Here is a 56966-nt window from a genome sequence, read left to right on the forward strand (position 1 = left end):
CACAAATACGGCGTAAGCTCGTACAGGTTCAAGAACAGCTTCGAGCTCACAAAGCCGGACGCCTTCATCGGCGCGATGACTTCAAATTGCTCTAGCACGAGCACGTTAATGACCACGACGGAGGCAAGCTGCAAAATACCGCGAACGATCCAATGCAGCCGCGTCAAATGCTCGAACGCAAAGATCGCCAGAAGCGTCAGCTTCACGATAACGACCGTCTCCGGAAGCCAGAAGCCGTCTTCTTTGGCGAACCAGTACACGAACTGGAGCAAAATCAAGCCGGACAACAGCACCGACAAGCGGTGCGGCCATTCGTCCCACAGCAGACGCCTAAGCCACATTCGCAGCCGCTTCATCCCTTCCGCCCCCCCAACAGCCCGGGCAGCTCCGACAGCTGCCTGACGGCATAGCAGGGAACGCCCCGCGCATACAAATCTTTGACCCAGGCTTCTTGGCCGCGGGGGGCGCCGATCCAAAGGTGGCACGGATTCATCTGCTGCTGCTTCAGCCAGGCAAGCGCCTGCAGCATCGGTTCGCCGGACATTGGACTGATCAGCATAACGAAGCTGCCGGGCGCCAGCTGATGCACTTTGGTTTTGAGCACATGGCGGATGTCAAGGACACCGTCGGCCTCCACATCGATGAAATGCTGCTGCACCGCCTGATACAGCGCTTGCCCGGTCTTGGGTTCGAGATAAATGTCGTCTGCGCCTGTGGAGACAAGCCCGAGCGCAAGCCCCCGTTCCGAACCGTATTGAAACAAGGACGCGGCTACAGATACGGCCAATTCGAACTGATCGGGGTCCCTGTAGGCTTGCCCCGCCCGATCGAGAATCAAATACGTCTTGGGCAGCGATTCGCGCTCGAACTCCTTCGATTTCCAAGTGCCGGTCTTGGCGGTCGCATTCCAATGAATGCGGGAGAGGCGGTCCCCGTAAATATATTCGCGAACCCCGTTGATCTGCGTCGTCTCCCGGACGGCCCGGGTCGTGGACGAATGGTGGCTCGTTCCTTTCATCATTTGGTTGTACTGCTGCCATTCCCGGATCGGCACCGTCTGCGGCAGCACGGCGACGCTCTGGGGCAGCTCCAGACCGCCCTTGTGCTCGAACAAGCCGAAGACGTCCTCGGTCACGCACTCCGTCTGCCCGAACGTATAGCGCCCCCGGCGCATCGCCGGGGTCCGGTATTCCCATTCCGCGCGCCGCCGCCAGTCGGGAACGACCGTCGCTTCGAACGTCAGCTCGCGCCCGCTTTTGTGAACCAAGCGGTCCTTGATAAACAAATAGGGGATCGGCCATATGCCCGGAATATGCAGTTGAATCGTGATGCCAAGCGAGCTACCCGCCGGCAGCAGGGAGCCATAATCGCCGCCGGACAGCGTGCGTATGCCTTGGGTCCGCTTAACGCCGCTCCACTGCCCCAGCAGCAAATACACGCTCAGAACCGTCATCATCACGAACAGCATGAAAGCCAGCTTGCCGCCTTGAAACAGCAAAAAGCCGAGACTTCCGGTAAAAGCCATCGCCACCGCCCAAAATTTTCGGCTGAACCGAAGCCTGAACGGGAGCCTGTGAGCGAAGGAAGGTTTCGTCATGCTCACTTCTCCCAACGAACCGGTACTTTCACCTGCTGCACGACCGATTGCAGAACGGATTGCACCGTTGCCCCATCCATCCGGGCTTCGGCCGTCAGCAAAATCCGGTGGCCCAGCACGTACGGCACCAAAAATTTAATATCGTCCGGGATGACGTAATCGCGCTCGTGAATCAAGGCAAGCGCTTTGGAGGCCTGCACGAGTGCAAGCGTTGCCCGCGGGCTGGCGCCGAGATAGATCGAGCCGTGCTCGCGCGTCTTGCGGGTGACGGCGACCAGATAAGCGGCAACCGCTTCGTCGAGATGCACCTGCTTGACCTGCTTCTGGATCGCCAAAATCTGGTCGCTGTCCACGACCGGCTCCAGCTCTTCGAGCGGATGGACGACGCTTTGCGCCAAAATCATCTTCGTTTCCGTATCCGCATCCGGGTACCCGAGACTGAACTTCATCATAAACCGGTCCAGCTGGGCTTCCGGCAAAATGTACGTGCCTTCAAAATCAATCGGATTTTGCGTAGCCAGCAGCAGGAACGGCTTCGGCAGGTCGTACGTTTCCCCGTCCACCGTCACATGGCGCTCCTCCATCGCTTCGAGCAGCGCCGATTGCGTCTTGGTCGTCGCCCGGTTAATTTCGTCCGCCAGCAAAATATGCGTCATGATCGGTCCGGGACGGAAAATAAATACCTCGTCCTTCGGATGATAGATCGAAACCCCCGTAATATCGGTAGGAAGGAGGTCGGGATTGCATTGAATACGGCGAAACTGGCCGCGGATCGATTTGGCAAGCGCTTTGATCAGCACCGTCTTGCCGGTGCCGGGCACATCCTCAAGCAGCACATGGCCTCCTGCCAGCATGGCGGTCATCAGCAGCACAATCTCGTCCGTTTTGCCGAGGATGCAGGATGCCAAGTTCGCTTGTATGCGCTTTAAGACTTGTATATCTTCTCGTATCATCGTTTCCATCGTCCGGGCCTCCTCGAAATGTTATCGTACAAAGTATATACGTATGAAAGAGAAATAAAGTTGTCAAAAACGGTTCCCTATGGCAAATGTTACTCCAATTTGCAACAAAATGTAACAAGGAAACGCAACCATCTATTCTTTTATTGTACAGGATTCAAAAAACGGGGGATACTTTACTTGTAAATCTGATGAATTTCTTCGGCGCAATGCAAAAAGCCCCGGTGAGTCGCCGGGGCACACGCGGACAGATCGGTCCGGGCATGATGGTAAAGTCCGCTCAGCCTTGCGGCCTGAACACAAGCGCCGCAAGAAACGAAAAGATGATGGCTGCCGAGATGCCCGCGCTCGTCACCTCGAAGATGCCGGTAATAATGCCGACGACGCCGTGCAGTTTAAGCTCGGTCAACGCGCCGTGAACGAGCGAATTGCCGAAGCTTGTGATCGGCACGGTCGCCCCGGCCCCGGCAAACTCGATAAACCGGTCGTACAGGCTCTTATTGCCGATCGGAATGCCGTCGACGATCGCTCCTGCGACGACCAGCGCGCTCATCGTATGCGCCGGTGTCAGCCGCATCACGTCCATCAGCAGCTGTCCGATCACGCAGATGGCCCCGCCGACGATAAACGCCCAAACAAACTGCATCCAATCCATAGTCTAACGCACCTCGCTTTCGATCACTACCGCATGGGCGATGCAGGGAATGCTTTCTCCTTGCTGGAAGGAAAGCGGAGACAGCAGCGCTCCCGTCGCCACCACGAGCACCCGTTTCAGCTCCCCCTTTTTCAAACGCTTCAAAATATGCCCGTAAGTAACGACGGCAGAGCAGGCGCACCCGCTACCACCGGCCTGCACGTTCTGTTTCTCCCGGTCGAAAACCATCAGGCCGCAGTCCTTGTAGGTCGTTTGATGGATCGGCACCTTGTGCTTTTCCAGCAGCTCGCAGGCGATTTCGTAGCCGACCTTCGCCAAATCCCCGGTCACGATCAGATCGTAGTAGCCCGGCTCCCGCTGAAAATCGCGAAAATGCGCCTGCAGCGTATCGACCGCCGCCGGTGCCATCGCAGCCCCCATATTGAATGGGTCCTTGATGCCCATGTCGATGACGCGGCCGATCGTCGCCCCGGTCACGACCGGACCCGCGCCGTGGTTCCCCACAACGGCGCAAGCCGCGCCCGTTACCGTATACTGCGCGGTCGGCGGCTTCTGCGAGCCGTATTCCGTCGGATAGCGGAATTGTTTTTCCGCCGTGGAATTATGGCTGCAGGTGCCGGCCATCACGTGATGGCCGAAGCCGGACTCTACGATCAGCGACGCGACGGCAAGCCCCTCCATCGAAGTCGAGCAGGCGCCGAAGATGCCGATATACGGGATTTGCATCGTCCGGACCGCAAAGCTGTTGCTGATAATCTGGTTCAGCAGGTCGCCCCCGACATAGAACTGGATATGCTCTTTGGTCAAGCACGCATTTTCGATCGCCAGCTTCGCCGCTTCCTCCAGCATTTTTTTCTCGGCCTTCTCCCAGCTCTCCTGCCCGATCATGGTGTCCGCATGCACGATATCGAATTCGTTGCCAAGCGGTCCGCTGGCCTCGTCCGGTCCGACAATCGTAGCCGTCCCCCGGATGACCGGCCGCTTCTTGAATTCCCAGCTTTGGGCTCCCTTCAGCATCTCATTTGACCCCCAATCCGAACAGCCAGTGGATGATGCCGATAACAAAGGCGGATACCGTCCCGTAGACGATAACCGGACCCGCCAGCTTGAACATGTTGCCTCCGACGCCCAGCACGTAGCCTTCGCTTTTATGCTCCAGCGCCGCGGAGCACATCGAGTTGGCAAATCCGGTGACGGGGACGGCCGAGCCGGCCCCCGCCCATTGGGCGATTCTGTCGTATACACCGAAGCAGGTTAGAACGACAGACAGGAAAATCATGACCGCTACCGTCGGATTCCCCGCCGTTTTATCGGTAAACCCGAACCAGTAAATAAAAAATTGGGTCACGAATTGTCCGATCAGACAGATGAACCCTCCGGCAATAAAAGCGCGAATGCAGTTTTGGAGCACCGGGCGCGCCGGCTCTCTCTTTTTGGCGAATTCCTGGTATTCCTGCTGGGTCCAGGTAAGCTTTTTCATTTTGGACTTTGTGCTCATGCTCGCTGTTCCTCCTGCATGGTTTTTATCGCTTCAACATAGGCTCGGCCTGCTCCAAGATCCGGTTCATTTGCTCTGCGCAGCTCTCGTACATGTGCTTCGCGCCCTCGTTCTTAACCGCGAGAGCGAACAGCGACAAATCCGCTTCGCACTTCTTGAGCGTCGCAAACAACAGCGGCTTTGACACTTCCTCGGGCACTTGAAGCATATCGTCGTACAAATCGACGTGCAGCCCCCCGTATGCGTCCACTTGACCGATGAACACGTTCTCCAGCGTCACGCCTGTTTTTTCCAGCTCCGTGAAGAGCCATTCCCTGCTCAGTCCGGCTGTGGCCAGCGGCTCGTCCATGATGTTGCCGTCGATAATGACCGCTTGCGACTCGCGTTCGGGCGCCGTTTTGATTCCGAGATGCTTCGCCGTGAGCGGTTGATTTTCTTTTTTCAGCAGCACGCTGATATCCCCGCTTGATTCCAGTATGGCAAATTCCACGTCGGCCACGTTAAACACGCTTTTGGTCCGCAACTGCTCCAGCAACTCGTCGGCGGTATAGCGTTCTTTTTTCAAATTATCTTCAAGAATTTTGCCTTCCTTGATAAATACCGTTCCTTTTCCCTCGAACCATTCCCGCAGCCGCTTGCTTTTCAGCGTCAGCATCTCCAGCAGCAGCGGAACCGCGAACCAGAGGAACAAGGCGATAAAGCCGTGCATGTAGTTCGCCTCGACGTCCGTGGACATAAACCCCGCAACCTCACCAAGGGTAATTCCCGTTATGTATTCGAAGAAGGTCAATTGAGATATTTGTTTTTTTCCCAAAATTCGGGTCATCAAAAACAAGATCGCGATCGTCAAAAGCGCCCGAAAAACAATGTGCATCCAATCCTGCAACGAATTCCTCTCCTTTTCCGCACGAGCTTAGCTTTCTTGGTGTAATTAAATTATTTGCCGAAACGGAAGAGTTATGGCAGGTAGTTATTGACATTCATCAGTATTCCTGAATCGCGCACATTACCATGTGTGGAGGTGATAACGATGACCGTAGCAAGCCAAGTGAAAACGACGCTGGCTTCGTTGAAAAGCGCACAGGCCAGTCTGGAAACGTTCGCGCTGAGCACGCAAAATCAGGAAGCCAAGACGCTGTTCCAAAATTGCGCGCAGCAAACGCAGCAAATCGTTGATCAAGTCAGCTCGCGTGTGCAGCAGCTCGAGAATGAGGAGCCCCAATATAAAGGGTTTTAAGGCATGGCGAAAACAGCCCGGTCCGTTTCTCCCAAACGGTTCCCGGGCTGTTTTTACTGCGCTTTTTATTCCTGCGCCGGCGTTCATATGCAATGATTGGCATCAAGCCAACACCATCAAAACGATCAGCAGCAAAATAAACAAGATCAGAATGAGCAGCAAGGAAGTGAAAAATTCCATCGGCATTCGCCCCTATTCAGATGGTTTGCAATCGTCCCTTCATGCTATGCCCGGTTAAAATAAATGGCGCAGGGCAAAAGCCCATCTCTATCCTAAAGTCCAAATAAATGCTATAATCAATCCATTGTTCACGTGAACATTAATCGATTTTCGGGAGGACTACCGATATCATGACGATTGCAACCAAGGAGCAGTTGACCGCCTTTGTGACCGAAACGGTGCGCGCCACCCCGGTCACCGATATTCATACCCATCTGTTTGCCGAATCGTTCGGAGACCTGCTGCTGTGGGGAGTAGACGAGCTGCTGACATACCATTATCTGATCGCCGAAACGTTCCGTTTCCGCCCGGATTTGTCTTATGACGCTTTCTGGCAGCTGTCCAAACAGGAGCAGGCCGACTTGATCTGGCAGACGCTGTTTATCGACCATTCGCCTTATAGCGAAGCGTGCCGCGGCGTCGTCACGGTATTGAACCGGCTCGGCTTCGATCTGGCGAAGCGCGATCTGGAGGAGTACCGTGCGTATTTCCGCAGCGTCAGCGCCAGCGACTACATTGACCGCATTTTGAAGCTGGCGAACGTGAAGACGGTCGTCATGACCAACGATCCGTTCGATGCTTACGAACGAGGGAAATGGGAAACTGACGCACCTCAGGACCCCCGCTTCCTGGCCGCGCTGCGGATCGATCCGCTGCTTAATCTGTGGGACAGCTCCTGGAGCAAGCTTAAGGAGCAGGGCTATGAGGTCAGTGCCGACTTGTCCGGTGGCACGCTCGCCGAAATCCGCCGCTTCCTGAAGGATTGGATTGCCGGGATGAAACCGCTGTATATGGCCGTTTCGCTGCCGAACGATTTTGCGTATCCGGAGGATTCCACGCGCGTCCGCATCATTGATGAGTGTATCGTGCCGGTCGCGCGGGAAGCGGGAATTCCGTTTGCGATGATGATCGGCGTGAAGCGCAAGGTCAACCCGTCCCTGAAGGATGCGGGCGATAGCCTTGGCAAAAGCGACATCGGCGCAGTCGAGCGAATCGTCAGCAAGTATCAGGACGTGAAATTTCTGGTCACGATGCTGTCCCGGGAAAACCAGCACGAGTTGGCCGTCACCGCGCGGAAAAACCGCAACCTGCTCGTATTCGGCTGCTGGTGGTTTCTGAACAACCCGAGCTTGATCGAGGAGATTACGCGGATGCGGCTTGAGCTGCTTGGCGGCAGCGTCATTCCGCAGCACTCGGATTGCCGTATTCTGGATCAGCTTCTGTACAAATGGGATCATTCGCGCGCGATTATCGGCAAAGTGCTCTGCGATAAATACGGCGACCTGTTCGACGCCGGCTGGCGGCTGGAGGAAGAGGAGATCCGCCGCGATATCGAGGATCTGCTCGGCGGCGTATTCTGGAAGTTTCTCGGCAAGCCAGACCCTGCGGCCTGATTTTCGGTTCTTCGATCATAACTAAGAGACGGCCTTCTGCGCGGCGCAGGGGCCGTCTTTTGCGTGCGTCAGGCAATGTAAGCATGATGGAACCGAGAGAAACGGACTTACGGTTCGCTTGAAGCTTTTACCGGATCAGACCGATACAGGAAAAAGGACCCCTTGTGGAGTCCTTTCCAACGGTGAACGTTTTGGTATTTTGCCTTGAACCTCGCCTAAAGCTCGGGTCTTACCTCATTCACGATCGCAGTACGTGTACTACTCTAACGTGTCTTTGGCACATCCCTCCGCTTCTATCTCGATTCGGAAGCAACTTCCCCGGTATTTCTCGTTGAACTGTTCAACGGAACCACACCTCTCTTTTCACCGTTGATTGTAGCATGTGCCGGCCGCGATGTTTTTATTCCAACCTTTAATAAAAAAGTTGGGCAAGCCCGTTCAATCCCGTACGATGACCACCGTACCGAGCGGGATGTGGCGGTACAGCCACTCGACGTCTCGATTGTGCATGCGGACGCAGCCCGCTGAAGCGCTGCTGCCGACCGAGTATGGCCGGTTCGTTCCGTGAATGCCGTAACGATACCCTCCCGAGCCCGGAACGTTGATTCCCATCCAACGCGTCCCCAGCGGATTTCGCGGGTCCCCTCCGGGAATTTGCTTCCGCACGTACCACGGCTTCACGATTTTGGTCACAATATGGAACGTCCCTGTTGGCGTCATATCCTTCGTCCGTCCTGTCGCAACGGCAAAGCTATAGGCTGCCCTCCCGTTCACGATGACGGTCAGCCGGTTCTCCGATTTATCGATCAGCAAATATACGCCTTCTTCCTCCAAACCGGCCGGGGGCGACGTCTCTCTAGAAGGCCCCGGCGCCTCTCCGAGTGCGCTTTCTACCGGCCAAGCGCTGAACAAAAGCATCAGGAGAAAAAGAGATATTCTCAACACCCATCATCCTTGCTTTTTCGTGATGAAGTCACACGCCGTTTTAGTGTGCTCCAACGCCCAAGCCGCCTATTCGCCCGTCACGGGCCTCTTCCCTTCTCCAAATTGGATGGCCCCGGCTGCTTTGTATAAAACTTGAAACTTTTTGAAGCTATGCTGCGTCTTATAAGAAGTAGGTAGGCAGTTAATGGTCTTTTTTCCACGAGCAAAAAGCAAAATTCGAGGAGGTATTCCAAGAAGATGAAGAAACGAACCGCAGTCACGGCGGCATTGGCCATGCAGCTTTTCTTATGCACCGGGGCCTTCGCTTATGAAAGCGAATTTACGAATTCCAAAGCGGCGAACGCGGATTTGCCGGCCAAAGCAAAGCTGGAAGCCTATAAAGTCGGGAAAGACTTCATGACGACAAAGGTTCGCGCCGAGTGGACCAAAGAACAGCTCCAATCGTTTCAAAAGCAGAGCATGTTCCGCAACATCCCCGCTTTGGCCTTTCAAACCGACGCCTCCGATGCTTTGAAGCCTAAAGTCATCATGACGAATCTGCCTGGGGTAAAGGTCGATCTGAATACCGGGGGAGAAAAAGAGGGAGACGAAGTCATCGTATCGATTCTGGGCGGAGACCGGCTGAATCCGAATAAATCCTACACCTTATACACAGGGTGGAGCTCTCGAGATGGCAATGATAAGCCGAGCCTGACCCTGCACTCGCTGCAAAGATTCGGGCAGCCCGGAGGTACGATCAACGATTTGTCCGATACTAAGGATCAGCTCGCCCACATAGAGTGGAAGCAGATCAGTGAAACAAACCCGAATTTCAAGTCGGCTCCGGAAAATCTCGCTGCTTCTTCCATATCGCATGTGGATGAAAAAAACACTAAAACCGTAAAAGGCGACTATACGAACATTTATTCCAAGGAAACGTTGGAGCAATACCGGAAGAGCGCTGCGCAGCGGGTGGAAAGCTTGTCAGAGCAGAGCTTCTGGCCGTTTGCCGCTACCTTTAACAATTCCGCTACCTCGGACCCGAAAAAGCTGGCCGAGATATACAGCCTCCAAATCTCCCAGGTTTATGCAATTGGAAAAACGGCGGACGGGGAGGAATTTACGGTTATCTGGTTTGGCGACGATCTGAAAGATTTGTCACTGCTCGAAAAGCATCCCAGATTCACTAAATTTCGCATCATCGAAATCGAAGGCCGGGCCACCGGCGACTCGCTGAGAAGCCTAGCCCACAGCTCTAGCGTCAGTCTGGTCGAGGTGGCGGATAAAGATCGGCAGCCGACGGGGATTTATTGGTTGGACCAGCTTTATTGCGACTAGAATTAAAAAAGGAGCCACAAAGCGACTCCAGCGAATAATAGAGGGCAGGCCGATCGATGTCGGTTCTGCCCTTTCTTATAAATTTTCTACAGCTACCCTATCACCCTATCAGTTCCACAATGACTTCGCCGAGCAGCCGCTTGACGTCCTCCGGCTCAACGTAGCCCGCCCGGGCCGTCAACGCATTGGCCGTTCCGGAAGCGGTGGCCAATCTGAGGCAATCCTCGACGGGAAGCCCTTTAGAAACGCCGATGGCCATTCCTGCCACGTAAGCATCCCCACAGCCGACCGCATTCACTGGATCGACCTTCGGGGCACGCACCCGGTAGCAGACGCCGTGAAATGCGGCAAGCGAGCCTTGCGCTCCCATCGATACGCTGATGCACGGAATGCCGGTCTCATTCAGCCGCAGCAAGCCTTGCATCAGCGCATTTTCGTCCTCGATCGAATGACCGAGCCATTGCGCGACTTCGTCCTCGTTCGGCTTGATGAAGTAAGGCTTCGCTTCCGCGCCCCGCATCAGCGCTTCCCCGCTCGTATCCAAAAATACGACGGCGCCCTGCCTTTGAGCGATCTCGATCAATTCCGCATAAAAGGACTTTGGCACGCCCGCCGGAAGCGAGCCGCTGAACGCGACGACCTTCGCCCGTGCGGCTAGCTGCGCAAGCTTTTGCCGCATCGCCTCCATCTCTTGACCGGCAATCGTCGGTCCCGGCTCCAGCAGCTCCGTCGATACGCCGTCTTGATCCATGAAGTTCAGACAGATGCGGGATTCGCCCTCGATCTTCACGAAGTCGTGCGCAATGCCCTGCCGCGTCAATCCGCGTTCGATAAAATTGCCGTTGCTGCCCCCGGCAAATCCGGTCGCCAGCACGGGAACGCCTTGCAGCGCGACGACGCGGGCGACATTGATCCCTTTGCCTCCCGGCTCCGAATACACGCGGTCCACCCGGGAGACTTGACCTGCGGCCAGCGCAGGTAAATGATACGTCTTGTCGATGGCCGCGTTCAAGGTGACGGTAACGATCATCGGAGGTTTCCGGCTTTGCCGATGCAGCCGACCATCCGCATTTTTTCAATTGCCGCTTCTTTTACGGCCTTCTTGGCCGGAATCATATATTTGCGCGGGTCGTTCTCCTGCGGGTTGTCCGCGAACACGGCCTTGATCGCGTCGGAGAAAACGATACGGATCTCGGTGGCGATGTTCATTTTGGCCATGCCGAGCGATACGCAGCGCTTCACCTGCTCTTCCGGGATGCCGGAACCGCCGTGCAGCACGAGCGGCACCGAGACGATCTCGGCAATGCGCCGAATGCGGTCGAAATCGATCTTCGGCTCGCCCTTGTAAATGCCGTGAGCCGTACCGATTGCAGGCGCCAGCGTGTGGACGCCGGTCCGCTCGACGAACTCGGCGCACTCCTGCGGGTCGGCCATCAGCGCTTCGTGTTCGGCCACGACGATATCGTCCTCCACGCCACCCACTTTGCCGAGCTCGGCTTCGACGTTGACGCCGGCAGCGCTCGCCACTTCGACGACTTGCTTCGTCAAGCGCACGTTTTCTTCAAAAGGCAGCATCGAGGCGTCGATCATCACCGACGTATATCCGGCCCGGATGCACTGCACGATCGTCGCAAAGTCCGTACAATGGTCCAGATGAAGCGCGATCGGCACCCCGGAGCGGTTGGCCGCAACCGTGGCTGCCGCCGCGATATAATCGGGACCGAGATGCTTGACCGTCCCTACCGTCGATTGAAGAATTAAAGGCGATCCGGTTTCTTCCGCGGCGTCGACGACCGCTTGCAGCATCTCCAGCGTATGCACGTTGAATGCGCCGATTCCGTAGCCGCCCGCGCGGGCCGCTTCAAGCAATGAGGTGGATGATACTAATGGCATATCGATGTCATCTCGCTTCCGGCTAAATTTTAACCACTTGCGTCAGGTTGCGGGGCATATCCGGGTCCACATTGCGTTTCATGGCCGTATAGAAGCCCAAATATTGCAGCGCCGGCAAATAAAGCACCGTGCGGGCATCGTCGCTCATCTCCGCTCCGCCGACTTCGAAGACCGCATCCGCGAACGCGGTATCTTCCCCGGCCTTCGCCGTGACGAGCAGCACGAATGCGCCGTACTCCTGCATTTCCTTGGCGACCTTCAGCTCGTAATCGCGCGCTTTCTCGGACAGCAGCAGGCAGACGAGCGTGCCCGGCTCCACAATCGACTTGGGACCGTGGCGGAATTCCAGCGTACCGTACGCTTCCGTCCAGATGTAGGACATTTCTTTGATTTTCAAGCTCGCTTCCAGCGCGATGCCGTAATACGTGCCCATGCCCAGGTAAATGACCTTGTGAAAATCGTTCGTGTCGACCAAAGGCTGAATGAAAGCGTCGGCGGCTTTGACGACTTGATCGTCCGTTTGCGCGACCGAAGCAAGCTGCTCAAACTGATCCTGCTTGCCCGCCGCCTTGGCGATCGCCGCGTGCATTAAAAACGTCATACTGCTGAACGATTTCGTCATGACCGTGCTCGTTTCTTTCCCGAGCGGGGATACCAGGCAATCCGCCAGCTTCGCCATGCTGCTCTCTTCGTAGCAGGTGATACCCGCGACTTTCACGTTAGAGAGAGGCTTCACGGCTTCCAGCGCCAGCAGCACCTCCGTCGATTCGCCCGATCTCGATACGCCGATCACCAAATAATTGCGGTTCGGAGGAAGCGTCTGCTCGCGGAATAGGAACACCTCCGAGGAAGGATACGCCGTTGCGCTTTTGCCCAGCCATGCCCGATAGACGGACGCCATTGCCAAGGCTTGATAATAGGATGAGCCGCTGCCGATGAACACCGTCTCGTCCGTTTCCGAATCGAGGAGATGCTTTTGCACCCAGTCTCCTTGCTGCTGGAGCTGTGCAAGCGCCGCACTCAGCGCCTCCGCCTGTGCCGAAATTTCAGGATACGTATATTGACCGAATGGCTTCACAATATTACCCCTTTCGTCTTATTAATGATAATATAAATCATAATTTTGATTTTTTCAATCATTTTATCTCAAGCATAGGATAGCTATACGGTGATCGTGATTTCATTCGAAAGTCGTTTTTTTTGTTAAAAAACCATATAGTGGATATACAAAACATAAAGTTCTTGCGATAATACGAAATGGGAGAACCATTCAAACCGATGCAGACGCCAATGTGCAGGCAGCCGCTATTGATATATGAAAAGGTGGAGACTCTTTTATGGATAGTCCTGCTGTAAGAAGAGGTTTATTTTTCGTCATAACCGGAGCGATCTTATGGGGAATAAGCGGCACCGTCGCCAAAAAATTGTTTCAACACTACGCCATCGAGGTCGATTGGCTGGTCACGACACGATTGCTTGTAGCCGGTATTTTGCTTTTAGCCGTGCAATTGTTCACAAAAGACCGCTCTCAAATATTCGGTGTCTGGAAAAACAGAAAAGCAGCCCTGCGCTTGGTTATTTTCGCGCTGTTCGGCACGCTTGCCGTTCAATATACGTATATGGCTGCGATCCAGCAGGGCAATGCCGCCGTAGCCACACTGCTGCAATATTTGGCGCCGGTCATGATTATTTTTTATCTCATCCTGCGAAAACAAGCGGTCTTCACACGCCAAGATTTAGTAACCGTTTCCCTTGCTTTAGTCGGCTGCTTTTTATTATTAACCAACGGCTCCGTCTCTCAATTATCGGTGCCGACGCCAGCCATCGTATGGGGAGTATTGTCGGGGGTAACGTTGGCGTTTTATACGGTATATGCGGTTCCTTTGTTGAAGCAGTACGATTCGCTTGTCATTGTCGGCTGGGCTATGATCATCGGGGGCGCTGCCTTAAGCTTTATCCATCCGCCTTGGCAGGCGGATTTTGCCGGCATGCCGCCAGAAGCCTTCTTATACCTGATATTCGTGATCGTATTCGGCACCATGCTCGCCTTTTGGTTTTATATCGAAAGCTTGCAAACTCTTTCCCCCAAAGAATCAAGCCTCGTTGGCAGTCTGGAGCCGCTGGCGGCTGTGTTAACGACGGTTCTTTGGCTGAAAGAGCCGTTTGGATATTTTCAGTGGTTCGGCACGTCCTGCATCATCGGGATGATTTTATTGGTGGCTTTGAAAAAAGCGCCTTCCAATCAAATCAACATCGGCGCCCAAGCCAACTCTCTTCGTAGCAAAAAACAAGCGCCGCCGTCTAATTGAGACAGCGGCGCTTTCGCCTAACCGGACTGACGGAATCGTCCTTCCGTTATTTCTTCTCTTCGTCCCGATGCGTTTCGAGCAGTGATGCGCCCGCGATGCCCGGATTCGTCATTTCGTACGGGTCCAAAATCAAGTTCAGCTCGTCTTCGCGCAGCACATCGTACAACAGGCAGAGCTCGCGGACCGAGCGGCCGGTTTCGATCGCCTCGCGGGCGATTCTCGCCACCGGCTCGTAGCCTAGATGCGGGTTCAGCGCGGTAATGACGCCGACGCTTCGCTCTACGTACTCTTTGCAGTGGTCGATATTCGCTTGGATGCCGTCGAGGCAGTATGTTTTGAACACCTTGAACACCTGGCTCATCATGCTGAGCGATTGCAGCAGGTTAAATACCAGCACCGGCTCCATAACGTTCAGCTCAAGCTGTCCCGCTTCGGAAGCCAAGCAGATGGTATGGTCGTTGCCGATCACCTGAAACGCCACTTGGTTGACGACCTCGCACATGACCGGGTTCACTTTGCCCGGCATGATCGAGGAGCCCGGCTGACGCGCCGGCAGACTGATCTCGGACAACCCGGTACGCGGTCCCGAAGCCATCAGCCGCAGGTCGTTCGCCACCTTCGACATGTTGATCATGCACACCTTCAATGCCGCAGACACTTCGGTATAAGCGTCGGTATTCTGCGTCGCATCGACGAGGTGCTCCGCGCTGACCAGCGGGAAGCCGCTCAATTCGGCCAGCAGCTCCGCTACGCGCTTTATGTAGCGCGGGTCGGCGTTCAAGCCGGTGCCGACAGCCGTCGCGCCCATATTGATCTCGTACAAGTGCTGCCGCGTCTGCGTAATCCGCTTGATGTCTCTTGCGAGCACCCGGCGATAAGCTTCAAACTCCTGACCGAGGCGGATCGGCACGCCGTCCTGCAGATGCGTCCGGCCCATTTTGATAACGCTGTCGAATTCCTTCGCTTTGGCCTCAAAGCCTTCGTGCAGCTCGTTCATCACCTCAAGCAGCTGATCGAGCAGCGTCAGAACGGCAATATGAATCGCCGTCGGGAAGGCGTCGTTCGTCGACTGCGCCATGTTCACATGGGTATTGGGACTAAGCGTAAAGTAGTTGCCCTTGTCGCCCCCGAGCAGCTCGATGCCCCGGTTGGCAATGACTTCGTTCGCGTTCATGTTGATCGACGTGCCCGCCCCGCCTTGGATCGGGTCTACGATAAATTGATCGTGCCATTGTCCGGCGATGATTTCTTCGGCCGCCTGAACGATGACCTTCCCAAGGTTCGGATTCAGCTGGCCGATCTCCATATTGGCGATAGCCGCCGCTTTTTTGACTGTCGCCATGGCGACAATCAGCTCTTTATGAATCCGGTATCCGGTAATCGGAAAGTTTTCCACGGCCCGCATCGTCTGAACTCCATAGTAAGCATGGACCGGTACTTCCTTCGTGCCCAAAAAGTCTTTTTCCACCCGATATTGCGCGCTGGTCATGACCTGTCTCCCCTTTATGGCTACGATAAGTTGCAACGGGATGAACTTACAAGCAGTGTCATCTCCATACGTTATTGTATCTCAATTTACCAATGGTTGAAAGGGCTTGACATCGAAAAATAAAACGTTTCCATGCTTGTCCCGTCAACTTCCGCGAATCAGTTGGTCCAGTTCCTCCAGGGACGGCAGAGCGGGAATGGCCCCCTTGCGGGTCGTCGTCAGCGCGCCGGCCGCATTGCCCGAGCGGCACACCTCGTCAAGCTCCGCCTCCGTCAGCTCGTCCGGACGCTTCCCGGATTCCATCAACCGGAACAATGCGCCCGAGAAGAACGCGTCGCCCGCGCCGGTCGTATCGACGGCATTCACCGCGAAGCCCGGCACCCGGCCCGTCCGCTCGCCCTGACGGTAAAAGCTGCCGTCCGGCCCCAGCGTCACGAAGATCAGCGGAGTGTCGTACTGCTCCCGGAGCTGCCGGGTACCTGCCTCCAGGTCCCGCTCACCGGTCAGAAAATGCAGCTCCTCCTCGGAAAGCTTCAGGACGTCGCTGTAAGTCAGGCCTTCCAGAATGAGCCGTTTTGCACGATCCAAATCCGGCCACAGGAGCGGACGCAGATTCGGATCGAAGGAGACGAGCTTGCCTTCCCGGCGGGCAAAAGCAGCTGCGCGCAGCGTCGCCGAAGCCGAAGGCTCGTGCGTCATCGAGACGGAGCCGAAATGAAACAAGGCGGCTTCCCCGATCCGCTTCCAGTCGATCTCCGACTCCTGCAGCAGCATGTCCGCCCCCGGATTGCGGTAAAAGCTGAAAGAACGGTCTCCACTGGCATCAAGGCTGACAAAAGCCAGCGTCGTACCGGCTTCTCCGGTAAATACCATGCCGCCCGTATCCACCCCGTGCTTCTCCAGCTCTCCCGTCAAAAAACGGCCGAACGCATCCTCGCCGACTTTGCCGATAAACGCCGTCCGTTTGCCAAGCTTGGTCAGCCCTGCCATCACATTGGCCGGCGCGCCGCCGGGATTTTGCTCGTACCGCGGCAACCCCTGCCCGGACACACCCGCTGGCGTAAAATCGATCAGCAGCTCTCCGATGGCGACGGCATCCAGTTTATTCATGTCCATCCTCCGTCCGTTTTATCAAATTCCGATCGGTACACGTTGCCGGCGCTTGCGGCCTCCCGGATCAAAGCATCCCGGCCTCCGCAGACGTTTCAGGCAACGTTCCATTCTATTGTAGTCGCAGGGAAATCAGTCCGTCAACGATCGCGCCCTTTGTCCCAAATCGATTATAATTGTTTTTCCCGTTGACAGTACGAGCCGCCCAATGGTACAGTGACAGTTGTAGATTATTTCCATAGAAAGGATGGCTGCCATATGTTGCTCGCCAGAGACCGCAAATTTCGCGCACATCGTCGATACAATCGGATTGTTCGGTGCAGCCACTCCGCGCTGGAATCATAACGGCTCGTTCGCCGTTCTGCGAATTTCTTCCGTATACGCGGCGCATGGTTACGCACTCTCGTAATCGTGCGCCTTTTTTATCGGTCCGCAGCAGTTATAACCCGCGTATGGTGTTTGTTGCGAACAGATAAGCATCCCTTGGATACGGATGTGTTAAGGCATATCGCTTACGAGCGGTATGCCTTTTTTGGCGTCGGTTTCCAAACGCCGCCGTATAACCATCTTTATAGAACAGGAAAGGAGTACATTCACATGTTCATCGTATTAAAAAAGCTGCGCTGGTTTTTCGCCATGCACTGGAAACGATACACTTCCGCGATCCTGCTGTCGCTGTTCGCCGGGATTCTGGAGGTCATTCCCCCGAAGCTGATCGGCTATTCCATCGACGGTATTCATCAAGGGACGCTGACCAGCGCGCAGCTTTATCAGGTGATTGGCTTTTGGGCCGCAGTAGTTCTGTTGTGTTACGTGCTTACTTACGTTTGGATGTATCAGCTTTACGGCGGCGCCTATATGCTGGAGCGTCTGCTCCGCTCGCGTCTGATGCGCCACTTCGCCAAGATGACGCCGACGTTCTACGAACGCAACCGGACGGGCGATTTGATGGCCCGGGCAACGAACGATCTGAATGCCGTCTCGGCGACCGCAGGCTTCGGGATAATGACTCTGGTCGATTCCAGCCTGTTCATGCTGACAATCTTAATCATGATGGCGGCGATTATCAGTTGGAAACTGACGCTCGCTGCTCTGCTGCCGCTGCCGCTCATGGCGCTGCTGATGAGCAGGTTCGGCAAGCGAATCCACGAGCGCTTCACAAGCGCGCAGGACGCGTTCGGCCAGTTGAACGACCAGGTGCTGGAGTCGATCGGCGGCGTTCGGGTCATCCGCGCCTTCGTGCAGGAGAAGGCCAGCGAGGAACGGTTCCACCGCATCTCGGACGACGTGTTCCAGAAAAATATCGCCGTCGCCCGCGTTGACACGCTGTTCGATCCGACGGTAAAAATTTTGGTCGGCATCAGCTATTTGATCGGTTTGTGCTACGGCGCATATCTGGTGTTCCACAGCGAAATTACGCTCGGGGAGCTGGTTTCGTTCAACATGTTCCTCGGCATGCTGATTTGGCCGATGTTCGCGATCGGCGAGCTCATCAACCTCATGCAGCGGGGCAACGCTTCGCTGGATCGGGTCAACGAAACGCTCGCGTACGAGCCGGATGTGGAAGGCCCGGCGAATCCCGTCCCGGTTGACGTGCCGGAAAGCATCGTGTTCGACCGCGTGACGTTCCGCTATCCATCTTCGCCTGTCGATAATCTTGTGGACATTTCGTTCAAGCTGGAGCGCGGTCAGACGCTCGGAATCGTGGGCCGGACGGGAAGCGGCAAAACGACGCTGCTCAAGCAGCTTCTGCGCGAATACCCTTCCGGCCAGGGAGCGGTCCGGCTGTCCGGCATGCCGGCCGACCGGATCGATCCCGATACGCTTCAAGGCTGGATCGGCTATGTGCCGCAGCAGCCGATCTTGTTCTCGCGGTCGATCCGCGAAAATGTTACATTCGGTCGCAGCCATGCGAACGAAACGGAAGTGCAGCGGGCGCTGGAGCTCGCCTCGTTCGCCAAGGACGTGCACTTCCTGCCCGAAGGTCTGGAAACGCTGGTCGGCGAAAAGGGCGTCGCTTTATCCGGCGGTCAAAAACAGCGCGTGTCCATCGCCCGCGCCTTGATCGTCGATCCCGAAATTCTCATGCTCGACGATGCGCTATCGGCTGTCGACGCCAAGACGGAAGCGGAAATCATCACGGGGATTCGCCAGGAACGCGCCGGCAAGACGACGCTGATCGTCACTCACCGGCTGTCGGCCGTCCAGCATGCCGATTGGATCGTTGTGCTGGATGAAGGGCGGATCGCGGAAGAAGGCACCCACGAGCAGCTGCTTCAGGCCGGAGGCTGGTACAAGGAGCAGTACGACCGCCAACAGCTCGAAGCGAACATCGGGGCGTAGATCCCCGTTCAAAATAAGCGAAGCGGACGGTATCGCTCCGAAATAGCGATCCGTCCGCACAGCAGAAACGAAGGTGATTCCTCATGAAACAAACCGGTATCCGGTTATACCGCTATGCGGCGTTATTCAAGCGGCCGATCCTGATTGCGCTCATCCTGCTGACCGCAGCCGTCTGCGCGGAGCTGGCCGGACCGCTTGTCGCCAAACAAATGATCGATCGCCATATTCTCGGCGTGGAATATCCCTGGTACGAGGCGGCCAAAGGAAGCAAAGACGCCGTCGTCTACGATGGCAAGGCGTACAAACGGCAAGACCGCTGGGCGGAAGGCGAAACAAAGGGACGCGAAGTCCGGGTGCTGCAGGTCGGGCGCGGCTACTATTTCGTCGACGGCCCGCTCCGCTTCGACGGTCAGCGCAGCGTGCAAGGACATGAACTGACAGTGGTCGGCGATGGCGAAAAAAAGGCCGTTTATCCGATGCGGGAGCTGACGACGACGCAGCTTTATGCCTTTTACGAACCGGAATTCGGGCGGCTCGTCGTGCTGGCGGCCTGTTATTTCGGGCTAATCGTGCTAAGCGCTCTCTTGGTTTACGGGGAGAAGTACCTGCTGCAGACAACCGCCAACCGGATCATTCAGAAGATCCGCAAGGACGTTTTCGCCCAAGTCGGACGGCTGCCCGTCAACTATTTCGACAACCTGCCCGCAGGCAAAGTCGTGTCGCGCATTACGAACGATACCGAATCGATCCGCGAGCTGTACGTCAACGTGCTGTCGAACTTTTTTTCCGGTATCGTCTACATGGTGGCCATCCTCGGCGCGTTGTTCTTTCTCGACGCGAAGCTGGCGCTGATCGCGCTTCCGCTGGTGCCGATCCTCTACGTGTGGATCGTCGTATACCGCCGTTTCGCCTCCAGATACAACCATGCGATCCGTTCCAGACTCAGCGACATCAACGGAATGATCAATGAATCGATTCAAGGAATGCCGATCATCCGGGCGTTCCGCCGTCAGAAGGAGACGCTCGAAGAGTTCGAAAAGCTTAACGAGCAGCATTTTACGTACAAGAACAAGCTGCTCAGCTTAAATTCGATCACCTCGCATAATCTGATGAGCATCGTCCGGAACGTTATTTTTCTGACCGTCATCTGGATGTTCGGCGGCGGCTGGCTCGGCACGCTTGTTACAGTCGGGATGCTGTACGCCTTCGTGGATTACATGAACCGGATGTTCCAGCCAATCGTCGGCATTGTGAACCAGCTCAGCAATCTGGAAACGGCCCTTGTGTCAGCAGAGCGCGTGTTCGAGCTGCTGGACGAGAAAGGCACCGAGGTGGCCGAAGGCAAGCTGGAGCGCTATAAAGGAAACGTCGCCTTCGAGAACGTCTCGTTCGCCTACAAGCCCGGCGACGACGTGCTCAAAAACATTACGTTCCGCGCCCGCTCGGGCGAGACTGTCGCGCTTGTAGGCCATACCGGCTCCGGCAAAAGCTCGATCCTGAACCTGCTGTTCCGGTTCTACGAGGTCCGGGAAGGACAAATTCTCATCGACGGCCGGGATATCCGGGACATTCCGCAGCAGTTGCTCCGCCAGCATATGGGGATTGTGCTGCAGGACCCGTTCCTGTTCACCGGAACGATCGCCTCCAACGTCAGCATGGACGATCCCTCCATTACTCGGGAGCAGGTGGAGCGGGCGCTTCGCGATGTCGGCGCATACGAGATGTTCGCCGCAATGCCCGGAGGCATCGACGAGCCCGTCGTCGAGAAAGGCAGCACGCTTTCCGCGGGTCAGCGGCAGCTCATTTCGTTTGCCCGAGCGCTGGCATTCGACCCGGCGATTCTCATCCTGGACGAAGCTACAGCCAGCATCGACACGGAAACGGAAGCCATTATTCAAGCGGCGCTGGAGGTGCTGAAGAAAGGCCGGACTACCTTTATCATCGCGCATCGGCTGTCGACCATCAAAGCAGCAGATCAAATCCTCGTCCTCGACCGGGGTGAAATTAAAGAAAGCGGGACCCACGACGAGCTGATGCAGCTCGGGGGAAGATATTATCAAATGTACCGGCTGCAATCGGGTGAGCTGTCGGCGGAGAAAGCTTCCAAAAACAGGACTACCGAAGGAGCTGTGTCCGGGACGGCTATGGTATAATATGGTCATCACGCCTCAGGGAGGTACCCTATGTCCGTTATCTTTATCTTTGTCCTTGTTATCATCGTTGTGTTGATCGTTGTCGCTACTTCCAAATCCGGAAGAACGAACCAGCGGCGGCCGGTGCCGGTCCGCAGGACGAGGCTGCCTGCGCGAACGCCGGCAAAGCCGGATTACCGGAGCGAGCCGCGACCGGCCGGACTCGGACTTCAGCCCGGCGTTCCGCTGAAGCCGGCTGCAGACCGGCTGGAGCAAGTGCTGCAAGCGGAATACGGCGACCGGCTGCGGAAGCGGGTGCTCGACAAATATCCCTCTATGAGCGAGGCCGAATACGAATGGAAGCTGCTGGAGCTGAAACGATACTTTTTGATGACGGCCGTGATGAAAGAGGTGCCGATGTTCAGCGAAGCGGTCGACGACATCTGGCACGAGATGCTGATGTTCACTCGGGAGTACCAGCGCTTTGGAGAAACGCTGCTCGGCGCGACGATTCACCATGCGCCGCATACGGACGGCAGGCCGGACCCGGGCGGGCGAGCCTGGTTCGATTGGGTGTACGCGCACCTGTTCGCGGCTACGCCGTTTACGGCGGAAATCTGGGGAAGCTTTTTCCGCTACCCGTTCGATCGGCAGCGGATCGACGCGCTGAGCTCGGAGAGCGAGGCGGAGCTTGAGCAGCGGTGGTTCAATCAGAAAGCGGCGGTCCAGTTCCCTGAAATCGGGCAAACGGTCCGATGGTTAATCGAGCAGGCGAAGGACCAGCTGCGGCAGGCGGCGGTTAATCCGACCTACGCGGAGCGGCCTTCCGAATCGCACGGCCCTTCCTTCATGCCGTATTTGGCCGGCGCGATGCTGTTCTATTCAGTCACGGAATGGACCAACTTCGAAGAACAGATGCAAGGGCTGCTCCCGGAGGAAGAAGCCGAGGAAGAAGCCAAGCGCGAGGCGGGGCACCCATCTTCCTCCAGCGGCTGCGGCAGCGGCATCTGGTCCGATAACCGCGGCGACGGCGATAACGGCGGCGGCGGTTCGTCTGGAAGCTGCTCGTCCTCAAGCTGCTCATCCTCCTCAAGCTGCTCCTCTTCGTCAAGCTGCGGTGGCGGCGGAGGCGACTGATCTATAGACAGAGAAAGCCAAGAGACAGCAAAAGCCAAGCGTCCTTTTTCAGGGTGGCTTGGCTTTCTTTACGTGTTGAAGCCGTTCGCTTAGTGGTCAACGGTTACAGAACTTCCCAGTTATAATCACCGACAATTCCTATCTTTACCCCTCTAAAAATGTACGGTCAAAATACGTCTTGAAATTAGGATATAAAAACTCCAACGACGCTTTAAGCTCATCACGTTCGGTAGTTGCTTCGTCCAGATCAAATAAGACTTCGTGCTCGATCTGATAGATGGCACAACGATCTTCATCCGGGAGTTCCTTTAGATCGATACATACTATTTTGCCGTGCTCTGTATCCCATGAAAACGGGAGGTACCCCAATTTGCATAATAATGGATTATACATATTTTTAATACCATCTAACGGCTTATCTATCCCTTGTTCGGGTACTACGTCAAAATAATGATAATATGTAGATATAAAAGCCTTATACCATTCTGGAAAAGTTAGCCCAAATTCTTTTTCCAGCGCGCCAATATCGTCTTCACTCACAACAGAAGGAACCAGCTTCCAAATGGACCATTCATCTTCATCATCACCGTATTCCGCTGCTTTCATTTCATCCGGGACCCCCGGACTCATCCATCTGCCGAAACCTTCCTCGGTAACTTGATTATAGCGCTCGTAATAAGCTTCAAAGCCTTGTTTGATATAGTCGTGGATATTCATTGGCATACCCCTTTACGAACAAAAATGGATCATTCAGAACAGATCGGAGACGGTATCCCAATTGTAGAAGACCGGCAGCGCAATGCAGAGCAGCACCAGGAAGTAGCGGAACCCGCTTTCCTTGTACGAACCCGTTTCGATGGCCATAAATTTCGGCAGCAGCCGGAACTTGAACTTGATGGGCCACAGCAGCTCGACTCCCTGGTAATTAAACAAATCAATGAAGGCGTGTGACGCATACGCGAGCAAAAAGCTCCAGAACAGCAGTTCCGGAATCGGCATCAGCAGTGCGGCAATAGCGAACAGGAACAGGACGGAGTGCGTCATCGTCCGGTGCCGGACGTTCGTGAGCCGCAGCATGAACGACAGCGGAAAAAATACTTTGGCCATCGTCGATCCCGGTTTGTCGATGTCGGCCAACGGCCCTGCCAGGCAGCCAATCAGAAGCGCAGCGGCGGTTTCCCAGGACAGAAGCGGCACCTGAAAGTGCACCAGTACCCCTTCCGCGGCCAGCATACCGGCGACGCTGTGCGTTTTTTGCAGCATTCTTAAATCCTCCTTATTATTCTGTGTTGTCGCGGCCCGGTCAAGAGCTTCCCCATTATACCAAACATATGATCGCATTTCTACATCTCTCCCAACCGGATACAAATCTGTTTTCTGGAGGACCCTTTTTTTCTCTTCCTCTCGCCCCTTCCATCCGCAATTGTTAAGAAACCGTTAGCGCATGCCGTCCAAAACGACGGGACAAGCTAATTTTTATCTAACCGAAATATGCTAATCTTTTTTTGCCGGAAATGAGGCATTTGTCGAACCCGGATCGTCTATATAGAGGACGTTGTTCGAGGCCGATTTGGAGCTTCGTGCCGTCCCGTGCACTTTATTTCATCAGGAGGCTGCTTTATGCAAAAATTCATGCTGGTGCTTGCCGTTGTATTCGCCGTCAACTTTGCCGCCACAGGCTCGACGCCTGCTACGCGCGCAGACAACATCGGCCTCGTTACCGCGCACCGCGGCAGCTCGCATGCCGCACCCGAGAATACGGCGAGTTCGATTCGCCAAGCGATCAAGGACGGCGCGGACTATGCCGAGCTTGACGTTCAGGAGACGGCCGACGGAGTGATCGTGCTGATGCACGACGATAGCGCCAAACGGACGACGGGAATCAACAAGCCCATGTGGGAAATCCCGTACAGCGATTTGCGCCAAGCGAGCGCCGGCGATTGGTTTCACCCGCAATTTCGCCAAGAACGCGTCCCGACATTGGAAGAGATCATCGAGATCGCCCAAGGCAAAATCAAGCTCAACATCGAGCTTAAAAATAACGGTCATCAAAAACGGCTGGCCGAGGAAACTGTCAGCATTATCGAGCGCCGTAAATTTACGGCGGACTGTACGATAACGTCGTTCGATCCGGCGCTTTTGCGCAAAGTAAAGCAGCTCAATGCAAGCATTCGAACCGGCTTGATCGTAGGGCAGAAATCCGCAAAGCGCGAAGCGCTGTTTACGGACCGTAACTACGAAGTGCTCAGCGCCGCTTATCCTTTGGTCGACAAAGAGTTTATGCGTCTCGCCGCGCAGCATCGCAAGCAAGTGTTCGTCTGGACCGTCAACGACAAGAAGACGATGAACCGCATGCTGAAGCTCGGCGTCGACAGCATCATTACGAATGAGCCCGCACAGTTGGTCGAGCTTCTGCACCAGCGCCGCGCCAAGTCCTGACTTCCCTAAAGAACAGCAAAACCCGCCTTGTCGCAGTCCGCACGGACCCGATGGCGGGTTTGTTTTTAGCTCTTGCGAATGACGAATTCGTTCTCCATCATCGTCCACATGCCGGGATCTTCCATGCCAAGTCTCCACAAGGCGATGCCCCGAATGCCCAGACGATCGGCAAGCTGCATTTTCGACCGGATACTGGCCGCATTTTCAAACCAAACCTCGTGCTTGTTGCCGGATTCATCCGTATAAGCGAACATCGGCGTTTGCGTTTTCTCGTCGAAGATGACTTCTTTGTTATATTTTTTGGCTAAATTCATCGCCATGGCATAGGTCGCATACGTATTGCGTCCCGTCGTCAAGTTGAAATCGAAGCCGAACACCGACACGGCGGCCGAAATTTTGGAGGCGGGCATTTTGGTCAGCGCATATTTGACCACGCTTTCCATCCAGCCGATCGAGACGACGGGCCCCGGACCGCTTCCCGGCCAGCCGTGCTCGTTGTACAGCATGACCACAAGCTCGTCAACCGTCTGGCCCAGCACGGAATAGTTGAACGGCGCTGAGAACGGGTTCGTCGGCTCATCCGAAGTGCGCGACGGCGTATCGACCGAATAAAAATAGCCATGATCGCGCAAAGCGCTGCCAAGCTCCCGATAAAAGGCCGAGAGGCGCTCCCGGTCCTCGTAGCGCACATCCTCGAAGTCGATGTTGACCCCGTCGAAGTTGTAACGCTGAATCAGCGCGATCACGCTCAAGATGAATGCCTTGCGCGTATCCGGCGTAGCCAGCATCCCGCGGATGACTTCCTTGTTGACCTCCTGATGCCCTCGTTCGTACAACAAATTATGTACCGTCGGCAGCATTTTCACATTGTGGCGATGCCCGTGATCCACAACCTGCCGCATGTAGGCGTCGGTGAACGTTGCCGGAAATTTCTCAATTTCCGTCGGATGGGCCCGGTTAATGCGGAAATGAAACATGCCCACAGCGGACAGCTGCGCGGTATGCTCCACGAACACCTGATGTGAGCTGGGAAGCGTCGGTCCTTCCTTTTCCGTGTAAAAGCCCAGCACCTGCTGCACCGGGCGTTCCCCGCCGTGCGGAACGACCCGGACGAGGTCCCGGAGCACCCAGCCGACCCGCCCGTCGTACAGCTGGACGCGCACCCAGTCGCCTTCGATTCCCGTCACCGGCAGCCTGGCCCCCCGGTCCATCTGGTCGATGAGCGGCGATGTCGTTCCCGGATATTGACGGATGTTCGCCGTGTTCACATTGACGATGGCCTCCGTGTAGACGGGAATACGCAGCCTTTGTCCGACTTGCAAAGCCGTTGACGTCAATCCGTTCAAAATCATGATCGCTTGATACGTCGTCCCGTACTTTTGGGCAATCGAATAGAGGGAATCCCCCTGTTGAACAACATAAGTAATCATGGTCTTCTCCTTTGCGAAGCATGTTACTACTATTCGTATTCAGCAGAGGGACACAATACGATCGGTACGGGGAATTTTTTTGTCTGCCTGCAGCTGCCGGCTATCCGGAAAATATGATCCGAATCGGGTCGGCGCATGAGTTTTATCTCGAAGAAGTCATTCCCCGGCTTCCTAAGCTAGGCCTCTGCACCATTAACCATTTCGGAACGGCCGATCAATTGCTGGAGCTGCTGAAGGAAGATAAAGTAGATATCCTCATTACATCCAAAAAGGTTGTGACCCCGGGAATTGAGTATGTGAAGCTGTACGACGAACAGTTTGTCGTGGTAGCCCCTGCCCGGCTGGAAGTGCTTGAAACGGATAGTCTGAAGCGTAGAGAACAGTGGCTCGCCGCCCAAAATTGGATCAGCTATGGCTTGGAGCTGCCGATTATACGAAGGTTTTGGAGAGAACACTTTAAAAAACGTCCGCTTATTAAGCCTGTCCATGTCATTCCTAATTTGCATATCATTTTAAAAGCTATCGAGATCGGCGAAGGTTTAAGCATGATGCCTACCTACCTGCTGGAAAAATCGATGAGCGAGCGGACCAAAGTGATCTACGGGGATTTGTCCGTAAAAAACGAAATCTTTTTCGCCTATAAAATGAAGCATAAGCATCTGCCCGAAATTCACGAGCTGATGAAGCTTATCCGCAAAAACGATCTATAAATAAATTTATGAACGATTGTACGGAAGGCACAATGGCCGTTTTCAATAGTAAAAAGCCCGGCACCTTAATGGTACCGGGCTTCTTTCGCCGCGCAATGAGCGATAGGCTCCTGCGCTTATACGTTCATCGTCAGAGATTAGTTTTTCCGGGAGGTTAATTGGGCTTGCGTAAACAGCAGCAAATAATCGTAGCCGCCCGCTTTGGAATCCGTGCCGGACATGTTGAACCCGCCGAACGGATGCACGCCAACCAAGGCGCCGGTACACTTGCGGTTGATGTACAGATTGCCGCAGTGCATCGTCTCCAGCGCTTCCTCGATCCGGTCTTCGTCCGAGGAGAAGAATGCGCCCGTCAAGCCGAATTCGGTATCGTTATACAGCGCAATCGCTTCTTTCCAGTCCTTCGCTTTGCCGATGGCGAGCACCGGCCCGAAAATCTCCTCTTGCATGATCCGCGCTTTGCCGTCCACGTCGGCAAATACCGTCGGCTCGATATAATAACCGTTGCCTTCTGCCTTGCCGCCGCCGGCAAGCAGCTTGCCTTCCGTCTTGCCAATCTCGATGTAATTCAAAATTTTGTCGTAGGAGCCTTGATCGATAACCGGCCCGACCGGGGCGTTGGTTTCCGGCAGCCCGACTTGCAGGGCTTTTGTCAATTCGACGACCTTCTCGACCACTTCGTCGTACACGGACTCGACGATGAACGCGCGCGAGCCGGCGGAGCATTTCTGGCCTTGGAAGCCGAAGGCCGAAGCGACAATCGCTTGGGCCGACGCTTGAAGATCGGCCGTTTCGTCGACGACAATCCCGTCTTTTCCGCCCATCTCCGCAATGACGCGCTTGATCCAGATTTGCCCTGGAGCCGCCTCCGCCGCCAAGCGGTTGATGCGCAGCCCGATTTCCTTGGAGCCGGTAAAGCTGACGAAGCGCGTTTTCGGATGCGTCGTCAAGTAATCGCCGACTTCCGCGCCGCTGCCCGGAATATAGTTAATGACACCGGCAGGCAGTCCCACTTCTTCCATCAACGCCACGAATTTATGGGCGATGACCGGCGTCGTGGACGCAGGCTTGAGCAGAACGGTGTTGCCGGATACGACGGCGGCCGTCGTCATGCCTACGCAAATCGCCAGCGGGAAGTTCCACGGAGGAATGACGACGCCGACGCCAAGCGGAATGTACGTCAGGTGGTTCGTCTCACCCGCGATCTTCGTCAAAGGCTGGGTTTCGTTAGTACGACTCAGACGCAGCATTTCCCGGGCATAAAACTCGATGAAGTCGATCGCTTCCGCGGTATCGGCATCGGCTTCCGCATAGTTTTTGCCGGACTCCAGAATCATGAGCGCGGAAAACTCATGCTTGCGCTGACGCATCAGCTCCGCCGCTTTAAACAAATAGCCCGCGCGATCCGCAGCCGGAACTCGTTTCCACGATTCGAACGCCTGCAAAGCCACCTGCATCGCCTCTTCGGCCAAAGCTTGGTCCGCTTTGCTGACGCGACCGATCACTTCATCCTTGTCTCCCGGGTTAATTGATACGATTTGCGTGTCGGTCATCACTTGTTTGCTGCCGATATGCAGCGGGTAATCCCGGCCAAGCTCAGCCTTGACCTTGGCGATCGCGGCTTCCATCGCCTGCTTGTTCTCTTCCTTGCTGAAATCCGTAAAAGGCTCATTTACAAAAGGCTTAACATTTGTCAACGTATTCATCGATTAGTCCCCTCTCCATGATCGGAATGAATTATTTAAACATATTTTTCAGCACAAACCAGACATTCGCCGGACGCTCCGCCAGCCGCCGCATGAAGTAACCGAACCAATCGATCCCGTACGGAACGTAGACGCGCACCTTGTAGCCTTCTGCGACTAAACGGTTTTGCAGTTCTTCACAAATCCCGTAAAGCATCTGGAACTCAAAGCGGTCGTTCGGGATGCCGTGCTCTTTGACAAGCTGCTTCGTAAACGAGATCATGTTCTCGTCATGGCTCGCAATCGCCGTATAGTTTCCGTTCAGCAGGTGCATTTTGATAATCTTCTTGTAATTCTCGTCGACATCTTTCTTTTCCGGGAAGGCCACCTTCGGAGACTCCTTGTAGGCCCCCTTCACCAAACGCAAATTCGCCTGAAGCTCGTTCAAATCCTGTATATCCTGCTCTGTGCGGAACAAGTACGCCTGAATGACGATGCCGACATTGTCATAGGTCTGACGAAGCTCGCGGTAAATATCAAGCGACACTTGACAATGGGCGTAATCCTCCATATCGATCCGCACGAAATTGCCGTATTCCCGGGCTTTGTCCAAAATCCTGCGCATGTTGCTCATGCACAGCTCTTTGTCGATATCCAGCCCAAGCGAAGTCATCTTCAGGGAAAGATTGGATTGAACGCCCGATTCCGCGATCGCGTCCAATGTTCGCAGACACATTTCGGTCGATTCCATGGCCTCAGCCTCGGTGGAAATAAACTCGCCCAAATGGTCCAACGTGACGACCCGGCCGGACTGATTCAGCTTGCGAACCACTTCAATCGACTGCGCGATCGTTTCGCCTGCGACGAAGCGGGCCGCACCGAAGCGCAATCCGTACCGTTTTGCCAATTGGTTCGCGGAGCGGTTTTTTCCTATCGCTTGAAACATATTCCGCATGAGCACTTCCATGGAATACCGAATCCTCCTTCTAGAATCATGCATTGTTGTCTAATGAAAGCGTTATCCATATTCAAATTATACAATCAAAAGGCAAATTTGTACATATATTTAACAATAATTTTGTTTATTCTTTTAATTTGTCTATTTTTGAACAACTCTGGACTTAAAAATCAAACAGGCTGTACAGCATGGACGAAAAAAGAACGAGCCATCAATGAACCCCTAGGTAAGCCTTGACCACGTTGTCGTCTGCAAGCAGATTGACGGCGCTGTCTTCCATCGTAATGGAGCCCGTTTCCAGCACGTAGCCGCGATGCGCCAATTTGAGCGCCGCCTTGGCGTTCTGCTCGACCAGCAAAATCGTCGTGCCCCTCTGTTGGTTGATCTGTTTGATGATCTTCATCATGTCGATGACGACGATCGGGGCAAGCCCCATGGAAGGCTCGTCCAGCATCAGTAGCTTAGGCTCCGACATGAGAGCCCGGCCGATGGCCAGCATCTGCTGCTCCCCGCCGCTTAACGTTCCGGCCATTTGCTTGCGGCGCTCGGCCAGCCGGGGGAACATTTGAAAGACCATGTCCAGATTTTGCGCCAGCTTAGCCTTGTCTCTTTTCTTGATGAAAAATCCGAGCTCCAGGTTTTCCGTCACCGTGAGGCCTCCGAACACCCTGCGCCCCTCCGGCACGTGCACGACGCCCATTTCCACGATCGTATGCGGCTCTTTTTTCGTCAGGTCCTCGCCCATAAACGCGATGCTGCCTTGAGCCGGGCGGATCAGACCCGATATCGTTTTCAGAATCGTGCTTTTGCCGGAGCCGTTGGCCCCAAGCAGCGCGACGATTTCCCCCTGCTGTACCGTAAAATCGACACCGCGGACCGCCTGGATTTTGCCGTAAAAGGTTTCCATGCGCTTCACGTCGAGAATGATGCTCATACCGCCTCATCCTCCTCTTCCTTGCCCAGATAGGCTTCAATCACCCGGGGATCGTTCAGCACGTCCTGCGGCGTGCCTTCCGCCAGCTTTTGCCCGTAATTCAGCACCATCATGTGATCGGAAACTTGGTTGATCAGTCCCATATCGTGCTCGATCAAGACGACGGGAATGCGGTAAGCTTCGCGGATTCGTCCGATCAGACCGATCAGATCCCGCTTTTCGCTGAAGTTGAAGCCCGCTGCCGGCTCGTCCAGAAAAAGGATTTTCGGCTGAATCGCCAAGGCGCGCGCAATTTCCAAATACCGCTGAGCCCCGTAAGGCAGATTCTTGGCCAGCCTGTCCGTGTACGCTTCAATCCCGACAAAACGGATGCACTCCTCGGCCACCTGCCGAATCCAGGCTTCTTCCTTGCGATGACCGGGCGTGCGCAGCAGCGCTCCCAGCAGCCCTTGCTTCGTTCTGGAGTGCATACCGGCCATCACGTTCTCCAGCACGGTCAAGTTCGGAAATACGCGCAGGTTCTGGAACGTGCGGGCCATGCCCATCGACGTAATCCGGCTCGGCCTCTTCCCGGCGATATTCACGCCGTCAAATACAATTTCGCCGCGCGTCGGCCGGTAAAAGCCCGTAATCATATTGAACAAAGACGTTTTCCCGGCTCCGTTCGGCCCGATGATACTCATCACGGCATTGTCCGGAATGTCAAAGCTCAGATTGTTCACGGCCGTCAATCCGCCGAATTGGAGATGCAGATTGGAAATTCGCATGTTCGCCATTTCGCTCACCTCGGATTGCTTATTCTTTACCCCGGCTTTCGGGAACGAGTCCTTGCGGGCGGAAAATCATCAGGATCACCAGCGCGACGCCGAAGACAAGGTAACGGTAACGTTCGATATCGATATCCAAATGAATGAGCTTATTCAGATCCCGAAGCGACTCGGGAAGAACGATGACGATGATCGCGCCGATCACGACGCCGGAAATCCGGCCCAGACCGCCCAAGACCACCGCCAGCAAAATCATGACCGACTGCATGAAGTTGAAGCTTTCGGGCGCAATTGCCGTCATTTTGACGGCAAATACCGCGCCGGCCAGTCCGCCGAAAAAGGCTCCCACCGAATAGGCGGCCAGCTTGCTGCGCACCCGGTTAATGCCCATCGCTTCCGCCGCGTCCTCATCCTCTCGGATGTACGCCCAAGAGCGCCCGATTCTCGATTGCCCGAGCCGCTTGGAAGCCACGATCGCAACGACCGCCAAAATCAGTATCGCCCAATAGCAGTACGTCAGGTTGTTGATCGTCATTCCCATGAAGGTCACTGAGGCGGGAAACGGGCTCATGATGCCGTAAATCCCGGAGGCTCCGCCGGTAAATTCAAGATTTTTGGCCGATATTTTAACAATTTCACCGAAGCCCAGCGTGACGATCGCCAGATAGTCACTGCGCAGCCGGAGGGTCGGCGCCCCGATAATGAGGCCGGCCACGGCGGCGAATATTCCGCTAAGCGCAAGGGCCAGGAAAAAATTCATTTGAAACTGCGTCATGAAAATGCCCGTCGTATAGGCGCCGACCGCGAAAAACGCGGAATACCCGAGGTCGAGCAGCCCGGCGTAGCCGACAACAACGTTCAGTCCGAGCCCCAGAACGATATAGAACACGGTGAGAAAGCCGACGTCCAGCCAATAAGGTCCGGCGAAGAAAGGGAACAATGCGGCCAGCACCATCAGCGCCACGAGCGCCGACGATTTGGCATTCATTTTTGGGCGGTTTAAAACAACGGTTTGCTTCGGCGCATTTTCCATACGTTACATCCTCTCCGTCGCTTTTTGGCCTAATATGCCCGTCGGTTTGACAACCAGCAGGGCGATGAGAATGAAGAACGCAAAAACATCCTTCCATTCGCCGCCGAATTGGTACGTGCCGATCGTCTCCAGCACACCCAGCGTCAAGCCGCCGAGCATCGCCCCGCGAATGCTGCCGATTCCGCCGATGACAGCCGCCGTAAAGGCCTTCATGCCAAAAATAAAGCCCATCGTAAACGTAAGGCTGCCGTAATAGCTGGCATTCATCATGCCGGCGGCAGCGGCCAGGAAAGAACCGACGAAGAACGTCAGCGAAATCACTTTCGTCACGTTGATGCCAACCAGACTGCTGGCCGTCGGATCGATCGCAATTGCCCGCATCGCCTTGCCGTAAATCGTCCGGTGGACGAACAACTGCAAAGCGACCATTAATATTGCCGAGACGACGATGATTCCGATCTGGGCATACGTAATTTTGGTTCCGAGCAAGGAAAACCCAGTTGTCGGCAGCGTCACGGGCATAATATACGGCTTGGCGCCATAAGCGGCCATAATCGTATTTTCAAGCACCAGCGACATGCCGACCGCGGTAATCAATATCGATAAACGGGGAGCCTTCAGCAGCGGCCTGTAGGCGATCCGTTCGATTCCCATCCCTAAAAATCCGGTGACGACCATCGCGATGAGAAAAGCCAATCCCAACCCCAGCAAGCTTTCTCCCGTACCAGTCAGCTTGGCCAATACCGTGTAGCCGACGAAGGCGCCGACCATGAACACATCGCCGTGTGCAAAATTGAGCAGTTTAATGATGCCGTATACCATCGTGTAACCGAGTGCAATCAAGGCATAAAAGGAACCTACGATCAAAGCGTTGATCAACTGCTGCACAAAAATGTCGGTGGTAAGCTGAAATTCCATCGGACCGCTCCTTTCTGAAAAATACGCGGCACGATCCTCGTATGCCGCGCGTTTGAGCTTCAACGTTCGATCTTACTTCGAAGGAGCGAAATTGCCTTCTTTGACTTGCAGTACAACGAAATTGGACTTCTTCAACGTGCCCTGCGGGGTGAAGGAAACTTGTCCGGTGAGCGTTTTCAAATCGGATTTGGCCAAAGCTTCGGTAATCGCCTTCTTGTCGGTGGAGCCTGTGCGCTTGATCGCATCAGCCATCACTTTGATTCCGTCGTATTGCAGTGCGGAGTACGGACCTGGCTCCTGGGAGAACTTGGCTTTATAATCATCGATGAATTTCTTCGCCTCCGGCAGGAATTCCGCCGCCGGGCTGCCGGTGATGAACGTGCCTTCGGCCGCATCTTTACCGGCAATGTCGATTAGCATCTTGTCGTTCGCTCCGTCGCCGACTCCAATGATGCCGGAAACGCCTTGCTGCTTGAATTGCTTAATGAACAGGCCTCCACCCTTATAGTACGCCGTCCAGTACGTCGCGTCCGGCTGCGCTTGCTTCAGCTTGGACACCAGCGAGGAGAAGTCCGTTTCGTCCGGGTTCACGGCGTCGAATACGACGACTTTCGAACCAGCGCTCGCGCTCTCCACCTGCTTCTTCGTCACTTCCGCCAAGTCTTTGGCGAAAGCGGAGTTGTCGTGAATAATCGCAACTTTTTTCGCTCCGATCTTATTGACCATATGCTTCGTCGCCATCTGCGCCTGATGCAGCCCCGTGCCGTTGATCATGAAGATTTCCGGAAATTTCTGATCGGCGATTTTTTGCGAGTCGGCTGCCGTAACGACCATTGGGATGCCGTTTTGATGGAACACGCCGGTAGCCGGGATCACCGCACCGGAGCAATAGCCGCCGACGACGGCGGTTACGCCCTCGGATACGAGCTTGTTGGCGGCAGCCGTAGCGGTCTGCGGATCGCAAGCGTCGTCTTGAGCGACAAGCTTTATTTTGCTGCCGTTAATTCCGCCCTCGGCGTTGATCTCGACGGCCGCCAATTCCGCCGCCTGCTTCATGTCCTGGCCCATTTTGGCCTCGTTGCCGCTCAACGGGAACATCATTCCGATTTTAATTTCCTTGCCCGAGGCCGACCCTTCCGCCGCACCTGTCGCAGGCTTCGCTCCGTCGGGATTTCCTCCGCATGCTGTAAGCGATAACATTCCTAAAATAACGGCCCCAATTCCAATTAACGTTTGCTTTTTCATCGTTTTAGACGACCTCCCGAGACTTTATTTTTATGAAGCGACAAAGCAATCTTTTCACAAAACTTCTGTATGGGATTTCTCAGCAAGCTTTCGCCACCATCACGCAGCAAAGCAGCGCAAGATTAAAGCGAACGGGTACATCAAGTATGGGCAACAAAGCATGAATGGCTTGATGAGCAACATGGTGTCGGAGAGAAGGTTGGTTCAACCGATGGAGTATAGTGGATTTTCGTATCTTACTTTATTTTACTTAATTCTCACTTTTTTCATCTTTCACGCACTAATTATACATACTATTTGTTATTTTGTACATACTATTACCAAAAAACTTTGTGTTATTTGTTTTTATGTTCAAAAATGAACATATTCTACACGGGAAATAATCCAAACGACCGCTTGCATTCAGTTGTAACGCGTTCTCTTTCATGTTAATTTAATTATAAAACCTAATGTGAGGCCGCCTATGTTCAATGCTGAACAATTACCTATTCATCGACAACTGCATATGCTTCCTCTTCATTCGACAATCGGCGAAATTTCGACACGCCTGCGTCAGGACACCGCCGTCTGTATCCAGAAGGATAACGGCGTTTACTTGCTTACTGCCGGGGATCTTTGGCTTTTCGAGCACGGGCACGATAACACGGTCGACGAATTGCCCGGCAGCCTGAATCTACTATCTCCCGTACTCCCTTATTCGGAGGCATCCGCCGGGAACTATGAAAGCTTCATGGGGCTGCCTGCCGCGACCCAGCGGCCTGTCGTCTTTCGGGAAGCGGACGGAACGGTGGTCGGCTACAGCTATATGGCCGAGCTGCTAACCTTCGTTTATAAAGAACAGCAGCGGCTTGCCTCCTACTTCTTCACGTTGGCCGAAACGGTAACCGATGCGGTCACGGTCGTCGACCAAACCGGCACGGTGATCTGCTGGAATACCGTCGCCGAAGAGACGTACGGCATCGCCAAGAAAGATATATTGGGAAGACGCATCGGCGAGCATTTCCAGCCGGAAGCGCTCATGGTGCTCCGGATGCTGGATGAAGGCCGGATGATCCGCAATACGTATCACCGCCCGCGTCCCGGCAATCACGTGCTCGTTAACGCTTCTCCCGTTGTGGATTATAAGGGCCAAATTATCGGCGGGATTGCCACGGAGCAGGATATCACCCAACTAGTCCGCCTGAACGACGAGCTTTCTTCGACCCATATGGCGCGCTTCGACGAACAAGCAAGCCAAGAGGACCCCTTTTCCTTCATCAAGGGCAAAGGCGAGCTCATTGGCAATGCGATCCGGCTGGCGCGAAAAGTAGCCGGTGCCGAAAATCCTTTGCTGGTCATTGGGGAAGCCGGTGTGGGCAAGGAACAGCTCGCCCAAGTGATCCATCAGGCCAGCCCGCGGGCCGACAAGCCGTTCATGACGCTGCATTGCGGTTCCATTCCGGCCGGATTGCTGGAAACGGAGCTTTTCGGCTTTCAGGGAGGCGCATTCTCGGGCAATCCGACCGGCAGCGCCGGAAAATTGGAATTGGCCGATCAAGGCACGCTGTTCCTGAACGAGATCGACCGGCTGCCGCCGGACATTCAAGCGAAGCTGTCGCAGTATATTCAGACGCAAACGGTTGTCCGGACAGGCGGGACTTCGCCGATTCCGGTGCACGCCCGCATTATCGCGGCGACCGATCAGGATTTGCAGAAGATGGTCGAAAAGCAGCTGTTCCGGTCCGATTTATATTACGCACTGAACGTCATTTCCATCGCGCTGCCTGCGCTTCGCGAGCGAAAGGAAGACATCCCTTCGCTGGTGCAAACGTTCGTCAGACAATTCGCGCTGCAGTATCAAAAGCCGGTTCCGCAGCTTGATCCCGAAGTTATGCTGGCATTCTCCAATTACGATTGGCCGGGGAATATCAACGAACTGATGAGCGTCGTCGAACGATGCTTGATTCTCAGCGAAAACGAACGCATTACGATGGCCAATCTCCCTCCGCATTTGCAAAAGGAGCAGCCGCAGTTGGACAAGCCCAACGCGGAGCAGCCCGACCAGCATTTGAGAATATTAAAAACGAGGAATACCGAGGAAGAGGAAAAATCGTTAATCGCAGACGCCTTGGCGAAGACGCTCGGCAACAAGAGCGCCGCAGCGAAGCTGTTAGGCATTTCCCGGGGAACCCTGTACAACAAAATGAAGGAGCTTCATTTGGGATAACCCGGCCGACAAAATAATAGCGGTAACTCCGTGGGCATGACGATGCCGCCCTGCGGGGTTACCGTTTTTGCCGTTTTTGCCGTTTTTGCAGGATCGGCCTTCCTGCTTGCACAGAACGGAGCCGGGCCTGAGCCATGCAGCGCCTTCTTCAATGGCTGCTTCAAAATCGCCGGACATGCCCATTGACAGGTGCCGGACCCGCAGCCGAGCGCCCCCGCTTCGTTCAGCTCGTCTCGAAGCCTCCGCAGCAGCCTTGCCGTCCGGGCGTCGTTTGACCTCGCGAGCGTTATTGCAGTATCATGATATATTGTAATTAATAGAATAGGGTTAATCGGAATGAATGGAGGAATACAGATGAGCCGTATCGCAAAAAACTTAACGGATCTGATCGGAAATACCCCTTTGTTGGAATTATCCAATTATCATAAAAAACAAGAATTAAAAGCAACTCTGCTGGCCAAACTGGAATTTTTCAACCCAGCCGGGAGCGTCAAAGACCGGATCGGCTACGCCATGATCATCGACGCGGAGGAGCGGGGACTTATTCGTCCGCAGGAATCCGTCATCATCGAGTCGACAAGCGGTAATACCGGTATCGCCCTCGCTTCCGTAGCGGCCGCCCGGGGCTATAAGCTGATCCTGACCATGCCGGATACGATGAGCCGGGAACGGATCAATCTGCTGAAGGCGCTCGGCGCAAAGGTCGTGCTGACGCCGGGCGGCGAAGGGATGCCGGGCGCGATCCGCAAAGCGGACGAGCTGGCGGCGGAAACCCCGCATTCGTTCATCCCCCAGCAGTTTAATAACCCGGCCAATCCGGCGATCCACCGGAAGACGACGGCAGAGGAAATATGGGCGGACACGGACGGCAAAGTCGACATTTTTGTCGCAGGCGTCGGGACCGGCGGAACGGTGACGGGCGTCGGCGGAGTGCTGAAACGCCACAATCCGGCCGTGCGCATCGTTGCGGTGGAGCCGCACGATTCGCCCGTACTGTCCGGCGGCAAGCCCGGGCCTAACCAGATTCAGGGGCTGGGCGCGGGCTTCGTACCCGAAGTATTCGACCGGTCCGTCATCGACGAGATCGTCAAAGTGCGCACAGACGACGCTTACCGGACTTCCAGGCTGCTGGGACAGCAGGAAGGACTGCTGGTCGGCATATCGTCGGGCGCCGCGGCCTTTGCCGCTACGGAGCTGGCGATCCGTCCCGAGAATGAGGGAAAAACGATCGTCGTGCTGCTGCCGGATTCGGGCGAGCGCTACTTGTCAACCGACCTGTATCAGGAAGAATAACTACGCGGCGGCGCTGTACCCCGGAATACAAAAGAGACCTGGCAGCCTTCATCTCAGGCTCCGGTCTCCGGTGATCCGGTAGATATGCAACATTTCCAAGTAAATTAAAATATGAAGAATGTGTACTCCTATGGTCCCAGTCTATCAACCGCTTTATTTCTCACAACTGCCGGTCATGAACGCGCTTTGCCCCTATTTAATGACAAGGACGGGAATCCGGGCTTGCTGCACGACATGATGGCTCACGCTTCCAAGCACCCACTCGTTGAGGCCGGACAAGCCTCGGCTTCCGATCACGATGAGATCCGCCCCGATCTCCCCTGCATAATCCAAAACAGAGTCCGCAGGTTGACCTTGCAGCAAACTGGCTTTCGCGTTCGGAAGCCCGGCGATTTCCCGCTCCACTTGGTCGATGAGTGATTGGGCTTGCTGTATGTACTCAGCCACATAGCTTCGCGGAGGAGATACGACCGCTTCGCCGATGACGACAACGGGATGATGCAGAACATGTACGACCTCAAGCTTGGCGTTCGACTCTCCCGCCAGCTCTTTCGCTTTAGTCAAGGCTCTTTGGGACAACTCGGAACCGTCGTAAGCAACCAATATACTTGTAAACATGGCAACCATCCTTTCGGAAATCGATAGCAGGCAATATAACAAGTATAGCACACCTGACGGACAAATAAACCGGCGTTCTTCCATGCGCCAACACAAACCAAAAACGCCAACCGTCATATCGGTTGGCGTTTTGCCATTGAAACGATTCGAAAAATAGTGGAGCGCGAATGCGTTAATCCATACGGGCGGTCAGGTCTGTAGCATTAGTATTTTGCGCCCTCAGTCCGTTCCCTGCCCCGCCTTCATAAGCGACGGGCACATCCGCCAGAATCAGCTTTCTTTCAATTTGCGCACTTCCTCGATGCTCGGATAAAAATCCGGGCTCGCGCTCAGCAGCCAGTTGCGGTGCTGCTTCGCCGTCTCGTCCTGCTCCGGCTCGCCATACGGCCATCCTTCCCCGATGCCGACGGCATAATCCTTCATCAGCATGAGCAGGGCGGCGCTCCATTGGCGCGTGCCGCTGATCGTCGGCACCAGCGGGTAGTATTCGTCATGGGCGGCGCGAATGAGCGCATGCGACACTTCCTGCAGAAGCGGCGGAACCTCCGCTTCATCCATCTGTTCGTCGATCTCGGGCGGCAGTTGGACCTCGTCCGTCGAAGCGTACCGCTCGTACACTTCGGACGTCACGAGCCCCTTCTCTTTGGCCGCCCACAGCTTCACACGGTCCAGCGCAGGCTTGTACACGGCCGGAACGGAAACGGTCAGCTCCGGCTTCGGGTTGTCCAAGTCAATAACGAACGACTCGTTGAACTTGTACAGCCGCGCATTGCCTCGAACGCCGAGCCAGCGGAGCGCCAGCAGCGCGTGCGTCCGCACCTTCGGCTCGATGGCGACGTTTCGGCAGACGCGGCGCAGGAGCTTTTCGCTTCGCGTATCGGGCAGCATGCAGAGCAGGCGCACCGCAGCGAGCGCCGAATCCTTATCCTCAAGCCACCACTGCAGCTGCTCGTAAATCGTATCGACCGGCGCTTCCAGCAGCCAGTCCAATTGAATCGGACGCGCCGCATACTCTTCAAGCGTCAGCATACCGTTACTGTGCAACGATTCCGCGCCGTACTTCGCGACCAGATCCTCGTAAGCCCGTTCGGCGTCCTCCGCAATTTCCGTGAACGCCAGCTTGTCCTTGTCGGGGATGCCGTTGAATTGCACGACGCGGCGCAGCCATTCGGCCGAAGCGCGCGGATTTTGCTGCCACATCATGAAGACGAAGGTCAGCAGGTCACGGTCGAAATCCAGTCCCGGCTGCAGGGCGAAGCGGGCGAGCGTCGTGCGGATCTCTTCCTCCCGGCGCATCAGACTCAGCGAAAGAATGAGTCCGTTCCACGCGTTTCCGTTGAATTCGTTTTCTTTTGTAGCCCGATAAAAGCAAAAGGCGGCCGCTCCGTACGATTCCATCTGGAGATGATGGCGGCCATACCCGGTCAGTTCGTCGTTTCGACTCATGTTCTCCCCCCGTGAAATATGGATATCCCCAATATACTGGGAAACGGGCGCAGACTCAAGTTTTTTTGCAAACTCAGCCGATCTCTTTACACAGCAAATTGGGCATTGACAACCAAAACAAGCACAGATATGATACATATGAATCGTATTCCAACTTTTTACATCGAAATTATGAATTATCGACCAATCCATTGGAGAGACATAATTGCGCCCTGCCCTCGAAGCTTACTCCGTTTCGGCGCGTGGCGCATGGATGTCTTTTTTATTTTGTTAACGGAGGACACGAACCATGTCGTCAACCCGTCTGCTTATTTTGGGCGTTCTGCTCAAACGTCAACCGATTCACGGATATGATGTGCGCAAGGAGTTAGAAATTTGGCATGCCGGCAAGTGGGCGAACATCGCTTACGGGTCCATCTATTTTGCGCTGAATAAAATGGCTTCCGAAGGACTTGCGGAAACGGCCTCCTCCGAGAAAATCATCGAAAATAAAAAAGGACCCGCCCGAATCGCCTACCTATTGACCGATAAGGGAAGGCAGGAATTCGAGCGGCTACTCGATAAGGCCATCTGGGAATACAAGCCGGGGTTCGATTCGTTCCACATTGCACTGATGTTTATGAACCACATTCCGAAGGATCATCTGCTTCGCGCCTTCCACCATCGGATCAATCTGCTTCGCGCCGAGGTCGAGGGCTTTAAGGTCACCGCCGATTTCAACCTTTTTCCCGCCAATTCTCCGCATTACTTAAGCGAAAATTTGCGGCTCTTCTCGGCGCGGCTGGAAGCCGAGCTGCGGTGGATCGAAGGCATGGTCGGCAAACTTGAGCAAGGCTTGCTGTTCTGAGGCAGTCGAAATGATCGAAAAGGAACGGATGCGATGCCGAATCGCTTTTTATTTTTCATCTGCGGCAAATACAGAACGCCGGATTTGTTAGATTTCTAAGCGAACTCCGCTTGCCTGCTGTTCAATCATTTTTTTCAGGATCGTGCCGATATGCGCGCCCGCTTCAACCGGAGGCGTGCCGCCGCGGTGAATGTTGGAGACGACGGTGCGGTCGCTTTCCACGGTTCCCTGCCGGGGGCGGAAGCACATATAGGCGCTCATTGATTTCGACGACACGAGTCCGGGTCGCTCGCCGATCAAGAGAACGAGCACCTCCGGCTGCAGCAGCTCGCCGATCTGGTCCATGACGGCAACGCGTCCGCCGCGCACGAAAAACGGCGTGCCCGCTTTCAAGCCGTAAGCCTCAAGCGAATCCAGCAAGGACGGATAGACGTCGCGCAAATTAGCATCGACCGCGTTGGCGCTCAAGCCGTCCGAAACGACCACCTGCACCTGCGGCTTCATGACGCACTTTTTGCGGATAAGCTCCACGCCCTCGTCCGTCACGATGCGGCCCATGTCCGGGCGCTTCAAATAATTTTCGGTGTTCCCGTAGCGCGTCTCCACGGTAAGCATGCCGAATTCGTCCAGCACCGCTTGATTGACCTCACCATAAATGGAATCGACGGCAGCGGCGTGATCGCAGCGGAATTTGAGCATTTCCCGGGTCAGCGGCCGCGTTCCCGCCCGCCATACGCCGATGCGAGCGGGCGTGCTGGCCAGCAGCTCGTCCATGCCCTCGGCCCACTTGGGGTTCGGGACATGATACGCCGCCTCCACGCCGAAGCCAAGGGCGCCCGGTTCCTCCGCGAGGGAATCGTTGTCCATCGCAGGAAATTGACGAGCATGCTCCTGGCTTCCACCCACCGTGCTTGAGCCCGTGTCTTCCTTCGTCTGCCTTGAATCGACGGCGTCCGCTGTGCCTTTAGAAGCCGGCGCATCTTTTTCGCCTGGCAGGCCGACCGTGCCCGCTCCAAGCTTCTTCTCCAGCTCCGCCATCACTTGGTCGACAAGTCGGTCTAATGAAATGGTCATCGCTTCTCTCCTCCTCTCGCAGCGCTGTACGAATGGTTACATAAACAGCGTCGGGTCCCCGGCCAGCGGGGTCAGGCGTCCGTTTTCCATAATGCCCATCTTGACCAGCCACCGTTCGAATTCCGGCGCGGGGCGCCGCCCCATCATCTCCCGCAGCGTGGCGATGTCGTGAAAGCTCGTAGACTGGTAATTCAGCATGCAGTCGTCCGCCATCGCCACGCCGATGACGAAGTTGACGCCGGCGGCGGTCAGCAGCACGGACAAATTTTCCATATCGTTCTGGTCCGCCTTCATATGGTTCGTGTAGCAGACGTCTACGCCCATCGGCAGCTGCTGCAGCTTGCCCATGAAATGGTCTTCCAGTCCGGCGCGGATGACCTGCTTTGAATCGTACAAATATTCCGGTCCGATGAAGCCGACCACCGTGTTGACCATAAAAGGGTTATATTTCCTTGCTAGCGCGTAGCACCGCGATTCGAGCGTCACCTGGTCGATGCCGTAATGCGCCTCGGCGGATAGCTCGGAGCCTTGCCCCGTCTCGAAGTACCACAGATTCGGACCGGTTCCCGTCCCGTCGCGCCGGATCAGGTCGTCCGCCTCGTCGAGCAGCGCCACGTCGATACCGAACGCTTTGTTGCCCGCTTCGGTGCCCGCCAGGCTCTGGAATACCATGTCGGCGGGAGCGCCCTGCCGGATTGCCCGGATCTGCGTTTTCACATGTGCGAGCACACAGTTTTGGGTCGGAATTTGCCACTTGGTCATCACTTCTTTGGTCGCGTTCAACAGCTCCTTCACGCTGTCCGCCGAATCGATGACGGGATTGATACCAAGGACGGCATCCCCGATTCCGTAGCTTAGCGCTTCGAACAAAGACGCTTTCATGCCTTGGATGTTATCCGTCGGGTGATTCGGCTGGGCCCGGCCCGCGAGCACGCCCTTCTGCCCGATCGTAATGTTGCAGTGGGTTGTCACTTCCATCTTGGACGCCGCCTGCATCAAATCGAGGTTGCTCATCAGCTTGGCGGCGGCCGCTACCATTTCACTGGTAAGCCCCCGGCTGATGCGTCGTATTTCGGAGTTGCCCGTCTCGTGCCGCAGCAGCGTTTCGCGCAGCTCGGCTACGGTCCAGTTGCGGATTTCCGCATAGATTTTCTCGTTGACGCCTTCCTCGATGATCCGTGACACTTCATCGGTTTCCGGCGGCAGCAGCGGATGGTTGCGAATGTCCGCCAGCGTCAGCTCGGACAGCACCAGCTTGGCCGCCATCCGTTCCTTGGCATCCTCGGCCGCAATCCCGGCAAGCTGATCTCCGGATTTTTCTTCGTTAGCCTTGGCCATCACGTCTTTTAAATCGCGAAATTGAAATGTTTTGCCGAGTAAAGCGGTTTTCAGCTTCAACGTCGGTCCCCCTCTCTGCCGTGAAACGCCAGCGTCTTGACGACCACGGGAATCATAATGCCCGCAATCGGTTCCCCTAAATCGATATAGTCACCGTGCTCGACCTTGATCTGATCAATGCACACGATCTTCGTCCGTTCCTTTAACCGTTTTTCGAGCGATTGGCCGAGCGCCTTGGCGATGTCGCTGTCGCAAACGACGACCATCACCCGGCTGTTCGGAAAATAGTCCGTGAAGCTTGCGGTCAACTGGTCGGCCAATCGCTGAAGCGAGGCGTAGCCACAATGCTCGAGCCCGGCCAAGGCCAGCGCGAACGGCGGCGAAGCGTCCCGCTCGAACAAGGCTGCGCCGCTCTGCATCGTCTGCCCGACGGCCGCGGCAAGCGAGGCCGGCTGTTCAAGCAGCGAAAGCGTCAGCTCCAGCTTGCTTACCGGGAGGTTGCGGATCGGCAGCAGCGAAGGGTCCAAATGGACGGTGGCCCCGCTGATTTCCGTGCTCTGCATGCCCGCTCCGATGACCGTCGCCCGGACGGTTTGATCGGGCACCGCCAGCCGGATCGGATATCGCGCGGCGCACGCTTTGAGCGTATGCGCCAGCAGCGGTCCGATATCGCCGTGCTTGGCGACTTCGGCCAAGCTCTGCGGCTTCGCTTCTTCCATCAGCCGCCCGATGCCGCCGGATACCGTCCATTCTTCAATGGGCGGCACCTGCGGCAGCGGAGCGCCGAGCGTCAGCTTGCGAACCGCATCGCGCTCTTCGGGAGCCGTCATGCCCGCCAAATCGTCGAGCATGGCGAGGCTCATTGCCCGGCACAGGTCTTCAAGCAGCGCATAGCTGACGGTATGCCCCGGCTCCAGCCGGTATCCGGCAGCCTCCAGCCACGGGCGGATCGACGGCGATATGCTCGTCACCGTTCCCCCGGCATTCAGCTCGATCAGGCGTCCGCCGATATGATACGTCACCGTGCCGACCGCTTTTCCCCGGTAAAACACGGCCGCATTAGCCGTCCCTCCGCCAATATCAATATTGGCGACGGCACCGCGAACCTCCAGCGAGCGGCGATCCGCTCCGGCGCCTTTGCCGGCAAGCAGCCCTTCGAGATCGGCCCCGGCCGTCGCGACGACGAAGTCCCCGGACCGCTCGGCCAACAGGTGCACGATCCGGCGCGCGTTCGCTTTCGTCGCCGTCTCGCCGGTGATGATCACCGCGCCCGATTTCAGCTCTTCCGGCCGGACGCCGGCCCGCTCGTATTCCTCGGTCAAGATGGCCCAGATCCGATCCGCATCTACCTCGTCTTCGCCGAGCAGCGGCGTGCTGTAGATCGGGCTCGCGTAGATCAATTCCCGCTGTGCGATATCGAAGCGGGGAAGACTGAGCGCGCCTGACGTCCGCACCAGCTTCAGCCGGCTGACGATCATTTTGGTCGTGCTCGTGCCGATATCGATGCCTACGCTGGTAATCCATTGTGGCTCCATGCGTCCGCTCACCGCTCTTTCAAGGACCAAGCCAGCGCTTCGGCCCGTCCTTCAATATTCCATCCGCCAGCTTGATCAGCGGCATGCTTTCCGCCATCGAGACGGCGCGCATTTTCCGGTACGCTTCTTCTTCATCCAGGTCGAAGGTTTTCATGACGATCCCTTTCGCTTTCTCGATCCGTTTCCGCTCCTCGATTGACTGCTTGAGCTGCTCCAGATCTTTTTTAAGCGAGTCGATTTTTTCCTTCTGGCTGAGCGCAATCTCGACCGCCGGGATCAAATCCTCCTCCGACACCGGTTTGACCAAATAGGCGGCAACCCCCGCACTGCGGGCGTCCTGCACAAGCTCCTTCTGGCTGTACGCCGTCAGCAGCAGGACGGACGTTTCCGTATCGTGCAGATTGCGAATGATGCGGGACGCTTTGATGCCGTTCATCACCGGCATTTTCACATCCATAATGACCAGGTCGGGCTTGAGCGCGGCGACGAGCTCGATCGCTTCCTCGCCGTTCTTCGCTTCCCCTGCCACCGCATAGCCTTCTTCCTCCAGCATTTCGCGGATATCCATTCGAATGATCGGGTCGTCATCCACGACGACGATCGAGTTCTTCATCCTGACACCTCCTTAATAAGTCCGACAAATAAGACGCCGCTTGATCGACGGGCGTTAGACCGGTTTCGGCTCGGTCGGGAAAAGCGGGAACGTAATCGTAACCTGTGTACCTTCCCCGGTGGAAGCCATCTGCAGAAGGCCTCCGAGATTTTCGCGCACGAGCGTTTCCGTAATTTTCAGGCCGAGATGGCCTTTCCGGGTAGCGCTATCGCCCGCGGCAGGCAGTCCGATACCGTTATCCGCTACCTCCATGCGGACGATCTGCCCACTGCCATAGAGCGAGATCCGAATGTCTCCCTGTTCGCGGTCGACGAACGCATGCGTCACGCAATTTTGCACAAGCTCGTTGGAGACGAGCGCCAGCGTGGTGGCGATGTCGGATGGCAGCGTCAGGGTGTCCCCCGAAATGGCGATGCGGATCACTTGATCCGGCTTGGCTGTGGAGGAGACGACGTTTTTGGCGATACGATCCAGCACATCGTTGAACTGGATCGTTTCCAGCCCGTCATAGGCCAGCATCTCGTGGATAACGGCGATGCTGTTGATGCGGTTGATGCTGTCGCGATATATTTTCTCGACCTCGTCCAGCTTCGTGCGGCGCATTTGCAGCCGCAGCAGGCTGGAGACGGTCTGCAGATTGTTTTTGACCCGATGGTGAATCTCCTTGATGACAACCGATTTAATAACAAGCTGCTTCTCTTTTTCCTTCAAGTCCGAAATGTCCCGGATCAGCATCAGCCCGAGGGCGCCCTGCTGCTGCCGGTTGATCGAGACGGTTTTCAATTCCAGTGCGACATGCCCGATCACAAGCTCTTGACGGACGATTCCGGCTGGCGCAAGCAGCGAAGCGTGATCGAGTCTGCCGTAAAACAGCTCGACCAGACTTAAGCCTTCCGGAGCGCCGCTGTGCCCGATCTCCTGCAGCATTTTCCGGGCGCGCGGGTTCGCATAGGTCACATGCGCCTGCCCGTCGAACAGCACGATGCCCTCGTGCATGAGCGACTGGACGCTGCTTTCCGATAAAGCGACCGCAAGCAGCGTTTCGCTGAGCTGCTCCGTCGTTTCGCGAAGCCGCTCCACGTTTTTTTCCTGCTCGACGATCTCCGAAATGTCCTGCTCCATGATCAGCACGCCGATCACGCGGCCGGTTTTGGCGCGGATCGGAACGACATTTTGCCGCATCGCGATCTGCTCTTGGGATATCCCCCGGGAACCGATGACCGGCTGGCCGGAAAGCAGGCAAAACATGACGGCCGGCTCGTTGTGCGCATAAGCGTGCAGACCGACCACCGACGAATGGTAAAGCGACGGGGCCGTTGTCGGCTTGGCCTCGGCTACGACAAGCGCCGTACCCTGATCCGCAAGCGGACAGTCGATGAACACGTCCGACTGGAACACGTCGGCGAACAATTGCAAATGTTGCGACAAATCTATAATAACTTTCACTTCTTCTACAGATAACAGGGTGCGCTCCGCGCACAGTTCGGCAATCGATGGCATAAGCAATCCCTCACGACGTATTGATTTATACATGCACCGATTTTATTGTCACACAAACCGCGCTGCGAAGAAAGCCCTTACACATGGTAAATTTCTTCCGGTATGTTGCGCTTCCCGGCAGGTTTTCCTTTTGTACCCGTTGCTACCCTTGTGAAGCTATCGGTTCACGATGCCCAGCAGCATCTCCTTCAGCTCTGCGATGCCATCACCGCCGGCCGACGACGTCAAGAGGATCTCCCCTTTAGGCAGCGATGACCGGAGCAGCGAGACTGCCCGGTCCGGATCGGCCTTCGGATGATCGATTTTCGTGACGGCCCCGATGGCGGGAATCGGAAAGCCCTCGGCAAAGCCGGGCGGAAAATAGTTCCGTTCGCGGGTCGCGTCCTGTATGAGCAAAATCGCCGCCGCTTGATACGATGTCGCCATCAGCGAACGATAGTAGAGCGGATTCTCGCTGTACTCGCCGGGCGTATCGATCAGCCAGTCGCGGAACACGAGGCTTTGCGTTTTGACCGCAGGTTCCTGCTCGCCCATCAGTGCTTTGACCAACGTCGATTTGCCGGCGCCGACGGCGCCGATGATCATGACTTTACGCATGGCCTACGACCTCGTCAAAGGAGCGATGGAAAATTTCAGCTTCTCGTGCAAAAAGTTGTTGACCGATTCGATCGCCATTTCAACTGCGGATACGTCTCCCACGACTACCAAAGAGCCGGTGAAGCGGTCCAAATAACCGATATCGACATTCGCGGCTTTCGTGGCAATATCCGCTGCGATGATCGCCGTTTCCGTCGGCGTCAACGTCAGAATGCCTATTGCGCTCGCCTTCTCGATCCCGAGCTTCGTATACAGCACGGGATCGGGGTTAGCGATCACATGCGCCAGGGTGAGCTGCTTGCCCGGCACGTATTCCTGAATGACCCGCTGTTTGTCCTGTTCCATACGTCCCCTCCTAACCTCCGCTGTCGTCGCCGACCTCGAAGCTGTCCACAATGCCGACGATCATGGCGTCAATGGGCACCATTTTGCCGCTGAACAGCACGCGGGCCGGACTTCCCCGGGATATAATCACCTTCTCGCCGACACCCGCTCCGATACGGTCTGCGGCGATGACCTGCTGCCCCGCTTCGCGGTCCTTAAAATCGATCGGCTGGACGACCATCAGCTTCAGGTTGTCCATGCCCTCTTCCTTCTGTGTGGCCCACACGCTGCCGATCACTTTCCCCATAAACATAGGAACTCACCCTTTATCCGCATACTGGACTGTGACATCTTTTTCCCTCAGCAAATCCGCTGCCAGCGGCGAAACGATCGTTCCCTTGCCAAGGATCAGCTTCCGCACGTCCGGCGCGGCATCCGTCTGCCGCTTGACCCATTCGGCGGTCAGCAGCTTGCCTTCGAACACGGCGCTGCCTGCCGCTGCCGTACTGCCGTTCGCGGCTCCGGCGTGAGCGCTGGCCGCTTCCGGCGACGATACGCCCTTAGCCGACGCGTCGTTGCCCGGCTGGGGATGCGCCGCGCCGCATTTGCGCACGACCGCTTCCGCCAGCAGCTTCTGCGGAGCGAACTCCGCGCCGAGGGCCGCAAGCTCGCGCTTGTACCGCTCGAACAGCTTGACGTAAGGCTTCGGCAGCGTCAGCGTTTTCAGGGTACGCCGGTCCGCCCGTTTCAATCCGGGTATATCGTCCCCGATCAGCACGAACTTATTCAAGACGAGCGCGGAAAACAAAATCTCCGCCTTCACCGTCCCTTTCAGCCCCTGCGCAGCCCGCGCGGCGTTATCCACATCGATCTCGGGAATGACGATTCCGTCGTATTCGAGCGGCAGCTCCAGCGGCGCGGGTGCATACTCATCGGCGGCAATAATTTTGCCCGGACCGCTGCTTTCGATTTTGTGCAGGCCGAGCCATGCAGATGTTTCTCCGTCGAGAAACAGCAGATCGTAGCAGATTCCGCTGTTTTTAAGCAATATAAAATGGTCCGTGAACGCCTCGTGCGCGGTGCTGTCGCAAAACAGATACAGCACTTTGGGCTTTTTCACCTGCTCCGCCTGCATCGCCTGCACGAGCTCACGGACGATTGATTCGATCATCGGTTTGATCTCCATCCTTCGCTACCCCCTTTCCGCACGCGTGAAAACGCCGTTTTTGCCGATCATTTGCACCGTATCTCCGGTGTTCAATTGAGCGGCGTTGGCTTCGTCCGTATCAAGATGAACGTCAAGCGCATAGCGCGGGTTCACCCGGACCACAACGTCCGTAAACGCCAGCGGCCGGTCGCCGCGGGTCTGCAGAATGATGCGGTCCCCGTCGGACACCTGAAACCTCTGAGCGTCGTCAGGCGACATATGGACATGGTTTTTGGCGACGATCAAGCCCTGCGTCAACACGACCGCGCCCTTCGGGCCGGCCAACGTGATGCCGGGCGTGCCTTCCAGATCGCCGGACAAACGGACAGGGGGCTTCACGCCGAGCGCAAAGCCGTCCGTCCGGGATATCTCCACCTGGGACGCCCCACGCGAAGGTCCGAGAATGCGCACGTTTTGCAGAACGCCCTTCGGACCGATCAGCGTAACCGTTTCCTGTGCGGCAAATTGTCCGGGCTGCGACAGCTCCTTCAGCGGGGTAAGCTGGTAGCCCTCGCCGAACAGCGCCTCGACATGCTCCGGCGACACATGCACGTGCCGGCCCGAGACGCCGACGGGTAGGAGCGGCGCTTCAGGCGCCGGCTCCGCAGGCAAGGCCGCCGGAGCTTCGGCCTTCAGACGCTGAATGGCGATGCCCCGGCTTTTCAAAAAATCATTGGCCGCCGGCGTCAGCAGGTCCCCGACCGCGATCGGATACGGATTCGGGAGCCCCTGAGCCAATCGGCTGCGCAGACTCGTTTCCGTAATCAGCGCCATAGGGATTAGCCTTCAAGCTTCGGCAGAATAAATTCAATATCCGTGTGAGGACGCGGAATAACGTGTACGGAGACCAGCTCGCCGATTTTTTCCGCAGCTGCCGCGCCAGCATCCGTAGCCGCTTTCACTGCGCCAACATCGCCGCGTACCATTACTGTCACCAAACCGCCGCCGACATGCACTTTTCCGATCAGCTTAACATTGGCCGCTTTGACCATGGCATCCGCCGCTTCAATCGATCCTACGAGTCCTTTCGTTTCTACCATTCCGAGTGCTGCCAATTCTCCTGCCATTGTCTATTCCTCCCTGGAATAAAATTATAGTTGATGATTCAAAATTAAATTTAAAAACTTACTTAGCTTCCAGCTGCAATTCAGACAGCACGCTGCGGACGATCTGCAGAACATCCTCCCGCGAAATCCCCGGATTGCCGGAGGCTTCCGGCGGCAGCTTTTCCATCGTCCGCTCTACCGCCTGCGCCGCCGCAGGGGCAATATCCATCTCGCGGATGCCGAAGGCGACGCGCTTGATGTTGAGCAGATGCTGCGGGCCGATGTTGTCCGACGTAATATTGTTGCCGAACGAGCCGCAGCCCAGCGTAAACGACGGCGTAATGCCGGTCGTGGCGCCGATGCCGCCAAACGTCGTGCCCGAGTTGACGACGATGCGCGAGGCCGGCTTCTCCAGCCCGAACGCTTCGATGACGGATTCGTTCTCGCAGTGGATGCCGAGCGTATGCCCGAGTCCGCCGAGTTCCAGCAGCTCCATACAGCGGCTGCAGCCTTCCAGCCAATCCTTTACGGTGTAGAGCGCCAGCACCGGGCTTAACTTCTCCACGGAGAACGGGTACTCGTGTCCGACGTGCGTTTCTTCCGCAATCAATACCCGCGCCTCCGGCGGAACAGTAAAGCCCGCCATCTCCGCGATCACCTGCGGGGACCGGCCGACGACCTTCGGGTTCAACCCTTTGCCGATCGTCAAAATCGAGCCGACCTTGCGCTTCTGCTCCTCGTCCAGAAAATAAGCGCCCTGCCGCTTCAGCTCTTCGACGAGCTGCGGCTTGATCGACGCGTCGGCGACAATCGCTTGCTCCGAAGCGCAAATCGTGCCGTAATCGAACGTTTTACTTTGCAAAATCAAGCTGACCGCGCGGGACAGGTTCGCGCTGTGGTGTACGTACACCGGGACGTTGCCCGGCCCGACGCCATACGCGGGCTTGCCCGAGCTGTAAGCGGCCTTGACCATCGCCGTGCCGCCGGTCGCCAGGATCACATCCGTCCGCTTGTGCCGCATGAGCTCATTACTTGCCTCGACCGAGGGCTTCGACAAGCAGTGGATCAAACCGGCGGGAGCCCCCGCCTTCTCCGCCGCCAGACGCATCAACTTGGCCGCTTCCTGCGAGCAGCGCAGCGCCGACGGATGCGGGCTGATGACGATCGCATTGCGCGCCTTCAGCGCGATCATGCACTTGAACATGACGGTCGACGTCGGATTGGTCGACGGGATGATCGCGGCGACGACACCGACCGGCTGCGCCACTTCCCACACCTTGCGCTCGTCATCCTTGCGCACGATCCCGACTGTCTTCATGTCTTTCATCGACTCGTAAACGTTTCGGGCGACGAAAAGATTTTTAGCCGTCTTATCGGCAACTTTGCCGTAACCCGTCTCTTCCACAGCCATTTCGGCCAGCCGTACGGCTTCCGCCTCGGCCGCCCGGGCCATCGCAGCGACGATATCGTCAATCTGCGACTGGGTCATTTTTTCCAGCAGCTTCTGGGCCTGACTCGCTTCCTGCAGAAGGCTGCGCACATCCTGTATCGCCTGCAAATCGGCGTCCAGCTTCATATCGGGTTCTCACTCCCTTCAGTCCTTCTTCTCCGTAAGCAGCCGGATCAGCTCGGCCTTCGCCGCCGTGTTGATGCCGGAAGCATTCAGCGGGAATCCGGGGGTATTGCGGGCAAGCTCCCGCAGCTGCTGGAGCGAAAGCTTGGCCAACGCCTCTGCGGATGCCGCATCCCCGCCTTCCGTCCCGGAAAGGCCCGCCGCTTCGTCCGCTACCGCCTCGTCGGCAGCCGGCTCCGCGGACGGCTTCGGCTCCGCCGGGGCTTCCTTCCGCCATATGCTCTCCAGCATCGCCGAAACGGAAAGATCCGGCCGCGGAATCACGTGCGTCCCGACCAGCTTGCCTACCCTGCGAGCTTCTTCTCCGCCTGCCTCTACGGCCGCCCGGACGGAAGCGACATCTCCTACGATATATACGGTAATGAGTCCGGCATCCGCTTTTTCAAACGTCATAACCCGGACGTCCGCCGTCTTCGCCGCAGCATCGGCCGCAGCGATCAAGGCGGGTACGCCGATCGTCTCAATTAGTCCCAGCGCTGTTCTCGACTGTGTCATCTCCATCACCCGCTTTCGTTAACCAGATTATTTCGGCTCTCGCGCGACGCTGAGAACCGCATCGGCAAAAGCGCTCGCCGCCGCGGTACAAGCGGACTGGCTGCCCGTCAGCAAACCGCCGCCGAAGTTCGTCTCCGTCGGCGGGCCGTAAAATTGGCACAGCCTGACGTCCGCCGCCTTCAATGCGGCATCCAAGCCGTACACCGCTTCGAGCGGCGGCGCGATTAAATACGCGAGCGGCTCGCCTTCGGCGATGCCCGCCACTTGGGACAAGTAGGAGCCTGTTCTCGAAATGACGTGAGCGTAGTACGCATGCGTGCCCTCGCTGTTCAGGGAATAAAAGCACGCGCCGTTCTCCATCAAAGCGATTGCCGCGTCCAACCCGCTCCTCACCTCGTCCGGCGTCCGGCCGCCCAGCATCCCGATAAATTCCCCCGACAGCGGGCCCGAGGCATGCGCCGACCCCGCGTAAAAGGAACGGGCATATACCACTTCCACCGCTGCTTTCTTCGTCGCCTCGTCCATCGCCGTATAGCCGACGTCGTCGATACTCGACGTTAGTATCCCCAAACTTCGGATGTCCGGCTTCAGCTCCAGCTTCCGGGCCAGCTCCGGGTCCACGTTCGGAATGATGCGGACGGCCAGCGGCACGGCTCGAATCGGCTGCTTCACTTGGTTCACCTCCGCAGTCATACATCAAAAGACGACAAAAAGGCGCCCCGGACCAAAGAACGCGCGAAAGCGTTCTCCAATCCAAAGGCACCGTTGCCTTCATGCTATTTTTTTATTGGTGTTCATAATCGAATTGTAAATCAAATCACACGATTTCGCAAGCGCTGTCATCGAGGCAGGCCATCACAATTTTTACCTTGATCGCTCGAATCGGCTTGTACGGCCCCCTTTCTTCTCACGTCCGGCCGCCTCGTCTTCAAGCTCGGACATCCACAACAGGCCCATAGATAGCGCAAACGTTATGCCCACCAGCGCGATACCAAGCATCAGCTCGCCTATGATTTGAAGATACAGCAACACGGCGGCGGAGGCCAGCATGCAGCCGAAGATAACCCATCCGATCCGCCTTGCCATGATTCGCTTCATTTTCGTTCCTCCCCCCGTTCCGAATACTCCATACTACAGCTTATTCGGGAAAAAGGGGCTTTAGAAGCCTAAGCTTTCTTAGGAAACCGCCGATGCCGTTCCTTTGGACGTTTCGTTCACGCCCATTTCCATCATGGCGACCGTCCGCTTCGTGTTGGCTTCGGGGCCAACGTAAAAAAAACCACCGGTTTCCCGGTGGCAGGCGATTTATTGTTGTTCTATGGTTAAATGCAAGGTCCGCAGCTTCCGGATCGGCTTAAGCGAAGCTCTTGTTGCTTCGTTTGGACGGATCGTCCGATTCTCGCATCCGCCGCGAGGTGAGTCCGTTCGAGTGGAATTCGCGGACGCGCCGGTCATTTTCAATGGAGATGAACAAGCAGACGCTTCCCAAGATAACCAACACGACCGTAATAATCGGAAGTAACAGATCCATCCTTTTCCTCTCCCCTGTCTTCCCGTTGTAAAAATGATAATCATTATCATTATTGTAGCGCATTTTTTCAAAATTACAATTGTTTTTTACGACCGTCAGAAAGAAGGCGCGAATTCGCTAGGAAGGCAACAAAAAACCCCCTGCTTTCACAGGGGGCGACGGTCCGGCCTCAACCGGGATCGCATCATTGCATCCATTGCAGCCGCTTAGGAGCGCAGGAGCCGAAGTCCGTTCAAAATGACCAGAATCGTGCTTCCTTCATGGCCTACGACCCCGAGCGGCAGCGGAATTCCTTTGAAAAAATTGGCGGCAATCAGGAAGGCGATCACCGTAACGGCAAAAGCAATGTTTTGCTTGATGATCCGCGTCGTGCGTCTTCCCAATACAATCGCTTCCTTGATTTTGTCCAAATCGTCGTTCATGAGCACCAAATCGGCCGTTTCCAGCGCCGCATCGCTGCCAGCCGCCCCCATCGCTATGCCGACGGATGCCGCGGCCAAGGCCGGAGCATCATTGATCCCGTCTCCTACCATGGCGACGTGCGTATACTTCTCTTTCAAGGTTTTGACGATGTTCAATTTGTCTTCCGGAAGCAGCCCGGCATACACCTGATCGATTCCGGCCTCTCTGGCAATCGCCTCGGCCGTCAGCCGTTGGTCCCCCGTCAGCATGACGACTTGCACGCCCAACTCCTTCAGCTTGGCGACGGTCTCTCTGGCTTGCGGCCTGATGGCGTCCTGAAGAGCGATCATCCCGGCAATGCCGGCGGTGTTTTGAATCAAAACGACGGTTTTTCCTTCCTGCTCAAGCTTGCGGACATCGGAGAGAACCTGCCCGTCAATCCCGGTTTCTTCAAAGAAGCCCGGCTTTCCGATTTTCCACAATTCCCCGGCCAACCCGGCTTGAACGCCCCACCCGGCCAGCGCCTGAAAATCGGAAGGCCGCTCCAGCTCCAACGACAATTGTTCGGCCCTGTCTACAATGGCTTTGGCGATCGGATGCGTGGATAAGCTTTCGATGGAAGCCGCTATCCGCAGCAGCTCCTCTTCGCTCCACGCCTGGTAAGTCAGGAAATCCGTCACCGACGGTTTGCCGTACGTTAAGGTGCCGGTTTTGTCGAACGCAATGGCGCGAATGTGCGATGCGCGCTCCAAATGGGCGCCGCCTTTAAACAGCAGCCCTTTTCTTGCGCTGTTGGATATCGCGGAGAGCATCGCCGGCATGATGGAAGCGACCAGCGCGCACGGCGAGGCTACGACCAAAAACACCATCGCCCGGTAAAGCGTATCGTTCCAGCTCCAGCCGAACAGCCACGGCGGGAGCGCAATGAGAAGCAGAGTCGCCAAAATGATAACTCTGGCATACAAGCGTTCGAACCGTTCGATAAACCGCTGGGATTTCGGCATTTCGCTTTGCGCTTCTTGAACCAGACGGATGATCTTCGAGAAAAGCGTCGACTCGCTGGATTTCGTCACTTGCACGAACAACGCGCCCTGACCGTTCAGGGTGCCGGCGAACACTTCGTCTCCCGCCACTTTATCCACCGGAATGCTCTCGCCGGTAATCGAAGCCTGGTTGACGGCCGAGCTTCCTTCTTGGACGATCCCATCTGCAGGAAGGCGCTCACCCGGTTTGACCAGCACCAGCTCGCCAATCCGCAGCTGTTCGACGGGAACCCGCTTTTCCGCCCCTTCTTCCCACACGATGGCCGTTTCCGGCTTCAAATCCATTAAGGACGAAATGTCTCTGGAGCTCTTCTCCATCGTGAACGTCTCCAAGGCGCCACTGAGCGAGAAGATAAAGATCAATACCGCGCCTTCCATCCAGTAACCGATGCTGGCTGCGCCGATCGCTGCGACGATCATGAGCAGGTTGACATCCAGATCCTTTTCGCGGACAAGCGTGAGCCATCCTTCCTTGGCCTTGACGAATCCTCCAATAAGAAAAGCGAAGCAATAAAGCCATATCGAGAAGGACGGGGACGAGTGTCCCGCGACCCAGGCGGCCGCAATCAATATGCCGCTTGCCAAAGCGGCGATCGCCTCGCCGTAACGCGACAGCACGGAAACGATCTGGCCTTTCTTCCTCTTTACTTCCGGCTTGTCGATAGGTTGGGCTGTATCTACCGAGTGGATCATGTTCAGCAGCTCCTTTTTCGTTGAGAATGACTATCGTTTTTATTCCCCTAAAAATGACTCATGCTGTTCCCTAATCAGGGAACAGCATGGAAGTGAGAATGATTTTCATTTTTGTATTGGCGCATCATTTTTGTGCTGGGGCAACATTTTAAAGTAATTATAAGGCTGCGATCTTAGAAAGTAAAGCGGATATTTTGCCTTCTTGCTCCCTTTGCGGGAGGCGGCGCTCAGCTTTGGTTCACGTAATTATTTTGCACCAGCGATGCCGCACCAATGACGATGGACTGCTCCTTCAAATCGGAAGCGAGGATTTTGAACCCGTCCCGGAACGGCTCCCAGACGACCTGTGCACACTGCTCCTCAATCAGAGGGACAATATCGCTGTAATTCTCCACCATGTTGCCGCTCAAAATGACGGCATCGGGGTTGTACATGCACACGATGTTGTTGATCGCAATGCCGATATACAGCGAGGTCCGCGAAATAATTTCCTTCGCCCAGCTCTCGTCGCTGCGGGCCGCTTCGAACAGCTGTCCGATATCGCCGATTTCGACAATCCGGTTCGCTTCGTGCAAAATCGCCGATTCATCGATGTACGTCTGCAGGCAGCCCCGCTTGCCGCATTCGCATAAATTGCCGTTCGGATCGAGCGTCGTATGTCCAAGCTCCCCGGCACTATTGGAGCCGCCGCGAAAAATCTCCCCGTCGATGATAAGCGAAGAGCCGACCCCGGTGCCAAGCTCGATCAACGCCGTTTTCTTGGAGCCCCGGGCGGAGCCGCACAAGTATTCGGCCAATATTTTGACCTTCAGGTCGTTGTCGATCACCGTATCGATCCCCGTCCGCTCCTTCATATGGCGGGCAAGCGGGACGTTTCTCCAACCAAGGGTCGATGAATACTGCACGACACCCCGCTCGTGATCGATAACGCCGGGCACGCCGATGCCGATGCCGATCAATTTCGAGCTTTCCAGTCCCTGCTCCTTCACCAGCCAGTTGATCGTGTCGGCAATGAGATCAATCGTGCGGCTGGCTTCCGTGTCAATGGCGGTATGCCCGACCAGAAGCTCGTACAGCAGCTTGCCGCTAAACTCCATGATGCCGAAGCGTACGATATTTTTGCCGATATCGACGCCAATGGAAAAGACGGCCTGCGGATCGATGTCGAGCAT

At 56.0% G+C, this 56966-nt stretch carries 55 protein-coding genes (2 of these 55 cut by a window edge); 12 read left to right on the forward strand and 43 right to left on the reverse strand.

All coding sequences use genetic code 11. The annotated features are described in order from the left end of the window. From NLX71_RS04740 to NLX71_RS04770, 7 genes are all read right to left on the reverse strand, one after another. Window positions 1-356, reverse strand: partial view of a transglutaminase TgpA family protein gene (locus tag NLX71_RS04740; RefSeq protein ID WP_254362347.1) — the start only. The gene continues 1867 nt to the left of window position 1, outside the view; 356 of the gene's 2223 nt are visible here — the first part of the coding sequence; its start codon is at window positions 354-356; its stop codon lies off the left edge, out of view. After that, entirely contained in the window at window positions 353-1597 is a 1245-nt protein-coding gene (locus tag NLX71_RS04745; RefSeq protein WP_254362348.1) for a DUF58 domain-containing protein, read from the reverse strand. Before NLX71_RS04745 ends, NLX71_RS04740 begins: the two co-directional genes overlap by 4 nt. 2 nt (window positions 1598-1599) lie before the next feature. Continuing rightward, window positions 1600-2559, reverse strand: coding sequence for an AAA family ATPase (locus NLX71_RS04750; RefSeq protein WP_254362349.1), 960 nt, complete (start codon window positions 2557-2559; stop codon window positions 1600-1602). Window positions 2560-2836: 277 nt separating this feature from the next. Further along, a complete protein-coding gene (gene spoVAE, locus NLX71_RS04755) occupies window positions 2837-3202 on the reverse strand; it encodes a stage V sporulation protein AE (RefSeq protein WP_254362493.1) in 366 nt (121 codons plus the stop codon). Window positions 3203-3214: 12 nt separating this feature from the next. Then, the gene (spoVAD, locus tag NLX71_RS04760; RefSeq protein WP_254362350.1) at window positions 3215-4228 is read right to left on the reverse strand and encodes a stage V sporulation protein AD; all 1014 of its coding nucleotides are present in this window, start codon (window positions 4226-4228) and stop codon (window positions 3215-3217) included. A 1-nt stretch (window position 4229) separates the two neighbouring features. Next, window positions 4230-4709: a stage V sporulation protein AC gene (spoVAC, locus tag NLX71_RS04765; RefSeq protein WP_254362351.1), complete on the reverse strand. Its 480-nt coding sequence runs from the start codon at window positions 4707-4709 to the stop codon at window positions 4230-4232. 25 nt (window positions 4710-4734) lie between these two features. Continuing rightward, entirely contained in the window at window positions 4735-5595 is an 861-nt protein-coding gene (locus NLX71_RS04770; protein ID WP_254362352.1) for a DUF421 domain-containing protein, read from the reverse strand. A gap of 144 nt (window positions 5596-5739) precedes the next feature. Between NLX71_RS04770 and NLX71_RS04775 the strand changes: the two genes are divergently transcribed. After that, entirely contained in the window at window positions 5740-5946 is a 207-nt protein-coding gene (locus tag NLX71_RS04775; protein WP_253412675.1) for a DUF1657 domain-containing protein, read from the forward strand. Between the two features lie 350 nt (window positions 5947-6296). Further along, the gene (locus NLX71_RS04780; RefSeq protein WP_254362353.1) at window positions 6297-7559 is read left to right on the forward strand and encodes a glucuronate isomerase; all 1263 of its coding nucleotides are present in this window, start codon (window positions 6297-6299) and stop codon (window positions 7557-7559) included. Between the two features lie 438 nt (window positions 7560-7997). Here NLX71_RS04780 and NLX71_RS04785 read toward each other — a convergent pair whose 3' ends face one another. After that, window positions 7998-8504 carry a L,D-transpeptidase gene (locus tag NLX71_RS04785; RefSeq protein ID WP_254362354.1) on the reverse strand — a complete coding sequence of 169 codons (507 nt, stop codon included), beginning with the start codon at window positions 8502-8504 and terminating at the stop codon, window positions 7998-8000. A 237-nt stretch (window positions 8505-8741) separates the two neighbouring features. Between NLX71_RS04785 and NLX71_RS04790 the strand changes: the two genes are divergently transcribed. Beyond that, a complete protein-coding gene (locus NLX71_RS04790) occupies window positions 8742-9821 on the forward strand; it encodes a hypothetical protein (RefSeq protein WP_254362355.1) in 1080 nt (359 codons plus the stop codon). Window positions 9822-9921: 100 nt separating this feature from the next. Here NLX71_RS04790 and pfkB read toward each other — a convergent pair whose 3' ends face one another. From pfkB to NLX71_RS04805, 3 genes are read right to left on the reverse strand one after another with little or no spacing between them, the layout of a single operon-like run. Continuing rightward, window positions 9922-10851: a 1-phosphofructokinase gene (pfkB, locus tag NLX71_RS04795; RefSeq protein ID WP_254362356.1), complete on the reverse strand. Its 930-nt coding sequence runs from the start codon at window positions 10849-10851 to the stop codon at window positions 9922-9924. Beyond that, complete coding sequence (gene fba, locus NLX71_RS04800) at window positions 10848-11714, reverse strand: class II fructose-1,6-bisphosphate aldolase (RefSeq protein ID WP_254362357.1); 867 nt, start codon at window positions 11712-11714, stop codon at window positions 10848-10850. Before fba ends, pfkB begins: the two co-directional genes overlap by 4 nt. 22 nt (window positions 11715-11736) lie before the next feature. Continuing rightward, window positions 11737-12792 carry an SIS domain-containing protein gene (locus NLX71_RS04805; protein WP_254362358.1) on the reverse strand — a complete coding sequence of 352 codons (1056 nt, stop codon included), beginning with the start codon at window positions 12790-12792 and terminating at the stop codon, window positions 11737-11739. Window positions 12793-13051: 259 nt separating this feature from the next. Here NLX71_RS04805 and NLX71_RS04810 point away from each other — a divergent pair, with 259 nt between their 5' ends. Beyond that, window positions 13052-14023, forward strand: coding sequence for a DMT family transporter (locus tag NLX71_RS04810; RefSeq protein ID WP_254362359.1), 972 nt, complete (start codon window positions 13052-13054; stop codon window positions 14021-14023). Between the two features lie 46 nt (window positions 14024-14069). Here NLX71_RS04810 and aspA read toward each other — a convergent pair whose 3' ends face one another. Continuing rightward, a complete protein-coding gene (gene aspA, locus NLX71_RS04815; RefSeq protein ID WP_254362360.1) occupies window positions 14070-15512 on the reverse strand; it encodes an aspartate ammonia-lyase in 1443 nt (480 codons plus the stop codon). A gap of 144 nt (window positions 15513-15656) precedes the next feature. Continuing rightward, complete coding sequence (locus NLX71_RS04820; RefSeq protein ID WP_254362361.1) at window positions 15657-16622, reverse strand: carbohydrate kinase family protein; 966 nt, start codon at window positions 16620-16622, stop codon at window positions 15657-15659. A gap of 597 nt (window positions 16623-17219) precedes the next feature. On the opposite strand from NLX71_RS04820, the gene NLX71_RS04825 reads away from it, so the two are divergent. The 3 genes from NLX71_RS04825 (at window position 17220) to NLX71_RS04835 (ending at window position 22234) form a co-directional block, all read left to right on the forward strand. Continuing rightward, window positions 17220-18965: an ABC transporter ATP-binding protein gene (locus NLX71_RS04825; protein ID WP_254362362.1), complete on the forward strand. Its 1746-nt coding sequence runs from the start codon at window positions 17220-17222 to the stop codon at window positions 18963-18965. An 83-nt stretch (window positions 18966-19048) separates the two neighbouring features. Then, window positions 19049-21118: an ABC transporter ATP-binding protein gene (locus NLX71_RS04830; RefSeq protein WP_254362363.1), complete on the forward strand. Its 2070-nt coding sequence runs from the start codon at window positions 19049-19051 to the stop codon at window positions 21116-21118. Between the two features lie 30 nt (window positions 21119-21148). Further along, complete coding sequence (locus NLX71_RS04835) at window positions 21149-22234, forward strand: glycine-rich domain-containing protein (protein ID WP_254362364.1); 1086 nt, start codon at window positions 21149-21151, stop codon at window positions 22232-22234. A 144-nt stretch (window positions 22235-22378) separates the two neighbouring features. On the opposite strand, the gene NLX71_RS04840 is transcribed toward NLX71_RS04835, so the two are convergent. Further along, entirely contained in the window at window positions 22379-22951 is a 573-nt protein-coding gene (locus tag NLX71_RS04840; protein WP_254362365.1) for an SMI1/KNR4 family protein, read from the reverse strand. A gap of 33 nt (window positions 22952-22984) precedes the next feature. Next, a complete protein-coding gene (locus tag NLX71_RS04845) occupies window positions 22985-23497 on the reverse strand; it encodes a metal-dependent hydrolase (protein ID WP_254362366.1) in 513 nt (170 codons plus the stop codon). 357 nt (window positions 23498-23854) lie between these two features. On the opposite strand from NLX71_RS04845, the gene NLX71_RS04850 reads away from it, so the two are divergent. Beyond that, complete coding sequence (locus NLX71_RS04850; RefSeq protein WP_254362367.1) at window positions 23855-24673, forward strand: glycerophosphodiester phosphodiesterase; 819 nt, start codon at window positions 23855-23857, stop codon at window positions 24671-24673. 65 nt (window positions 24674-24738) lie between these two features. On the opposite strand, the gene NLX71_RS04855 is transcribed toward NLX71_RS04850, so the two are convergent. Beyond that, the gene (locus tag NLX71_RS04855) at window positions 24739-26103 is read right to left on the reverse strand and encodes a glycosyl hydrolase family 18 protein (RefSeq protein WP_254362368.1); all 1365 of its coding nucleotides are present in this window, start codon (window positions 26101-26103) and stop codon (window positions 24739-24741) included. A 113-nt stretch (window positions 26104-26216) separates the two neighbouring features. Here NLX71_RS04855 and NLX71_RS04860 point away from each other — a divergent pair, with 113 nt between their 5' ends. Next, window positions 26217-26813 (forward strand): substrate-binding domain-containing protein, encoded by a 597-nt coding sequence (locus tag NLX71_RS04860; RefSeq protein ID WP_254362369.1) that lies wholly within the window; start codon window positions 26217-26219, stop codon window positions 26811-26813. Window positions 26814-26950: 137 nt separating this feature from the next. Here NLX71_RS04860 and pruA read toward each other — a convergent pair whose 3' ends face one another. The 7 genes from pruA to NLX71_RS04895 form a co-directional block, all read right to left on the reverse strand. Then, on the reverse strand, window positions 26951-28519 hold the full coding sequence (gene pruA / locus NLX71_RS04865) for an L-glutamate gamma-semialdehyde dehydrogenase (RefSeq protein WP_254362370.1): 1569 nt from the start codon (window positions 28517-28519) through the stop codon (window positions 26951-26953). A 31-nt stretch (window positions 28520-28550) separates the two neighbouring features. Then, the gene (locus tag NLX71_RS04870; RefSeq protein ID WP_254362371.1) at window positions 28551-29465 is read right to left on the reverse strand and encodes a proline dehydrogenase family protein; all 915 of its coding nucleotides are present in this window, start codon (window positions 29463-29465) and stop codon (window positions 28551-28553) included. Window positions 29466-29667: 202 nt separating this feature from the next. After that, window positions 29668-30390, reverse strand: coding sequence for an ABC transporter ATP-binding protein (locus NLX71_RS04875; RefSeq protein ID WP_254362372.1), 723 nt, complete (start codon window positions 30388-30390; stop codon window positions 29668-29670). Next, window positions 30387-31166 (reverse strand): ABC transporter ATP-binding protein, encoded by a 780-nt coding sequence (locus NLX71_RS04880; protein ID WP_254362373.1) that lies wholly within the window; start codon window positions 31164-31166, stop codon window positions 30387-30389. Before NLX71_RS04880 ends, NLX71_RS04875 begins: the two co-directional genes overlap by 4 nt. A 19-nt stretch (window positions 31167-31185) precedes the next feature. Continuing rightward, window positions 31186-32190 (reverse strand): ABC transporter permease subunit, encoded by a 1005-nt coding sequence (locus tag NLX71_RS04885; protein ID WP_254362374.1) that lies wholly within the window; start codon window positions 32188-32190, stop codon window positions 31186-31188. Between the two features lie 3 nt (window positions 32191-32193). After that, on the reverse strand, window positions 32194-33108 hold the full coding sequence (locus tag NLX71_RS04890) for a branched-chain amino acid ABC transporter permease (RefSeq protein WP_254362375.1): 915 nt from the start codon (window positions 33106-33108) through the stop codon (window positions 32194-32196). Between the two features lie 72 nt (window positions 33109-33180). After that, the gene (locus NLX71_RS04895) at window positions 33181-34353 is read right to left on the reverse strand and encodes a branched-chain amino acid ABC transporter substrate-binding protein (RefSeq protein WP_254362376.1); all 1173 of its coding nucleotides are present in this window, start codon (window positions 34351-34353) and stop codon (window positions 33181-33183) included. Window positions 34354-34816: 463 nt separating this feature from the next. Here NLX71_RS04895 and NLX71_RS04900 point away from each other — a divergent pair, with 463 nt between their 5' ends. Both NLX71_RS04900 and cysK read left to right on the forward strand, forming a co-directional pair. Beyond that, window positions 34817-36559, forward strand: coding sequence for a sigma-54 interaction domain-containing protein (locus NLX71_RS04900; RefSeq protein WP_254362377.1), 1743 nt, complete (start codon window positions 34817-34819; stop codon window positions 36557-36559). A 354-nt stretch (window positions 36560-36913) separates the two neighbouring features. Further along, window positions 36914-37852, forward strand: coding sequence for a cysteine synthase A (gene cysK / locus NLX71_RS04910; protein ID WP_254362378.1), 939 nt, complete (start codon window positions 36914-36916; stop codon window positions 37850-37852). A gap of 192 nt (window positions 37853-38044) precedes the next feature. On the opposite strand, the gene NLX71_RS04915 is transcribed toward cysK, so the two are convergent. Then, entirely contained in the window at window positions 38045-38470 is a 426-nt protein-coding gene (locus NLX71_RS04915; RefSeq protein WP_254362379.1) for a universal stress protein, read from the reverse strand. Window positions 38471-38740: 270 nt separating this feature from the next. Further along, complete coding sequence (locus NLX71_RS04920) at window positions 38741-39916, reverse strand: HEAT repeat domain-containing protein (RefSeq protein WP_254362380.1); 1176 nt, start codon at window positions 39914-39916, stop codon at window positions 38741-38743. A 289-nt stretch (window positions 39917-40205) separates the two neighbouring features. Between NLX71_RS04920 and NLX71_RS04925 the strand changes: the two genes are divergently transcribed. Beyond that, entirely contained in the window at window positions 40206-40763 is a 558-nt protein-coding gene (locus tag NLX71_RS04925; protein ID WP_254362381.1) for a PadR family transcriptional regulator, read from the forward strand. Between the two features lie 87 nt (window positions 40764-40850). On the opposite strand, the gene eutC is transcribed toward NLX71_RS04925, so the two are convergent. The 18 genes from eutC to NLX71_RS05015 all read right to left on the reverse strand — a co-directional run. After that, window positions 40851-41837 carry an ethanolamine ammonia-lyase subunit EutC gene (gene eutC, locus NLX71_RS04930; RefSeq protein ID WP_254362382.1) on the reverse strand — a complete coding sequence of 329 codons (987 nt, stop codon included), beginning with the start codon at window positions 41835-41837 and terminating at the stop codon, window positions 40851-40853. A gap of 36 nt (window positions 41838-41873) precedes the next feature. Continuing rightward, on the reverse strand, window positions 41874-43235 hold the full coding sequence (locus NLX71_RS04935; protein ID WP_254362383.1) for an ethanolamine ammonia-lyase subunit EutB: 1362 nt from the start codon (window positions 43233-43235) through the stop codon (window positions 41874-41876). Further along, on the reverse strand, window positions 43232-44710 hold the full coding sequence (locus NLX71_RS04940) for an ethanolamine ammonia-lyase reactivating factor EutA (RefSeq protein WP_254362384.1): 1479 nt from the start codon (window positions 44708-44710) through the stop codon (window positions 43232-43234). The genes NLX71_RS04935 and NLX71_RS04940 overlap by 4 nt, the downstream gene beginning before the upstream one ends. 19 nt (window positions 44711-44729) lie before the next feature. After that, window positions 44730-45323 (reverse strand): ANTAR domain-containing response regulator, encoded by a 594-nt coding sequence (locus tag NLX71_RS04945; protein WP_254362385.1) that lies wholly within the window; start codon window positions 45321-45323, stop codon window positions 44730-44732. A gap of 54 nt (window positions 45324-45377) precedes the next feature. Then, window positions 45378-46823, reverse strand: a complete 1446-nt coding sequence (locus NLX71_RS04950; RefSeq protein ID WP_254362386.1) for a sensor histidine kinase — start codon at window positions 46821-46823, stop codon at window positions 45378-45380. 156 nt (window positions 46824-46979) lie between these two features. Further along, the gene (locus NLX71_RS04955; RefSeq protein WP_254362387.1) at window positions 46980-47420 is read right to left on the reverse strand and encodes a EutP/PduV family microcompartment system protein; all 441 of its coding nucleotides are present in this window, start codon (window positions 47418-47420) and stop codon (window positions 46980-46982) included. 3 nt (window positions 47421-47423) lie between these two features. Further along, window positions 47424-47765: an ethanolamine utilization microcompartment protein EutS gene (eutS, locus tag NLX71_RS04960; RefSeq protein WP_254362388.1), complete on the reverse strand. Its 342-nt coding sequence runs from the start codon at window positions 47763-47765 to the stop codon at window positions 47424-47426. A 10-nt stretch (window positions 47766-47775) separates the two neighbouring features. Then, window positions 47776-48057: a EutN/CcmL family microcompartment protein gene (locus tag NLX71_RS04965; RefSeq protein ID WP_254362389.1), complete on the reverse strand. Its 282-nt coding sequence runs from the start codon at window positions 48055-48057 to the stop codon at window positions 47776-47778. Between the two features lie 6 nt (window positions 48058-48063). Beyond that, the gene (locus tag NLX71_RS04970; RefSeq protein ID WP_254362390.1) at window positions 48064-48930 is read right to left on the reverse strand and encodes a hypothetical protein; all 867 of its coding nucleotides are present in this window, start codon (window positions 48928-48930) and stop codon (window positions 48064-48066) included. Between the two features lie 6 nt (window positions 48931-48936). After that, on the reverse strand, window positions 48937-49725 hold the full coding sequence (gene pduL, locus NLX71_RS04975) for a phosphate propanoyltransferase (RefSeq protein ID WP_254362391.1): 789 nt from the start codon (window positions 49723-49725) through the stop codon (window positions 48937-48939). 5 nt (window positions 49726-49730) lie between these two features. Continuing rightward, entirely contained in the window at window positions 49731-50018 is a 288-nt protein-coding gene (eutM, locus tag NLX71_RS04980) for an ethanolamine utilization microcompartment protein EutM (RefSeq protein WP_010499900.1), read from the reverse strand. Between the two features lie 58 nt (window positions 50019-50076). After that, a complete protein-coding gene (locus NLX71_RS04985; protein WP_254362392.1) occupies window positions 50077-51573 on the reverse strand; it encodes an acetaldehyde dehydrogenase (acetylating) in 1497 nt (498 codons plus the stop codon). Window positions 51574-51591: 18 nt separating this feature from the next. Further along, window positions 51592-52125 carry a BMC domain-containing protein gene (locus NLX71_RS04990; RefSeq protein ID WP_254362393.1) on the reverse strand — a complete coding sequence of 178 codons (534 nt, stop codon included), beginning with the start codon at window positions 52123-52125 and terminating at the stop codon, window positions 51592-51594. A 27-nt stretch (window positions 52126-52152) separates the two neighbouring features. Then, entirely contained in the window at window positions 52153-52797 is a 645-nt protein-coding gene (eutL, locus tag NLX71_RS04995; protein WP_254362394.1) for an ethanolamine utilization microcompartment protein EutL, read from the reverse strand. Window positions 52798-52989: 192 nt separating this feature from the next. After that, window positions 52990-53223, reverse strand: a complete 234-nt coding sequence (locus NLX71_RS05000) for a hypothetical protein (protein WP_254362395.1) — start codon at window positions 53221-53223, stop codon at window positions 52990-52992. Window positions 53224-53479: 256 nt separating this feature from the next. Continuing rightward, window positions 53480-53656, reverse strand: a complete 177-nt coding sequence (locus NLX71_RS05005) for a hypothetical protein (RefSeq protein ID WP_254362396.1) — start codon at window positions 53654-53656, stop codon at window positions 53480-53482. A gap of 206 nt (window positions 53657-53862) precedes the next feature. Then, the gene (locus NLX71_RS05010; protein WP_254362397.1) at window positions 53863-55794 is read right to left on the reverse strand and encodes a heavy metal translocating P-type ATPase; all 1932 of its coding nucleotides are present in this window, start codon (window positions 55792-55794) and stop codon (window positions 53863-53865) included. Window positions 55795-56021: 227 nt separating this feature from the next. Then, a protein-coding gene (locus NLX71_RS05015) for an ROK family transcriptional regulator (protein ID WP_254362398.1) crosses the window boundary here: on the reverse strand, window positions 56022-56966 show its 3' portion. 222 nt of this gene lie beyond the right edge of the window; only the last 945 of its 1167 coding nucleotides appear in the window; its start codon lies off the right edge, out of view — the gene reads right to left on this strand; the stop codon is at window positions 56022-56024.

This window comes from Paenibacillus sp. MZ04-78.2 (assembly GCF_024213375.1).
Lineage (GTDB): Bacteria > Bacillota > Bacilli > Paenibacillales > NBRC-103111 > Paenibacillus_G.

What these genes read in the sequence shown, in the direction of transcription:
- NLX71_RS04790 (WP_254362355.1), top strand. Translation starts at nt 8,742, where the DNA reads ATGAAGAAACGAACCGCAGTCACGGCGGCATTGGCCATGCAGCTTTTC.
- NLX71_RS04830 (WP_254362363.1), top strand. Translation starts at nt 19,049, where the DNA reads ATGAAACAAACCGGTATCCGGTTATACCGCTATGCGGCGTTATTCAAG.
- NLX71_RS04970 (WP_254362390.1), bottom strand. Translation starts at nt 48,930, where the DNA reads ATGGAGATCAAACCGATGATCGAATCAATCGTCCGTGAGCTCGTGCAG.
- NLX71_RS04750 (WP_254362349.1), bottom strand. Translation starts at nt 2,559, where the DNA reads ATGGAAACGATGATACGAGAAGATATACAAGTCTTAAAGCGCATACAA.
- NLX71_RS04850 (WP_254362367.1), top strand. Translation starts at nt 23,855, where the DNA reads ATGCAAAAATTCATGCTGGTGCTTGCCGTTGTATTCGCCGTCAACTTT.
- NLX71_RS04840 (WP_254362365.1), bottom strand. Translation starts at nt 22,951, where the DNA reads ATGAATATCCACGACTATATCAAACAAGGCTTTGAAGCTTATTACGAG.
- spoVAD (WP_254362350.1), bottom strand. Translation starts at nt 4,228, where the DNA reads ATGCTGAAGGGAGCCCAAAGCTGGGAATTCAAGAAGCGGCCGGTCATC.
- NLX71_RS04915 (WP_254362379.1), bottom strand. Translation starts at nt 38,470, where the DNA reads ATGTTTACAAGTATATTGGTTGCTTACGACGGTTCCGAGTTGTCCCAA.
- NLX71_RS04745 (WP_254362348.1), bottom strand. Translation starts at nt 1,597, where the DNA reads ATGACGAAACCTTCCTTCGCTCACAGGCTCCCGTTCAGGCTTCGGTTC.
- NLX71_RS04945 (WP_254362385.1), bottom strand. Translation starts at nt 45,323, where the DNA reads ATGAAGAACTCGATCGTCGTCGTGGATGACGACCCGATCATTCGAATG.
- NLX71_RS04810 (WP_254362359.1), top strand. Translation starts at nt 13,052, where the DNA reads ATGGATAGTCCTGCTGTAAGAAGAGGTTTATTTTTCGTCATAACCGGA.
- NLX71_RS04940 (WP_254362384.1), bottom strand. Translation starts at nt 44,710, where the DNA reads ATGGAGCCACAATGGATTACCAGCGTAGGCATCGATATCGGCACGAGC.
- NLX71_RS04985 (WP_254362392.1), bottom strand. Translation starts at nt 51,573, where the DNA reads ATGAAGCTGGACGCCGATTTGCAGGCGATACAGGATGTGCGCAGCCTT.
- NLX71_RS04900 (WP_254362377.1), top strand. Translation starts at nt 34,817, where the DNA reads ATGTTCAATGCTGAACAATTACCTATTCATCGACAACTGCATATGCTT.
- eutC (WP_254362382.1), bottom strand. Translation starts at nt 41,837, where the DNA reads ATGACCATTTCATTAGACCGACTTGTCGACCAAGTGATGGCGGAGCTG.
- NLX71_RS04875 (WP_254362372.1), bottom strand. Translation starts at nt 30,390, where the DNA reads ATGAGCATCATTCTCGACGTGAAGCGCATGGAAACCTTTTACGGCAAA.
- NLX71_RS04990 (WP_254362393.1), bottom strand. Translation starts at nt 52,125, where the DNA reads ATGACACAGTCGAGAACAGCGCTGGGACTAATTGAGACGATCGGCGTA.
- NLX71_RS04870 (WP_254362371.1), bottom strand. Translation starts at nt 29,465, where the DNA reads ATGGAAGTGCTCATGCGGAATATGTTTCAAGCGATAGGAAAAAACCGC.
- pfkB (WP_254362356.1), bottom strand. Translation starts at nt 10,851, where the DNA reads ATGATCGTTACCGTCACCTTGAACGCGGCCATCGACAAGACGTATCAT.
- NLX71_RS05010 (WP_254362397.1), bottom strand. Translation starts at nt 55,794, where the DNA reads ATGATCCACTCGGTAGATACAGCCCAACCTATCGACAAGCCGGAAGTA.
- NLX71_RS04925 (WP_254362381.1), top strand. Translation starts at nt 40,206, where the DNA reads ATGTCGTCAACCCGTCTGCTTATTTTGGGCGTTCTGCTCAAACGTCAA.
- NLX71_RS04890 (WP_254362375.1), bottom strand. Translation starts at nt 33,108, where the DNA reads ATGGAATTTCAGCTTACCACCGACATTTTTGTGCAGCAGTTGATCAAC.
- spoVAE (WP_254362493.1), bottom strand. Translation starts at nt 3,202, where the DNA reads ATGCAGTTTGTTTGGGCGTTTATCGTCGGCGGGGCCATCTGCGTGATC.
- NLX71_RS04965 (WP_254362389.1), bottom strand. Translation starts at nt 48,057, where the DNA reads ATGTTTATGGGGAAAGTGATCGGCAGCGTGTGGGCCACACAGAAGGAA.
- NLX71_RS04920 (WP_254362380.1), bottom strand. Translation starts at nt 39,916, where the DNA reads ATGAGTCGAAACGACGAACTGACCGGGTATGGCCGCCATCATCTCCAG.
- cysK (WP_254362378.1), top strand. Translation starts at nt 36,914, where the DNA reads ATGAGCCGTATCGCAAAAAACTTAACGGATCTGATCGGAAATACCCCT.
- eutS (WP_254362388.1), bottom strand. Translation starts at nt 47,765, where the DNA reads ATGGAACAGGACAAACAGCGGGTCATTCAGGAATACGTGCCGGGCAAG.
- NLX71_RS04775 (WP_253412675.1), top strand. Translation starts at nt 5,740, where the DNA reads ATGACCGTAGCAAGCCAAGTGAAAACGACGCTGGCTTCGTTGAAAAGC.
- NLX71_RS05000 (WP_254362395.1), bottom strand. Translation starts at nt 53,223, where the DNA reads ATGAAGCGAATCATGGCAAGGCGGATCGGATGGGTTATCTTCGGCTGC.
- NLX71_RS05005 (WP_254362396.1), bottom strand. Translation starts at nt 53,656, where the DNA reads ATGGATCTGTTACTTCCGATTATTACGGTCGTGTTGGTTATCTTGGGA.
- NLX71_RS04835 (WP_254362364.1), top strand. Translation starts at nt 21,149, where the DNA reads ATGTCCGTTATCTTTATCTTTGTCCTTGTTATCATCGTTGTGTTGATC.
- NLX71_RS04845 (WP_254362366.1), bottom strand. Translation starts at nt 23,497, where the DNA reads ATGCTGCAAAAAACGCACAGCGTCGCCGGTATGCTGGCCGCGGAAGGG.
- NLX71_RS04820 (WP_254362361.1), bottom strand. Translation starts at nt 16,622, where the DNA reads ATGAATAAACTGGATGCCGTCGCCATCGGAGAGCTGCTGATCGATTTT.
- pruA (WP_254362370.1), bottom strand. Translation starts at nt 28,519, where the DNA reads ATGAATACGTTGACAAATGTTAAGCCTTTTGTAAATGAGCCTTTTACG.
- NLX71_RS04950 (WP_254362386.1), bottom strand. Translation starts at nt 46,823, where the DNA reads ATGCCATCGATTGCCGAACTGTGCGCGGAGCGCACCCTGTTATCTGTA.
- NLX71_RS04860 (WP_254362369.1), top strand. Translation starts at nt 26,217, where the DNA reads ATGATCCGAATCGGGTCGGCGCATGAGTTTTATCTCGAAGAAGTCATT.
- NLX71_RS04855 (WP_254362368.1), bottom strand. Translation starts at nt 26,103, where the DNA reads ATGATTACTTATGTTGTTCAACAGGGGGATTCCCTCTATTCGATTGCC.
- NLX71_RS04780 (WP_254362353.1), top strand. Translation starts at nt 6,297, where the DNA reads ATGACGATTGCAACCAAGGAGCAGTTGACCGCCTTTGTGACCGAAACG.
- eutM (WP_010499900.1), bottom strand. Translation starts at nt 50,018, where the DNA reads ATGGCAGGAGAATTGGCAGCACTCGGAATGGTAGAAACGAAAGGACTC.
- spoVAC (WP_254362351.1), bottom strand. Translation starts at nt 4,709, where the DNA reads ATGAGCACAAAGTCCAAAATGAAAAAGCTTACCTGGACCCAGCAGGAA.
- pduL (WP_254362391.1), bottom strand. Translation starts at nt 49,725, where the DNA reads ATGGCGCTGATTACGGAAACGAGTCTGCGCAGCCGATTGGCTCAGGGG.
- NLX71_RS04895 (WP_254362376.1), bottom strand. Translation starts at nt 34,353, where the DNA reads ATGAAAAAGCAAACGTTAATTGGAATTGGGGCCGTTATTTTAGGAATG.
- fba (WP_254362357.1), bottom strand. Translation starts at nt 11,714, where the DNA reads ATGCCATTAGTATCATCCACCTCATTGCTTGAAGCGGCCCGCGCGGGC.
- NLX71_RS04885 (WP_254362374.1), bottom strand. Translation starts at nt 32,190, where the DNA reads ATGGAAAATGCGCCGAAGCAAACCGTTGTTTTAAACCGCCCAAAAATG.
- NLX71_RS04880 (WP_254362373.1), bottom strand. Translation starts at nt 31,166, where the DNA reads ATGGCGAACATGCGAATTTCCAATCTGCATCTCCAATTCGGCGGATTG.
- NLX71_RS04955 (WP_254362387.1), bottom strand. Translation starts at nt 47,420, where the DNA reads ATGCGTAAAGTCATGATCATCGGCGCCGTCGGCGCCGGCAAATCGACG.
- aspA (WP_254362360.1), bottom strand. Translation starts at nt 15,512, where the DNA reads ATGACCAGCGCGCAATATCGGGTGGAAAAAGACTTTTTGGGCACGAAG.
- NLX71_RS04825 (WP_254362362.1), top strand. Translation starts at nt 17,220, where the DNA reads ATGTTCATCGTATTAAAAAAGCTGCGCTGGTTTTTCGCCATGCACTGG.